This is a genomic window from Acinetobacter lanii (genome assembly GCF_011578285.1).
Classification (GTDB): Bacteria; Pseudomonadota; Gammaproteobacteria; order Pseudomonadales; family Moraxellaceae; genus Acinetobacter; species Acinetobacter lanii.
In genome coordinates, this window is record NZ_CP049916.1 from 2,248,972 (window position 1) to 2,306,642 (window position 57,671).

The 57,671-nt window shown below is 40.7% G+C and carries 49 protein-coding genes (1 of these 49 running past the window's edge); 17 read left to right on the forward strand and 32 right to left on the reverse strand.

What is annotated here, in order from left to right:
- Positions 1-44: the final stretch of a bile acid:sodium symporter family protein gene (locus tag G8D99_RS10275; protein ID WP_166325398.1), read on the forward strand. 877 nt of this gene lie to the left of the window's left edge; only the last 44 of its 921 coding nucleotides appear in the window; its start codon lies beyond the left edge, outside the window; the stop codon is at positions 42-44.
- 116 nt (positions 45-160) lie between these two features.
- Here G8D99_RS10275 and rapA read toward each other — a convergent pair whose 3' ends face one another.
- The 7 genes from rapA to G8D99_RS10310 form a co-directional block, all read right to left on the reverse strand.
- Entirely contained in the window at positions 161-2,998 is a 2,838-nt protein-coding gene (rapA, locus tag G8D99_RS10280; RefSeq protein WP_166325401.1) for an RNA polymerase-associated protein RapA, read from the reverse strand.
- Between the two features lie 235 nt (positions 2,999-3,233).
- Positions 3,234-3,878 carry an RluA family pseudouridine synthase gene (locus G8D99_RS10285; RefSeq protein ID WP_166325404.1) on the reverse strand — a complete coding sequence of 215 codons (645 nt, stop codon included), beginning with the start codon at positions 3,876-3,878 and terminating at the stop codon, positions 3,234-3,236.
- Between the two features lie 210 nt (positions 3,879-4,088).
- On the reverse strand, positions 4,089-4,805 hold the full coding sequence (locus tag G8D99_RS10290) for a phosphopantetheine-binding protein (RefSeq protein ID WP_166325407.1): 717 nt from the start codon (positions 4,803-4,805) through the stop codon (positions 4,089-4,091).
- Positions 4,806-4,835: 30 nt separating this feature from the next.
- A complete protein-coding gene (locus tag G8D99_RS10295) occupies positions 4,836-5,252 on the reverse strand; it encodes a GlcG/HbpS family heme-binding protein (RefSeq protein ID WP_166325410.1) in 417 nt (138 codons plus the stop codon).
- A 130-nt stretch (positions 5,253-5,382) separates the two neighbouring features.
- Positions 5,383-6,681, reverse strand: a complete 1,299-nt coding sequence (gene hemL / locus G8D99_RS10300; protein WP_166325413.1) for a glutamate-1-semialdehyde 2,1-aminomutase — start codon at positions 6,679-6,681, stop codon at positions 5,383-5,385.
- A gap of 39 nt (positions 6,682-6,720) precedes the next feature.
- Positions 6,721-7,341 (reverse strand): thiamine phosphate synthase, encoded by a 621-nt coding sequence (gene thiE / locus G8D99_RS10305; protein ID WP_166325416.1) that lies wholly within the window; start codon positions 7,339-7,341, stop codon positions 6,721-6,723.
- Positions 7,342-7,502: 161 nt separating this feature from the next.
- Positions 7,503-7,886 (reverse strand): DUF962 domain-containing protein, encoded by a 384-nt coding sequence (locus G8D99_RS10310; protein ID WP_166325419.1) that lies wholly within the window; start codon positions 7,884-7,886, stop codon positions 7,503-7,505.
- Between the two features lie 235 nt (positions 7,887-8,121).
- Here G8D99_RS10310 and G8D99_RS10315 point away from each other — a divergent pair, with 235 nt between their 5' ends.
- Entirely contained in the window at positions 8,122-9,582 is a 1,461-nt protein-coding gene (locus tag G8D99_RS10315) for a CYTH domain-containing protein (protein ID WP_166325422.1), read from the forward strand.
- Positions 9,583-9,728: 146 nt separating this feature from the next.
- On the opposite strand, the gene G8D99_RS10320 is transcribed toward G8D99_RS10315, so the two are convergent.
- Positions 9,729-11,429: an ATP-binding cassette domain-containing protein gene (locus G8D99_RS10320; protein ID WP_166325425.1), complete on the reverse strand. Its 1,701-nt coding sequence runs from the start codon at positions 11,427-11,429 to the stop codon at positions 9,729-9,731.
- Positions 11,430-11,611: 182 nt separating this feature from the next.
- A complete protein-coding gene (locus G8D99_RS10325) occupies positions 11,612-12,307 on the reverse strand; it encodes a TetR/AcrR family transcriptional regulator (RefSeq protein WP_227554301.1) in 696 nt (231 codons plus the stop codon).
- Between the two features lie 118 nt (positions 12,308-12,425).
- On the opposite strand from G8D99_RS10325, the gene G8D99_RS10330 reads away from it, so the two are divergent.
- On the forward strand, positions 12,426-13,685 hold the full coding sequence (locus tag G8D99_RS10330) for an MFS transporter (RefSeq protein ID WP_166325428.1): 1,260 nt from the start codon (positions 12,426-12,428) through the stop codon (positions 13,683-13,685).
- A gap of 80 nt (positions 13,686-13,765) precedes the next feature.
- Here G8D99_RS10330 and G8D99_RS10335 read toward each other — a convergent pair whose 3' ends face one another.
- Complete coding sequence (locus G8D99_RS10335; protein ID WP_166325431.1) at positions 13,766-14,398, reverse strand: hypothetical protein; 633 nt, start codon at positions 14,396-14,398, stop codon at positions 13,766-13,768.
- 110 nt (positions 14,399-14,508) lie between these two features.
- On the opposite strand from G8D99_RS10335, the gene G8D99_RS10340 reads away from it, so the two are divergent.
- Both G8D99_RS10340 and G8D99_RS10345 read left to right on the forward strand, forming a co-directional pair.
- The gene (locus tag G8D99_RS10340) at positions 14,509-14,925 is read left to right on the forward strand and encodes a DUF3144 domain-containing protein (protein ID WP_166325434.1); all 417 of its coding nucleotides are present in this window, start codon (positions 14,509-14,511) and stop codon (positions 14,923-14,925) included.
- A 228-nt stretch (positions 14,926-15,153) separates the two neighbouring features.
- On the forward strand, positions 15,154-16,227 hold the full coding sequence (locus G8D99_RS10345; protein ID WP_166325437.1) for an amidohydrolase family protein: 1,074 nt from the start codon (positions 15,154-15,156) through the stop codon (positions 16,225-16,227).
- Between the two features lie 357 nt (positions 16,228-16,584).
- Here the strand turns inward: G8D99_RS10345 and G8D99_RS10350 are convergent, their stop codons facing one another.
- The 4 genes from G8D99_RS10350 to icd all read right to left on the reverse strand — a co-directional run bounded on the left by G8D99_RS10350 (position 16,585) and on the right by icd (position 23,066).
- A complete protein-coding gene (locus tag G8D99_RS10350; protein ID WP_166325440.1) occupies positions 16,585-19,449 on the reverse strand; it encodes a M16 family metallopeptidase in 2,865 nt (954 codons plus the stop codon).
- Positions 19,450-19,662: 213 nt separating this feature from the next.
- Positions 19,663-20,505, reverse strand: a complete 843-nt coding sequence (locus G8D99_RS10355) for a PhzF family phenazine biosynthesis protein (RefSeq protein ID WP_166325443.1) — start codon at positions 20,503-20,505, stop codon at positions 19,663-19,665.
- Positions 20,506-21,131: 626 nt separating this feature from the next.
- Positions 21,132-21,359, reverse strand: a complete 228-nt coding sequence (locus tag G8D99_RS10360; RefSeq protein WP_166325446.1) for a hypothetical protein — start codon at positions 21,357-21,359, stop codon at positions 21,132-21,134.
- Positions 21,360-21,809: 450 nt separating this feature from the next.
- The gene (icd, locus tag G8D99_RS10365; RefSeq protein ID WP_166325449.1) at positions 21,810-23,066 is read right to left on the reverse strand and encodes an NADP-dependent isocitrate dehydrogenase; all 1,257 of its coding nucleotides are present in this window, start codon (positions 23,064-23,066) and stop codon (positions 21,810-21,812) included.
- 275 nt (positions 23,067-23,341) lie between these two features.
- Between icd and G8D99_RS10370 the strand changes: the two genes are divergently transcribed.
- The 3 genes from G8D99_RS10370 (at position 23,342) to G8D99_RS10380 (ending at position 27,585) form a co-directional block, all read left to right on the forward strand.
- On the forward strand, positions 23,342-23,626 hold the full coding sequence (locus tag G8D99_RS10370; protein ID WP_166325452.1) for a hypothetical protein: 285 nt from the start codon (positions 23,342-23,344) through the stop codon (positions 23,624-23,626).
- A gap of 297 nt (positions 23,627-23,923) precedes the next feature.
- Complete coding sequence (locus G8D99_RS10375; RefSeq protein ID WP_166325455.1) at positions 23,924-24,712, forward strand: rRNA large subunit pseudouridine synthase E; 789 nt, start codon at positions 23,924-23,926, stop codon at positions 24,710-24,712.
- A 128-nt stretch (positions 24,713-24,840) separates the two neighbouring features.
- Positions 24,841-27,585, forward strand: a complete 2,745-nt coding sequence (locus G8D99_RS10380; protein WP_166325458.1) for an SIR2 family protein — start codon at positions 24,841-24,843, stop codon at positions 27,583-27,585.
- Between the two features lie 38 nt (positions 27,586-27,623).
- Here G8D99_RS10380 and codA read toward each other — a convergent pair whose 3' ends face one another.
- The 4 genes from codA to G8D99_RS10400 form a co-directional block, all read right to left on the reverse strand.
- Positions 27,624-28,862, reverse strand: a complete 1,239-nt coding sequence (codA, locus tag G8D99_RS10385) for a cytosine deaminase (protein WP_166325461.1) — start codon at positions 28,860-28,862, stop codon at positions 27,624-27,626.
- Between the two features lie 10 nt (positions 28,863-28,872).
- The gene (locus G8D99_RS10390; protein ID WP_166325464.1) at positions 28,873-30,084 is read right to left on the reverse strand and encodes a PucR family transcriptional regulator; all 1,212 of its coding nucleotides are present in this window, start codon (positions 30,082-30,084) and stop codon (positions 28,873-28,875) included.
- 4 nt (positions 30,085-30,088) lie between these two features.
- The gene (gene codB, locus G8D99_RS10395; protein ID WP_166325467.1) at positions 30,089-31,345 is read right to left on the reverse strand and encodes a cytosine permease; all 1,257 of its coding nucleotides are present in this window, start codon (positions 31,343-31,345) and stop codon (positions 30,089-30,091) included.
- A gap of 222 nt (positions 31,346-31,567) precedes the next feature.
- Positions 31,568-33,271, reverse strand: a complete 1,704-nt coding sequence (locus G8D99_RS10400; RefSeq protein ID WP_166325470.1) for a M61 family metallopeptidase — start codon at positions 33,269-33,271, stop codon at positions 31,568-31,570.
- Positions 33,272-33,446: 175 nt separating this feature from the next.
- Here G8D99_RS10400 and G8D99_RS10405 point away from each other — a divergent pair, with 175 nt between their 5' ends.
- The 4 genes from G8D99_RS10405 to G8D99_RS10420 all read left to right on the forward strand — a co-directional run bounded on the left by G8D99_RS10405 (position 33,447) and on the right by G8D99_RS10420 (position 38,468).
- Complete coding sequence (locus tag G8D99_RS10405) at positions 33,447-34,757, forward strand: D-alanyl-D-alanine carboxypeptidase family protein (RefSeq protein ID WP_166325473.1); 1,311 nt, start codon at positions 33,447-33,449, stop codon at positions 34,755-34,757.
- 158 nt (positions 34,758-34,915) lie between these two features.
- Positions 34,916-36,226, forward strand: coding sequence for an NAD(P)/FAD-dependent oxidoreductase (locus tag G8D99_RS10410; protein ID WP_166325476.1), 1,311 nt, complete (start codon positions 34,916-34,918; stop codon positions 36,224-36,226).
- Positions 36,227-36,361: 135 nt separating this feature from the next.
- The gene (slyD, locus tag G8D99_RS10415) at positions 36,362-36,844 is read left to right on the forward strand and encodes a peptidylprolyl isomerase (RefSeq protein ID WP_166325479.1); all 483 of its coding nucleotides are present in this window, start codon (positions 36,362-36,364) and stop codon (positions 36,842-36,844) included.
- A 157-nt stretch (positions 36,845-37,001) separates the two neighbouring features.
- Positions 37,002-38,468: a cryptochrome/photolyase family protein gene (locus G8D99_RS10420; RefSeq protein WP_171522761.1), complete on the forward strand. Its 1,467-nt coding sequence runs from the start codon at positions 37,002-37,004 to the stop codon at positions 38,466-38,468.
- 32 nt (positions 38,469-38,500) lie between these two features.
- On the opposite strand, the gene G8D99_RS10425 is transcribed toward G8D99_RS10420, so the two are convergent.
- The 3 genes from G8D99_RS10425 to yaaA are packed head-to-tail and all read right to left on the reverse strand — an operon-like array spanning position 38,501 to position 41,259.
- A complete protein-coding gene (locus G8D99_RS10425; RefSeq protein ID WP_166325485.1) occupies positions 38,501-39,073 on the reverse strand; it encodes a hypothetical protein in 573 nt (190 codons plus the stop codon).
- A 43-nt stretch (positions 39,074-39,116) separates the two neighbouring features.
- Positions 39,117-40,445, reverse strand: coding sequence for an HD domain-containing protein (locus G8D99_RS15595; RefSeq protein ID WP_196782884.1), 1,329 nt, complete (start codon positions 40,443-40,445; stop codon positions 39,117-39,119).
- Between the two features lie 34 nt (positions 40,446-40,479).
- Positions 40,480-41,259, reverse strand: coding sequence for a peroxide stress protein YaaA (gene yaaA / locus G8D99_RS10435; RefSeq protein WP_166325488.1), 780 nt, complete (start codon positions 41,257-41,259; stop codon positions 40,480-40,482).
- 125 nt (positions 41,260-41,384) lie between these two features.
- Between yaaA and G8D99_RS10440 the strand changes: the two genes are divergently transcribed.
- Positions 41,385-42,014: an alpha/beta hydrolase gene (locus G8D99_RS10440; RefSeq protein ID WP_166325491.1), complete on the forward strand. Its 630-nt coding sequence runs from the start codon at positions 41,385-41,387 to the stop codon at positions 42,012-42,014.
- A gap of 81 nt (positions 42,015-42,095) precedes the next feature.
- Here G8D99_RS10440 and G8D99_RS10445 read toward each other — a convergent pair whose 3' ends face one another.
- The 5 genes from G8D99_RS10445 to G8D99_RS10465 form a co-directional block, all read right to left on the reverse strand.
- Positions 42,096-42,473, reverse strand: coding sequence for a hypothetical protein (locus tag G8D99_RS10445; RefSeq protein WP_166325494.1), 378 nt, complete (start codon positions 42,471-42,473; stop codon positions 42,096-42,098).
- A gap of 142 nt (positions 42,474-42,615) precedes the next feature.
- Positions 42,616-44,868 (reverse strand): bifunctional prephenate dehydrogenase/3-phosphoshikimate 1-carboxyvinyltransferase, encoded by a 2,253-nt coding sequence (locus G8D99_RS10450; RefSeq protein ID WP_166325497.1) that lies wholly within the window; start codon positions 44,866-44,868, stop codon positions 42,616-42,618.
- Between the two features lie 15 nt (positions 44,869-44,883).
- Positions 44,884-45,993: a prephenate dehydratase gene (pheA, locus tag G8D99_RS10455; RefSeq protein ID WP_166325500.1), complete on the reverse strand. Its 1,110-nt coding sequence runs from the start codon at positions 45,991-45,993 to the stop codon at positions 44,884-44,886.
- 219 nt (positions 45,994-46,212) lie between these two features.
- Positions 46,213-46,443, reverse strand: a complete 231-nt coding sequence (locus G8D99_RS10460; RefSeq protein WP_166325503.1) for a hypothetical protein — start codon at positions 46,441-46,443, stop codon at positions 46,213-46,215.
- A gap of 99 nt (positions 46,444-46,542) precedes the next feature.
- A complete protein-coding gene (locus G8D99_RS10465; protein WP_166325506.1) occupies positions 46,543-47,685 on the reverse strand; it encodes an acyl-CoA dehydrogenase family protein in 1,143 nt (380 codons plus the stop codon).
- A 194-nt stretch (positions 47,686-47,879) separates the two neighbouring features.
- On the opposite strand from G8D99_RS10465, the gene G8D99_RS10470 reads away from it, so the two are divergent.
- Positions 47,880-48,878 (forward strand): glycosyl transferase family protein, encoded by a 999-nt coding sequence (locus G8D99_RS10470; RefSeq protein ID WP_166327702.1) that lies wholly within the window; start codon positions 47,880-47,882, stop codon positions 48,876-48,878.
- Positions 48,879-48,952: 74 nt separating this feature from the next.
- Here the strand turns inward: G8D99_RS10470 and G8D99_RS10475 are convergent, their stop codons facing one another.
- Both G8D99_RS10475 and G8D99_RS10480 read right to left on the reverse strand, forming a co-directional pair.
- The gene (locus tag G8D99_RS10475) at positions 48,953-49,219 is read right to left on the reverse strand and encodes a YeaC family protein (RefSeq protein WP_166325509.1); all 267 of its coding nucleotides are present in this window, start codon (positions 49,217-49,219) and stop codon (positions 48,953-48,955) included.
- Positions 49,220-49,221: 2 nt separating this feature from the next.
- Positions 49,222-50,127 (reverse strand): NAD(+) kinase, encoded by a 906-nt coding sequence (locus G8D99_RS10480; RefSeq protein ID WP_166325512.1) that lies wholly within the window; start codon positions 50,125-50,127, stop codon positions 49,222-49,224.
- A 251-nt stretch (positions 50,128-50,378) separates the two neighbouring features.
- Here G8D99_RS10480 and mrcB point away from each other — a divergent pair, with 251 nt between their 5' ends.
- Both mrcB and G8D99_RS10490 read left to right on the forward strand, forming a co-directional pair.
- Positions 50,379-52,775, forward strand: a complete 2,397-nt coding sequence (mrcB, locus tag G8D99_RS10485) for a penicillin-binding protein 1B (protein WP_166325515.1) — start codon at positions 50,379-50,381, stop codon at positions 52,773-52,775.
- 140 nt (positions 52,776-52,915) lie between these two features.
- Entirely contained in the window at positions 52,916-53,488 is a 573-nt protein-coding gene (locus G8D99_RS10490) for a tetratricopeptide repeat protein (RefSeq protein WP_166327704.1), read from the forward strand.
- Positions 53,489-53,557: 69 nt separating this feature from the next.
- Here G8D99_RS10490 and G8D99_RS10495 read toward each other — a convergent pair whose 3' ends face one another.
- Positions 53,558-54,502 carry an NUDIX domain-containing protein gene (locus G8D99_RS10495; protein ID WP_166325518.1) on the reverse strand — a complete coding sequence of 315 codons (945 nt, stop codon included), beginning with the start codon at positions 54,500-54,502 and terminating at the stop codon, positions 53,558-53,560.
- Positions 54,503-54,638: 136 nt separating this feature from the next.
- Between G8D99_RS10495 and hemP the strand changes: the two genes are divergently transcribed.
- A complete protein-coding gene (hemP, locus tag G8D99_RS10500) occupies positions 54,639-54,809 on the forward strand; it encodes a hemin uptake protein HemP (protein WP_166325521.1) in 171 nt (56 codons plus the stop codon).
- A 156-nt stretch (positions 54,810-54,965) separates the two neighbouring features.
- On the opposite strand, the gene G8D99_RS10505 is transcribed toward hemP, so the two are convergent.
- From G8D99_RS10505 to G8D99_RS10515, 3 genes are all read right to left on the reverse strand, one after another.
- Positions 54,966-56,315 carry a sensor histidine kinase gene (locus G8D99_RS10505; protein ID WP_166325524.1) on the reverse strand — a complete coding sequence of 450 codons (1,350 nt, stop codon included), beginning with the start codon at positions 56,313-56,315 and terminating at the stop codon, positions 54,966-54,968.
- 3 nt (positions 56,316-56,318) lie between these two features.
- A complete protein-coding gene (locus G8D99_RS10510) occupies positions 56,319-56,984 on the reverse strand; it encodes a response regulator transcription factor (protein WP_166325527.1) in 666 nt (221 codons plus the stop codon).
- 241 nt (positions 56,985-57,225) lie between these two features.
- Positions 57,226-57,582, reverse strand: coding sequence for a NirD/YgiW/YdeI family stress tolerance protein (locus G8D99_RS10515; RefSeq protein ID WP_166325530.1), 357 nt, complete (start codon positions 57,580-57,582; stop codon positions 57,226-57,228).
- Positions 57,583-57,671: the final 89 nt, after the last annotated feature.

The window sequence follows — 57,671 nt, forward strand, 5'->3', positions numbered from 1 at the left end:
ATTTAAGCCTTAACCGTGATGTGATTGAACTTGGTGTTAAGTAAGCATTGGCATTGTTTAACTACAAGATTAGTCAAAAACTTGATCCAACAAAAAAAAGCACCCGAAGGTGCTTTTTTTCTGATTCAAATCAAAGTTAGATTTGAATTTCGATTCATACTTATGGTTTAACCACCACCATCACTTGAATCGCTTCAGGGGTTACTGATAAACCATCGAGCAAACCTAAACCTTCTTTTTGCAGTTTTTGTAGACGTGCGATTTCATCTTCACGAATACTTGGATTGAACTGTTTCAAATAAGTTAAACGGTCAATCTCGTATTGCCATTTGCTGCCATAGATCTCTTTGGCTTGTTGGGTGAGTTCTGGCAACGCACCTTTGGCAATATCCAAAGCTTGTGCATAACGCTGTTCAACCACATCACGACGTGCTTTGACCACTTGACGGCAACTGTTGCCATCTAAATGATGTAAATACGGTTTTAAAATTTCAGGTGCAATTTTTTGTGATAGGTCCTGACCTTTTTCACTCAATAACACACGAATCAATTGTGTTGGTAAGCTTGCAGGTAAGTTCAGTGCTTTTGGTGCGACCACACCCACCTTGAACCACACTTCAACCAACACCGAACCTTGTGGAAGTGCCGCTGATTTCAATACCGCTACATTGGTCGAACCAAAAGATTGGGTATTAATCATCTCCATTACGCTTTCTGTGAATGGATGCTCAAGGGTAATGTACTGTGCATCTTCACGGATTTGTGCTTGGTCACGATAGAAGGTTACGGTCATGCCGTCCTCATCGAGCAACAAGCCTTGAACTTGCATTTGATCGGTCGGTTTAATGATCACGGTACCATTGCTTTGTTCATCAAAATCAATGTTGGTCGACGCCATAAAACGCTTCATGAACATTGGCAATAAAGTATTGTCATCATAATCTTCAAGTGCAGTCACAATCTCTTGTGCCACCATCGGACGACATGAATTGTATTCTAACAAACGGTCACGACCGGCTTGTAACTCATTTTCCAGCGCTTGACGTTGTACATTCACCGCTTCAAGCAATTCTTCAAAGGCTTGACCTTTATCTGACAACAAGCATTCTTTCAAATCAAGAATAAAGTTTTCTTGAAGGGTTTGCGCCGTCGGTGAAATATTGCTGAAAATATTCAGTGCTTCGTTGTACCAACGGAACATACGCTCTTGCGCAGTACCCAATAAATACGGCACATGAATTTGAATACGGTTTTCTTGACCAATACGGTCTAAACGACCAATACGTTGTTCAAGCACGTCTGGGTTTGCAGGTAAGTCAAACAAGATTAAGTCAGAGGCAAACTGGAAGTTACGCCCTTCTGAACCAATTTCAGAACACAGTAAAATTTGTGCGCCATACGAATCTTCAGCAAAATATGCCGCCGCTTGGTCACGTTCAAGCAGACTCATGCCTTCATGGAACATCGCAGTACGAATCCCTGCATGGATACGTAGTGCATTTTCAAGAGCTTCAACTACAGGACCACTACGTGCAATCAATAACACTTTTTTGTGTTTCAATTGGGTACGAAGCATTTCCATAATCCACGACACACGTGGATCAGACTCCATCCAAGCACCGTCAAGTTGTGCTTCTTCAGGCCACATTTGTTCACGTAATTTACCGTCTTTAGACCAGCCTTCAGGCGCAGGTAAAGGTGCAGGTTGACAATCCCGACCCGGGAAGCCTTGAATTGCTTCACGGGTATTACGGAATAACACACGACCTGTACCATGACGGTCTAACAATTCGTGAATCGCACGGAAACGTTGTTCAGGTTCATCTTCAATTTTATGACCTAATAACAGTTCAATCGCTTCAAAATGCGCTGCCTCTAAAGGCATATCTGACATTAAGACTTCTGCAATTTGCGCAGTATGGTGATATTTTTCTTCTTCATCTAAGAAGCGATCAAGCGAACTGAAACGTTGTGGATCAAGCAAGCGTAAACGTGCAAAGTGACTTTCTACACCCAACTGTTCAGGGGTTGCAGTAAGGAGTAAAACACCCGGGGTTTTTTCAGCAAGCTCTTCCACGAGGTCATAACGGTCATTGCCACCATCTTCTTCAGACCACATTAAATGATGCGCTTCATCGACCACAAGGAGGTCGAAACCTGCCTCAATCGCCTGCTCACGCAAATCGTCATGGTCAATCATCAAATCGACAGAGGCAATGATGCATTGTTCAGTTAAGAATGGATTGAGTTCAGGATCATGTTCTTTGATCGACGCTGTACGGGTCAAATCGAACAATGAGAATTGCAGATTGAAACGACGACGCATTTCAATCATCCACTGATATTGCAGTGAATCAGGCACCAAAATCAGGATACGTTCAGAGCGACCTGTTTTGAGTTGTTGATGAATAATCAAACCCGCTTCAATGGTTTTACCTAAACCGACTTCATCGGCCAGTAAAACACGCGGAGCGAAACGCTTACCCACTTCATGTGCGATATAGAGCTGATGCGGAATCAAGCCGACACGTGCACCCACCATGCCACGGAGCGGACTGTTTTGCATATTGGCTTGCATTTGAAGCGCTTCAATACGTAAGTCATACCATTCTTTATAATCTACTTGGCTAGCAAGCAAACGATCTAATGGCTTAGATAGTTGAATGGTTGCGCCTAAACGGGTTTCATTCAATGCTTTACGTTCTTCAGTCCCGTCTTCAAGCGTACGAATCACGTTATAACGAATGACACCATTACGTTCTTCAAAAGACTCAACCGTCCAAGTGATGCCTTCTTGGTCTTGAAGTTCATCTTTAACATTGAACACAATGCGAGATAAAGGGGCATTGTTACGTGCATAGACACGAGTTTCATCACTTTTTGGGAATAAAATACTGAGTGATCGTTCATCGACATCAATCAATACACCTAACCCAAGTTCCGTTTCTGTGTCTGATAGCCAACGCTGACCAATAGCAAATTGCTGCAATTTTTCCACCTTATCTCAAGTTAGGACTGAAAAACCAATGCTCAATTAGGAGATTATTTGAACAAAGTTTAACGTCTTTAAGCAATATATTTTGACATAAAGCCCACTAAAAAGTGAGCATATTTTAGCAATGATGACGAATTTACTGTTCCAGGCTAGATTTGATCCCGAACATAATTTCAGGAGATTCAGAATGCAGCATGATCAAGTGATTCATCAGGTTTAAATCTTAAAAAAAATCGGATTAAAAAGGCACAGCACAATAAAAATCCATGCGCTCATCCGTGATCGGATGTTTAAAGCTTAAACGTTCAGCATGGAGGCATAAACGTGGCATTAAGGCCTGCTGTTCAGGTGTTGCATAGAGCGTATCACCGACAATTGGATGACCTAAATATTGCATATGAACACGCAGTTGATGGGCACGACCGGTAATTGGCGTCAGTTCGACACGCGTCACGGTATGACCTTGAATATTAAAATGCTCAGTTGCCTTCCAATGCGTAAGTGCCGCTTTGTTGTGGTTGGCATCGACGATATGTAAAGGTGGACGCGATGGATCATAGATCACCGGAATATCCACAGTTCCCTCCCCCTCTAAATGCCCGGCAAGCAACGCTTGATAGGTTTTTGAGGTTTCACGTTCTTGGAACTGTCTAGAAATGGATTTTTGACCCGCTTTAGATAAGCCAAACACCAAAATACCGGACGTATCCCGATCTAAACGGTGAATGAGTAAAGTACGGCGTTCTTCTTTAAGGAGACGATTGATGGCACAATCTTGAAGATCTTCAGTTTTGCCGGGCACAGAAAGGAGTCCTGCTGGCTTATGGATCACCATAAAATCTTTGTCACGATAAAGCAGGTGTTCTTTTAGAAAATTACTCAAAGTTCAATTCCTAGCAGATCGTGAAAATAAGGCGGCAATGATAGAAAGCTTAGCGCTAAAATACAATCAACTATTACAGATTGAACGATGTTTTTTTCGATATTGTGTCAAAAAAAAATCAATTAAGTGAAATTGTGCGGATTTAAGTATGTTGAATGTGAGTACAACAAATGCTTCAGAATTAAACATTCAATACGATGATACAGAGAATCAACTTGGCGATTTTAACAGCGTCATCAGCTTTTCTAATGTACAACTCGACAAAAAGTCTTCGTAGCTAATATGCGCACCATTAGCACGCCATAAACCAATCAGGCTGACCATCGCGATTGAATCGAGTCCATAACTACGTAAATCTTTCGATGGATCAATTTCAAGCGGTTCTAAATCGAGCTGTTCAGTGATGGCTAATAAAATGCCTTTGTCCGAAAGGACATATTCTGATGGCGCACTCAAAGACCACATTCGATTCACCGTTGTACTATTGGCATGGTGAATCCCTTGTTCAGCTAAACTATTGATCCATTGCAGATGCTGTGATTTATTTTCAAGCAAAATCGCATCATCGATGATACAGATTTGTGTCGTAATTCCTGCAATATGTTGAATCAGCTGTTTTGCCATGGGGTCAATCCAACCGGTAAACATCAGTTGTCGTTGTTCAGACACCGCCTCACCCAACTGCATCATGCTGTGCATGACATTGTTCGGATTTACATCAAGCACTGTAATATCCAATGTTTTGGCTTTTTTCAGCACTGCGCTTAAATGAGTGCTGAGATCACAATCTTGAGCATGTAAATCAACCTTCATCCGCTCTGATAGCGTATTCAAGCCCAGCATAATCAAAACACTATTGCTCGAATCTATGCGCCATTTGGCTTGGCTCGGTGCAAACTCAATTTTATGCGGCATAGCGTAGAACATACTCTTTAAATTCCAATTCTAAGCAAAGTTTTAATCGGCCAATGCCAAGAAGACTTGAATAGCATGTTGTGCAATTTCAGCATCTTGATGCGATTTCACCCCAGAAACACCCACAGCACCGACCAATTGAGCTTGGTAAATAATCGGCTCAGCCCCTTCGAGCATGCCTGAAAATGAATTCACGGTTAGAAAACCCAATTGACCATCTTTAATCAGTTCTTCAAACACTTGTGTTGGACGACGACTCATGGCTGAACAACGAGCTTTCTCTATACTGAGGTTGGCCGTCATTGGAGATGCACCATCCATACGTTTCATCGCCAACAACGTGCCAGATTCGTCTACGACTGCAATGCTGACATTGAATTTTTGGTCTATCGCATATTGATGCGCGCGTGTTAATAAAAATTCAGCATCTTCCAAGGTTAAGTAATGTTTGGTTTTCATGTCGATTCATTTATCCCTGAATTTTATACTTACACAATTTACGGTCACTATTCTTACAATACAATTCAACAGCACAAAGCCCACAGCACGCATGTTGTGGGCTTTGGTTTATTGATTTTTACCACATTTTTTATTGAAGTGTAGCAAAAACTTCTTTAGCTGCTTGAATTGTGTACGCAATATCTTCATCCGAATGTGCACTTGAGAAAAATCCTGCTTCAAATGCTGATGGTGCAAGATTGACACCACGCTCAAGCATGCCGTGGAAGAACACACGGAATTTTTCGACATCACATTTCAAAATTGAATCAAAACTACTGATTTCTTTTTGATCGGTGAAATATATACCAAACATTCCGCCCACTTGTTCAGTATGGAAAGGCACGCCTGCTTCATCTGCTGCAGCCTGTAGACCTGCAAGCAATGTTGCAAGTTTAGCAGTTAAGTTTTCATAGAAACCTGTCGCACGTAAATGCTTAAACATTTCAATGCCGGCACGCATTGCCAAAGGATTACCTGACAATGTCCCTGCTTGGTACACTTTACCTAGTGGTGCGATACATTCCATCACTTCACGCTTACCACCAAAAGCCCCCACAGGAAGCCCTGCACCTATGATTTTACCCAAAGTGGTTAAGTCCGGGGTCACGCCATAATGCGCCTGTGCACCACCTAAACCAACACGGAACCCAGTCATCACTTCGTCAATGATAAATACAGCACCATGTTCATCACAGACATCACGAATCGCTTGTAAGAAACCATCAATGGGTTTCACCAAGTTCATGTTGCCGGCTACAGGTTCTACAATCACCCCTGCAATTTCATGACCGAACTTTGCAAAGCATTCTTTTAAAGTTTCAATGTCGTTGTATGGCAGGGTTAAAGTATGTTTAGCAAAATCAGCCGGTACGCCTGCAGATGTCGCTTCCCCCTCACCTTTGGTCAATAAACCTGAACCCGCTTTCACCAGCAATGAATCAGAGTGACCGTGGTAACAACCTTCAAATTTTACAATCTTGTCACGCCCCGTATAACCACGCGCCAAACGAATTGCAGTCATGGTCGCTTCTGTGCCTGAATTGGTCATACGCACCAATTCAATTGACGGCATGATGTCACAAATGATGTCAGCCAATGTGGTTTCATGCACCGTTGGTGCACCAAAACTTAAACCATCCACCGCTGCGTCTTGCACCGCTTTAATAATGTCAGGATGGGCATGACCCAAAATCATCGGCCCCCAAGAACCTACATAGTCCACATAACGCTTACCATCGACGTCATAAAGATACGCACCTTGCGCTTTTTCAATAAACACAGGCGTTCCACCGACACCATTGAAAGCACGTACCGGTGAATTTACCCCACCTGGAATATGTTTACTGGCTTGCTTAAAAAGTTGTTCTTGCTTTGCAGATAAGCTCATGGCGATTCTCGACTTCAAAATTAAATTTATAAAAAAATACTAAGCGTGTTGATCAAAAAGCTCAGACCAATCATAAACACGCTGCCCCACCGCTGACATTGAACGTCCTAGAACATCACTGATCACCGCACACAGATCCGCTCCCGCAGCAATCACTTCAGCACCATTTTCAACGGTTAAGCCACCAATCGCGCAGATCGGCACATTGAGTTTTTGTTTCGCCAGTTTTAAGGTGTCTAAGCCAATGTTTCCAGCTTCAGGTTTCGTGTCCGTGGCATAAATTGCGCCAAACGCAACATAATTTGCGCCATCGGCAATCGCTTGTTCAGCAAGTTCTAAAGAGTTATTGCAACTACGACCAATCAAAACATTTTTTGGCAAGCGTTCAACTGCCTCTTGGATGGAGCCATCATCTTGACCCAAATGTACGCCCACGCCGTATTGAACAGCAGTTTCAAGATCATCATTGATTACAAACGGTACGTTATATTGCTTACATAAAGACTTCATATATTCAATTTCGTAAGCTTGATCTGCTTTTGCTACTTTTTTACGACGATACTGCAATACAGCCACTTCATAGGTCGCCATTGCGCCTTCTAATTTCGCCAATAGCAATTCAATCGGATCATCGTTGGTAATTAAATATAAACCGCGCATAAGTGCAACACTCAAAGCCAATACAAAATATAAGGCTCATTATAAGCCATGCATCACATTATGGCATTTGTATAATTCAATAAAATCAAAAAGCCCAGTAGATCTCTGAGCTTTTATTTGATGTATCAAATCTTTTCAAATGCTTTTTAAAATCATGTTTTCTAACTTTCAATTTTATCCAAAGCACGATCTTTTAAACTTAAATTGCCACGCAGAATATCGGACAACATTCGCCAATCTGAAATGAAGCTGTATAAGGGTTGTTTAAAACTGGCGGGTTTGTTTTTTTCAAAGACAAAGTGCCCCACCCATGCACAGGCATATCCTGAGACTAATCCATACGCTACATATTTGAGTTTGCGTTGACGAATAGCCTTACTAAAAAAGTACAGTCCCACACTACTGCCCACTGCATGTAGACGACGACTGGTGATATGACGGTGTTCAGTTAAATAAAAACGGTAAAATTCTGAATAATTCCGTATCGGCAGTGAAAATTGGGGTTGTTCAATGAGTTCACCTTTAGGTTCAACTTGTGCATTCATTTTATTCTTTCCGATCCTTTTTTAACCACCATAATGTAAATTACTAGAGATGAAAAGAACATTAAGATAAAGCTGAAAACTTCAGCATTTGGCACTGAATTTAATCTCCTCTTCTCATCTTTGTGGGTGATTAATCAGTTACAATCCGCATTTGAACATTGTGTCTAATGCTTTAGACACGCATCTATTGATTTCATTTTGTTTTTATATAAAAAGACTGTTTTAGGAAGTTGCAATGATTGAAGTTGAATTAAAGTTTCAGATTCCAGAAGCGCGTCGCAATGCTTTACTTAAAGCAGTCGACCCGAAAAAATCTGAAGTGATTCAATTACAAGCCAAGTATTTCGATACACCTGAGCGTTTATTGTCACATCACGGCGTGGCGCTACGTCAAAGACTTGAAGGCACACGTTGGATTCAAACCCTAAAAGCAGCAGGACAAAGCCATTTACATCGTTTTGAAAGCAATATTGATTTGGGTGAACTTGAGCATGCACCTGAACTGGATTTATCGGTATACGATGATCATGCTGAAGCTAAAGCCATTCTGGACAATGCCCTAGGCGCTCATAAAGATCAGCTTCAATTACAGTTTGAAACTGATATTCAACGGACGTTACGGGTGAACACTTATGAAGACAGCGAGATTGAAGTGGCTGTTGATCAGGGTGAAGTCCGTACCTTGGATAAAAAACAAGAGATTCATGAAGTTGAATTTGAACTGAAATCAGGCTCGATCGAGTCATTGTTGGCCTTTAGTTTTGAATGGGTCAAAAAATATCAACTATGGCTCGATGTGCGTAGCAAAGCAGAATTTGGCAACCTCTTGGTCTTAGATTTGGCGGTTAGTCCTGCCAAAACTGAAAAAGAATTCATCTTTGCGAAAAAAGAAACGGCTGAAAAAAGCATTCGTGCCTTGATTGCCAATCAAATGGATCATCTTCTACCGAATATCGCTGCCATATCTGCTCAGGTGGCTGAAGATGAGCATATTGAACAAGCCTATCAAGCCCTAAATCATTTATATCTGACGTTATCGATTTTAAAAGATTGGACGTCTAAGGGCGTGGATAAATGGGCACATCAATTGGCGGCTTTCAAAAGTCATTTTGAAAATTTAAAACATGTTCAACACATGCAACAAACTTTGGGTGCTTTATTACAAAACCCAAAAACAGCCGAAAGTTTGAGTAAAGATGTGCTGTATGCAGAAGAAAAATTAAATAACTTGGTCAAGTCGACGCAAAATGTACAGCATTATTTAGAACTATTGATGTTTAGTTTAGGCACATCCAAGCGCGTTCAAACAAATGATTTGAAATGGTATGCACAGACCACCTTGCAGAATCAATATCGCCTACTTCAAGACGCTCTAAATCAAGCTGATCTTGCCGATTTAGATACTTTAGATGAATTGGCCCTACGTCTGAATGAATTGAAATTTAGCTTCCCGCTCCTCACTTCAATTTTTGATGTAAAAAATCTGCAAAAGTACGGTAAATCTTTAAATGATGCGCAACATGCTGCAGAGCAATATCAAATTCTTGCATCGTCATCCTCTTATTTGCAACAAACCGATTTAGAAGCCAGTGACTGGTTTGCATTGGGTTGGCTGACCGCTAAACAAGAGGTCTATGCCGAGAAACTGTTAGAAGCAACCGAACAGTTCTTGGTCAGTCGCAAATTTTTAAAATAACATTAAGGGCTTAAATACAAACGTGTTGTGTGTTTAAAAAAGATGCGCATTGAAGTGTTGTTCGAGGAAGAGAAAGCGATATCTCTTCCTTTTTTATGGATACAAATGCGATCCATTGAATCATGCTGGATCAATGATTTCTTGGCTCATTGAGTCTCATGTGCGTGCTTTGAAATGATTTCATTAAAATCGATAATTTCATCGGCAAAATGCAATGCATAGCTGGCATGTGAAATCATAAAAATCGTACTGACCTGTGCTTTTAAAATCGGGATTAATTCTAAGCTGGTACGTTCATCTAAAGCTGCGGTAGGTTCATCCATAATCAACAATTGGGGTCGTTTTAATAGCGCACGAATAATACTGATACGCTGCTTTTCTCCGCCTGAAAAACTTTTATAAAGGTCTTGTAAATCATCATCTAAATCGAGCTGATTGTCTTTTAACAATGTACTGAGGTGAAAACGTCGTAACCATTCATAGAGTTCATCATCGCTATAGGTATAGCGACTGTTATGCACGAGGTTTTGTCGTAAGGTGCCTGAATACACCATCGGGTTCTGACTCACAAATGCAATGTCGTTAAACACCTGTTCGGAAAATTGTGTGCTTAGATCCAGATTTTTATAGGTGAGTTTGCCACTTCGAATGTGTTGTAAACCCATTAAATAATGAATAAAACTGGTTTTACCTATGCCTGTTCGCCCAATTGCCACATAGCATTTGCCCTGTTCAATTTTAAAATTAAAATGCTCAATCACATGCTGACCTAGCATCAATGAAGCATCTTCAAAAGTATAGAAAACGTTGTGATCGCTATAAGTATGATGGGAAAATTGATCTACATTGAGTTGAAAATAATCATAATATTTTTGAGTGGCAATAAAATCTCCACGCAGTCGAATAATACTTTGAGACATCATCATCAGCGGTAAGGTCAGACTCACGATATAAGTGCTAATGAGGACAAAATCACCAGATGTGAGCTGTTGTTTATCAAATAGATATACCGAAAACAACATAAAAAACAGCAGAAATAAACCAATAAAAACCAGTTGATACATCATAAATAACACAGCTTTTTTATAATTTTTGCCAGTTTTTTGTTTAAAGATCTCAATACGAGAGCGAAATTCGTTTAACTCATAACTTGCCGCCGCATTGACCTTAATGTCATAGGCACTTTGAATTTTTTCAATAATGAATTGATTTAAACTATTTCGAGATGCATACATTTCCGAAAAAATATCTTCTGTTTTAAAGGTAATCAGAATAGATAAGCCTAAGGTCACAATAGAAAAAATAAAGAAATACAGCGCATAGACGAGCCCAATGTTTTGCGCCAACACCCAAACCATGCCTAAAATCTGTACCACTACCGGAATAAGAATAAATAAAATGGTATAGGTCAGTTGCCCAAAGGCTGTTGCACCGCGCCATAAATCACTATTAAACACGCCTGCATCAATCTTTTTTTGCTCCTCATAGTGCAAATTAAAAAAATTCTGAATGCCTTGATAGACCAATGCAGATTCAAAATTTCGTAAAAAAAATGCACTGAGCATATTTTTCAATTGGTCTAAACTCTGTGAAATAAACCAACCCATGGCATAAGCAAATGCCAATAGATACAACATGGAAATATTAAAAACCGTCTGGGTTTTAAACTCGCCCAATTGGGATTGGTCAATCAGCAACTTGAGTACATAGGGCAGCAGCACACCAAGCCCTGTAGAAAGCGCAATCAAGACACCCACCAGCGTCATCAGGCGTAATGGGTGTTGCTCAGATTGTTTTGCAATGTGCCAAACAGCTCGATAAGTTTGAAATTTGGATGGGCGCATCATATTCAATCTATGTTGATGGTTTTCCATCTAAATCGATTCGAAAATTGAATGCCACCCCGTTATGTAAAATTCATGTAAAAGTCCTGTAAAAGATCTGTAGTGTTTTTATACTTGCTTATACTTGATTATTTCGATGCGTAACTCACTTACTTATAGAAAGTTAAAATTTAAGATAGAGTGATTTAAAGCAAGAGATCCCACGTTTTGATTGCGGTTTGAACTACCTTCTCAAGCTGTTGAATAGTTGCACCATCCCGTGCTTGAATGGTCATGCCCTGTAAAAGCGTGACATAAAAATCAGTCATAGCTGCTAGATCTGTGGTTTGTGGAATATCACCTGCAATCTGACCTTGTTCTAAGCGCTGATAAATTTTGGATTTGGTGATATTGCGCTTTTCAAGCAAGTGTTGCTGAATCTCATGATTCGCGGTTGAACAGTTCATAGTCGATACCACCAACATACAACCTTTCGGTTTATTGGCTTGTACTAAAGATTTCAGGTTCTCTCGCAAGTACAATTCCATGGCGATTTTGGCTGTTTTGGCTTGGCTGAAGATTTGTTCGATGGCACAGGCTTCATGCGCCAAATAATAATCTAAGCATTTTTCAAACAAGCCAGCTTTATCGCCAAAGCTACTGTACAGACTCGGTGCGGTAATGCCCAAAGCGTGGGTCAAATCACTGATGGAAGTGGCTTCATAGCCGTATTGCCAAAACAACAACATGGCTTTTTCTAAAGCCTGTTGTTCATTAAAACATTTTGGTCGTCCACGACGTCGCACCGAAGCAACGACATTAGAAACATCTACATCAGAAGTAATACCCTCAGAATCAACCCGACTATCCAACTGATTTTTCGGCTTTATCATTTCAGTCATATCCAAGCCAATTTATTTTATAACGATCACTATTAAATTAATTGACTGCTATGCATAAATCAAATAGTTTTATTTCATAACAATCACTATGAAATTAAAATTCAAGGAGTGGTCGTCAATGACTAGCCAAGCTCATCTGAACCCACCTGATTTACACTCTCCCTCCCCCAACAAAACCGAAGGCAATTGGTATGCGGTGATTACTCTATCCATTACCGCATTTGTACTGGTCACCAGTGAATTTTTACCGATTGGTGTACTTACTGCCATTGCACAGGACTTAAATATCAGCATAGGCACTGCAGGACTGATGATTTCACTGCCGGGGGTCATGGGTGCATTTGCCGCACCGCTGGTTTCTGTGTGGGCGAAAAGTTTAGACCGTCGTTATCTATTGATCGGTCTAACGGCGGTGATGGTGGTCGCGAATTTTGTCACTAGCCTTTCGCAAAGCTTTGAAATTGTATTGGCGAGTCGATTTGTCTTAGGGATTGCCATTGGTGGTTTTTGGGCAACTGCCATTGCACTGAGCGGGCGTGTTGCACCTGCACATTTACCGATTGCCAAAGCCACGGCAATCGTGATGGCGGGGGTGACCTTAGCCACGGTGCTCGGTGTTCCGATTGGGACATGGCTGAGTGAGCTTTATGGCTGGCGCAGTGCTTTTCTAATCACCTCGATCATAGGTGCAATCATTTTGATTTTAGAGTGCATTTTCTTGCCTCGATTAAAACCGACATCTGCCATCAAGTTAAGTGATTTACCAGCTTTATTTATCGACCCTCAAGCCCGTAAAGGTCTGGTGATTATCTTACTGATTGGCTTGGCACATTTTTCGACTTATAGTTATTTGGCTCCATTTTTTAAAAATGTCGCCGGATTTAATGGTGCGACCATCAGTGTATTGCTATTGATCTATGGCATAGCCGGCTTCTTTGGCAACGCCTTTGCCGGTTATAGCAGTAACATTAACGTGCGCTATACCTTGGCAATCGTGGGCGTATTTTTAGCGATTGTATTTGTCGGGTTCCCGATGTTTGCCACCCATCTCACCGGTGCGTATCTGCTCACGGCTTTATGGGGATTTGCATTTGGGGCATTTCCAACCACCGCCAATATTTGGATGTTCTTACATGCTCCTCAAGCGGTTGAGAAAGGCATGCCTTTATTTGTTGGCATGTTCCAAGTCATTATTGCTTTAGGTGCTTTGATTGGCGGTTATATGGTGGATCATTTTAGTACCAGCATCTTACTCTATAGCGTGGTGGCGTTTATCGCCTTTGCTTTATTGGCGGTATTTACCCACAGTCGTGGACTGAATAATCCTAAAGTACAGCCTACTAACGTCAAAACAAGCAAAGTATGTGAAGCCAGCTAAAGCGTCTTTTCAAGATTCCATTTAAACAGCCTGTCTCAAGCTAGAAACAGGCGTTTTAATTTTCAATTTTGGAATATCACTTAACGATATTTACCAAAGACACGCCAAGTATTGTTGTCGGCTAAAGGATCACGATAGGAATCATTGCGTTGTTTACGCGGTTTTTCTCGCGCATCGACCAATTCAAAATGTGGCTCGACGCTCAGAACAATACCATTGACATAAAAACGGGTACGAGTATATTCCGTCTGACCATGTTGAAACACATAGGTGCGTAAATCGATGAACTCACGGTGCGCCACCAAAGCGGCAGTGTCATCACTGTCGAGCCAGCGCGACATGGCTTGTACTTGATCGGGTTCAAACTGACCACATTTCTCGATGAGACTGGCTATTCCGCGAAAAGTTTTCGATTCTTTGGCACGGGTTTTATTGATCCGAATCCGATCGACATGAAAATAAAACAACGGCAAGTTGAGATGACTCGGCAAATGAATTGCATCCAGCACTTCATCCTCCATAAAGGGTTGAAATAGATCTTGTGCGCTTTCAATCAAGCCTGACCATTGGGTGTAATAAGCATCGACTTGATCTTTCGTTCCATAATAGATCGGCAAACCTTCGACATTGGCCAAATCCGCAGGTGGCCAAATGTTTTGGCGTAATAAGGCAATATCACTTTTTAAACTTTGAACCGCTATTGCATCCTGCATCTCAATGCTCACATATTTGCTTAGGCTATTTTTAGATTAAGTCAAAGGTTTAGTTTATGCAAGGCTTTGCCCTATAATACCGCATCAGATTTTTATGCTAGGAATCATTCATGGTTCAGAAGATTGAAGCTACAGATGTAACCGAAGAAGAAGCGTTGAATGCAATTTTCTTTGAACGTGCAGATGAATTTATTAAGCAAGCCAATGAATTTTGTCGTGTAGAAAAAGGTTCGACCATCAAACCGACTGAGGCGCGTGGTCAAGTCAGCGCTGCAATGTTATTCGGTACAGCGCGTTTTAATACATGGGTGGCTGCCAATAACTTCAAAGATGGCAATGAAATGCGTGATGCCAAAGAACAAGTGATGTCATATATCATGCAACAGTTCCACATGATGCTTGAAGACAACTATGACGAATACTGTGAACAGTTTGAAAACTATTTACGTTTCCGTCGTAATGAAGAATTCCATGCCAATAAACATGATCATGATGCGAAAGATGGGCACAAACACGATCACCAATGATTAAGCATTCACAGATAAGTCTTGTGTAGACCTGTTCAAGTCACTTTAAAAGTTACTCCCAGCTTGAACCCAAACTTTAAAAGCCCTACGGGGCTTTTTTTGTGTGTTGTCAATAAAGCTGAATGTTTGATTGCTTTAGCAAATGTTTCATTTTGAACAAAAATACAATGTCCGAGTAAAGTCATTTTGATTATCTTAAATGGATTAATGACTCAATTCAGGACGATCATGAATCATTTAGATTTTCCCATTATTGATGCGCACATCCATCAATGGGATCCCTACAACACCCCTCATGCTGCGGCACGTGCAGTAAAACTGTTTGGAAAACGTCCATATTTACTCGATAAAGTGGTGCGTTTGCTACAACCCAAGGACATGCTTGAAAGTTTAGGCAAAACCCAACATATTACTGCGCCCTATTTACCGCAGCAGTATAAAAAGGATATTGGGCACTATCAGGTTAAAGATGTGGTGCATGTTGAAGCCAATTGGCATCATCAAAAAGGCAAAGGCGTGGTTGAGGAAACCCGTTTTATAGAATCTTTGCCCTTTAATGCACAAGGTTTGAATTTGGGCGCTGTGGTGGCGACCGCCGACCCTCGTCACAGCAACTTTAAAAAAATACTTAAACTGCACAAACAAGCATCCCCAAATTTTCGTGGTATTCGAAAAATGGCCAGTGTGCATGAGGATTCGGGTATTCATGCGTGGACAGATGAACCGCATTTATACCGCAATACTCAATTTCTTAAAGGCTTTGAACTACTCGCGCAATACAATTTAAGTTTCGATGCTTGGGTCTATTCAACCCAGCTCTCTGATGTGATTGCACTGGCGAAACAGTTTCCTGAAACGTCGATCGTACTCGATCATTTTGGGACACCTGCGGGACTGTTTGGAGCTGTCGGTAAAGTGACTGGACTGACTCAAACCGCCAGAGACAACATTTTATTCCAATGGAAACAAGACATGGCAGAGCTGTCTGAATGTGCCAATGTCTATACCAAAATGTCAGGACTGTTGATGCCTGTATTGGGTCATCAATTTCATAAGCACAATCAAATCGCCAGTAAAAATGAAATCTTTGATTTGGTGCATCCGCTGATCACGCATGTGTTACAGCATTTCGGGGCATATCGGGTGATGTTTGCCTCTAACTTCCCGATGGACAGTGTCAGTAGCTCTTTAATAAACATCATCGATGCCTTTAGTGATGTGGTTGCAAGCTATGATCCAGATCTTTTAGAACAAGTGTTTCACCATACCGCTCAACAATTTTATCGAATTCAATCGCATTAAAATATGTGGCTGATAAGGTTTTTATTTTTCAATAGATCTCTTGCAAAAGTCGAAAAATGTTCAAAATTGAATAATAAAATGAAGATTGAAAGGTTCCTTTTTAACTTTGCGAGAAGGTCGGGATGAGGGGAATTTTCATATAAATCCTCTCCCCAACCCTCTCCTTTAAAAGGAGAGGGAACTTTCATGATGAATTAAACCTTGGTTAAAATTTGATTTATGCAAGAAGTCTAATGAATTGACCATCATTAACGCATGCAACTGTATCCCATAAAAAATGCCCTCAAGCGATCAACCTGAGGGCTTTTTATCATTCAACAGATTCCCTAAATGAATTTAGGGTAACAGTTACAGCAATTATTTCACTTGAAGTACTTTTTCAGCTGACTTCACTTGATCCACGGCTTTGTTCAGCACTGTGTTTTGTTTAGGCTGAACGCTCTTTTCAGAAGCGTTTAAATCTGTGGGCTGACCGTATTGATCTGCCATCACTTCCACCAACTGATCCAACTTGATGTATTTTTTAATCGCAGCATCGACATCTGCTTTCGTCAATTGTGCAAAGGCCTGATCCCGTTTTTTGCGATACAGTAGATCACGTTTTTTATCGAGTTGTGCCACCAACATGCGATGAATACGGCGCTCATCTTCCAATGAGGTCACCCGTTTTTTCATAATATTGGCTTTGGCCGCTTCTAACTCCTGTTCTGTGATGCCCTTATTCAGCAAATCTGTAAGCACTTTATGCACCGCTTGTGAGACCTGTGCAGATTTACCTGCCGTGTAATTGGCACTGATGGTCAAAGCCCCAGAGTTACTGTCCTCACTAAAACTTTGTCCACTGCTAAAACCATAGACCAAGGCATTTTTTTCACGCAGTTCCATCGCTAAACGAGAAGACAGTTGCGACTCCCCTAAAACATAACCAAACACCATCAATGCCACAGCATCAGGATGATCATTACCCACAGGGAAAGTCAGGAAACTTTGATAGCTGCCGAACTCACGTTGCTCGGACAAGACATGCTTTTTCTGTGCAGGATAGGCTGTAAATGGCTCACTCAATTTTGCATAAGCCTGTTTGCCTGTCCACCCTTTCAAAGTCGTATTTAAATATTTCAGCATGGCTTTTGAATCAATATCACCTGTAATGGCAATCTTGGCATGATCCATATTAAAGAAATCTGCATAGAACTGTTTGACCTGTTCAACGGTCGCCGCTTCAAGCTGTTTTTTCGCAAAGTCAGGCTCAAAATGATAACGCAAATCTCCCGGCTGAAAGGTTTCAGCAATCCGAGCAATGGTCAGTGAAGCCACTGTTTCAGGTTCGGTATAGGGACGGTTCAAACTCGATAGGCTTTGCGATTTAATCAAATCAAATTGGGTTTGTTCAAACTTCGGTGATTTCATGACTTTGACAATATAATCAAAGAAATCAGCAAAGTTTTCTTTATTGGCGACAATTTGAATATTCATGCCATTGTCCGATGCACTTGCAGAGGCACTGCCACCCGAAGCAATCGATTTATCTGCAATGTCTTGTAGGCTATAGTCTTTTGAAGCACGCAGTAACAAATAAGCCGTAAGATCAATGATCTCAGATTTATTCATTAAGCTTTCTGCCGTACCAAAATCCACTGCAATGCTGGCATAGGTTTTATCATCCCGTGTGATGGTCGGATAAAACGCATACGGCATGCCATTTTTCAGCTGTCCACGTTGAATCTTTTTCTCTGTGGCGTTTAACATCGCTGTCGATTTTTTCAGTAGATCTGCCACTTCTGCTTTATACACGCTAACATCTTTAAGTGGTTCAACCACTTGGTCTTGTTGATCTAAGGTTTTTCCAAGTTCAGCGACTTGAGCCTGTTGTTGCGCTTTCTTTTGATCTTCAGGTGTGGGTTTCACGTCGCCTGTAATCCGATGCTCAGGACTTAAAAATTCTGATAAAACTTGATTGACCTGTTTGACATCTAGATTCATCAATTCATCTTGATCTCTAAAGAATTTTGTCCAATCTCCATCATAATTCACCACATAGTCACTCAAAATACCACCGACTGCTGAAGCACTGCTCATCATGGCCTTTTGATTGTTTTTGACTAAATTTTTAATGCGTGATAATTCGGTGTCGGTAAAGTTTTGCGGTTTCTCGACACTGCTGTTGAGCTGTGCGCCGACTTTCTTTTCGTCATGGTTGGGCGCATAGATTGCGCCTAAAAATACCAAGTTAAAATCTTGTGCTAACCACGTGGTCGCTTGCACATTGGTAGCGATACCATTTTCAACAATGTCTTTATACAGATGTCCGCTCGGTTGCATGGTATATAAGTAAGGCGCGACCGACAAAGCCGTTTGAATCTTAAGATTTTTACCATTCAAATAAATGTTAAATTTGCCGAAATCACTGCCCTTTTGCACCATGAATTGACGCACTTTCATTTGAGTCGAATCAAGATTCGGTACTTTGGCAGATTCAGGAATCGTACGCGCTGGAATGCCACTAAAATTTTTATCGATGGCTTTTAGCACATCGGCTTTATCAAACTTCCCCGCAATCACCATCACCGCATTATTCGGTGCATACCATTTTCGATAAAACGTATTGAGTTCATCCATTTTGATCGATTGCAGCTCTTTCAAATCACCAATCGGTAAACGCCCTAAAGACTGATTGCCATAGGCCGATTTCCACATTTGATCCATCAATACCGCGTAAGGCTGATCCATACGCACTTCACGTTCACGCATCACGATATTGATTTCAGACGGTACAAATTTTTCCTGAAGTACGAGTTTATCCATACGCTCAGCTTCAAGATAAATCATCTCATCTATAGCGGTTTTTTCAGGACGGATCACACTCATATATTTAGTCGAGTAATAATCGGTACTGGCATTACTCATTAAAGTGTATTGATCTAAACGGCGTTGGTATTCCTCGCCTTTGACATTTTCAGTACCTTTAAAAGCCAAATGCTCAAGCAGATGCGCCAAGCCACCTTTACCTTGAGGATCATTCAGCGCACCGGTCAAATACACGGTATTCATAAAGACTTTACTTTCTTTATCGTTAGGGGCAAGGATCACCCGTAGCCCATTGTCGAGCTTATATTCTTCGATATTTTGCTCAGACTTCACCAATACTATTTGTGCAAAACTGCCTGCACTGACACCGAAAACCCATAAAGCAACCGTCAGTTTTTTTAACCGCATCAACATAAAATGTCCAATCTTTAAAATGCTGTAGTGCCCATCTCTATTTTAAATGTTTTACTGTTGATAGAGATGAGCGAAATCATCATGAATATTAGTAACACATCAGGTATTAATGAAGATCATTATTGTTAACGCAGTAGTTTAGAGCTCTTTGCTTAGGCATTATTTAAGCCTTTAAAATTGATCATGATCTTTCATTCTCCTATGCGAAGAGGCTTAGCGAGAAGCGATTGATAAATAAATCTCAGCCTGCATATATAACTTGGCATAGCCTGAAATCAGAATGCGATTGTCTTCGAGCAATTTACAATACAACTTTCCACCACGCGCTGAACTTTGAAATCCAATCAATTCATTTTTACCCAATTGCCCTGCCCAAAAAGGCGCTAAACCAGTATGCATAGAGCCTGTAACTGGGTCTTCATCAATGCCTTTATGCGGAGCAAAATATCGCGCCACATAATCATAGTCTTTAGACTCAGCCGTGATGGTCACATCCAAAGCATCCGATGCAGTTAGGGCTGTACTCAGCGCATACTGCTGTGCAATCTCTCGAATGACATTTAAATTCGGCACTGCTTCAATCACATCTTGCTCATGTTCACACACCAAGATATACGCTTGTTCATTGGCATATACGGCCTTAAAAGGTCGATCAATCACTTGATTCAGTAACGACGGATAATCTTTGACTGGCTTCGGTAGGCGGGTTGGAAAATTCATTTCGATTTTGCCGTCTTCAGCTTGATTCATGGTAAAAATGCCTAAATTTTTAACATGAAATTTAATCTGTTGCGCTTGGGTATAGTCTTTAAATAAGACAAAAGCACTGGCTAATGTAGCATGACCACAAAAGTCCACTTCGACTTGCGGGGTAAACCACCGGATTTCATAATTTTCGGCATCAATCACTTTTACAAATGCGGTTTCAGCCAAATTATTTTCGAGCGCAATATTTTGCATCAAAGACACATCAAGCCAATCATTGCTGACAATCACTGCCGCAGGATTGCCCTTAAACAGTTCTGTTGTAAAAGCGTCGACTTGATACATCTTCATAGCATTCTCCATCGTGAGATTTATTTAATAATTGGTTGATAAAGCGCTGATTTTTAAATCGCTTATTGTTTAAATTAACATGATTTAAATCGCATCATTGAGATGCGTTTCAAGATTTGATGATATTTATTGCATTTGTAGTTTTCAAAAAATATCCCTGCAAAATTATCCTTATATTGAATTGTATTGTTAATAGAGCTGTTTCAAAAATCAAAAAAATGATCATAGAACCACGATCTAAAGGATCAATGAAATTTCCTACTCTGTCTGTGAGAAAGTAGGGATAAAGGTATTTTAATCTAAAAACAACCTCTCCTTTATGAAGCCTGCTTCTCATCTCCTAAAAGGAGAGGGAATCTCCATGATTAAATTTTAATAGGATAAAAATTGATTTATGAAAGACGTTTAATGTTGATCAACGCTTATCTCCAAAATCTTTATTTCAACCCCTAAACCCCAGACACAATAAAGCCCTCGAATTGAGGGCTGGTTGAATGGTCGGGTGAACAAAATCTTCCTCCGTCGGTATCTGTATCTCTTCACATCAACATCATGATGTTCTTTTGGTTTCAGCTAACATGCATTTAAACAACGTTTATTAAAACCGCGTAGATGCAGATAAAAGATTAACGCTGTTGATTTTGTTTTTGCTGATCTTGTTGCTGTTTTTGTTGATCAGACTGCTGTTGTTGCTGACGTTGATTGTCATTTTGCTGATTGTGTTGATTTTGCTGACGCTGATCATCACGTTGCGGATTTTGTTGCTGTTGTTGGCGTTGCTGATCAGATTGTTGTTGCTGCTGATTATGTTGTTGGTTTTGTTGATTCGATTGATTCTGTTGTTGATTACTCATTTCAATTCTCCATCGCTAAAGCATTAGCGTGACAAAAGTTGCGTAGTAAAAATTACCTGATAAAAATAGTTGAATCTTGTTATACCGTTTAACGCTGTTGCGCTAACCGATACATCGAACATACGCCATTTTTTTCGCGGGGAAAGTCCAAAGCTGTTTCAAGATAATGCAATGTAACCCTAGGTCAAATTTTTATCTTAAGAATCAATAGCGTTAAATTTTGCCTATTACTTTAAACACCAAAGCATCAAAAACCTTAACTTACACTTACAAACTATTAAGCTAAATAATTGAATTTATTATATTCCCAATCGAAAAGTAAATCTTAAAACATGAAAAGCCTACATGCAGCAGACTTTTCAAACTATTCAAAATCTATTTACAATCATGATTCGAATCAGTTAAACAGTCTTAAGCTTATCTGCGTAGACGTCTTGTCTCGCTTCTGACTTAATCCTGCATATGCTCAATAATCGCTTGCCCAAACTGTGAACAACTGAGCAGGGTTGCACCCGTCATCAAACGCTCAAAGTCATAGGTCACGGTTTTGGTTTCAATTGCCCCTGCAATGCCCTTAATGATCAGATCGGCCGCATCCGTCCAGCCCATATCACGTAGCATCATTTCCGCAGACAAAATAATCGAACCGGGATTGACTTTATCTTGCCCTGCATATTTTGGGGCTGTGCCATGAGTGGCTTCATATACCGCAATCGCCCCGCCGATATTGGCACCCGGTGCAATGCCAATGCCCCCGACTTCGGCGGCTAGAGCATCCGAAATATAATCGCCATTGAGGTTTAAGGTCGCAATCACAGAATAGTCCGACGGACGCATCAAGATCTGCTGTAAAAACGCATCGGCAATCACATCCTTAATCACGATCTCTTGACCATTTTTGGGATTTTTAATGCTGACCCAAGGTCCACCATCGATAAGCTGACCGCCAAACCGTTCTAACGCCACTTCATAGCCCCATTCTTTAAAGGCACCTTCGGTGTACTTCATGATATTGCCTTTATGCACCAAAGTCACATTGGGACGATTGTTATCGATGGCAAATTGTATCGCCTTTCGCACAAGCCGTTGTGTACCCTCTTTCGATACGGGTTTGATGCCAATTCCGCAATTTTCTTCAAAGCGAATTTGCGTCACACCCATTTCTTCTTTTAAGAATTTAATGATTTTTTTGGCATCCTCTGAATCCGCTTTCCACTCAATGCCGGCATAAATGTCTTCTGAATTTTCACGGAAGATCACCATATCGGTTTTTTCCGGATGCTGAACGGGAGATGGAACGCCTTTAAACCAACGTACAGGTCGCACACAGACATACAAATCCAGTTCTTGGCGTAACGCAACATTGAGTGAACGAATCCCGCCACCCACTGGTGTGGTCAGTGGACCCTTAATCGAAACGATAAACTCGCGGAGTGCCTCATAGGTTTCGTCCGGCATATAACTGCCATAGATGGTATTGGCTTTTTCGCCTGCGTAAACTTCCATCCAAATGATTGAGCGTTTAGCACCATAAGCTTGATGCACGGCTGCATCGACCACAGTTTTCATCACCGGTGTGATATCAACACCAATCCCGTCTCCCTCAATAAATGGAATGATCGGATGATTTGGGACATTTAAAGATAAATCTGCATTGACCGTAATTTTACTGCCATCGACCGGCACCACAATTTTCTGATAGGTCATATTGTATGCGCTCCTTGTTGTTGTTATTTCCTGCTGTTTAAATAATAATCACCATTCAGGCAATTTTCACAGTGTTTCTTATCGCATAATATTCGAATTGGAAATGGCTATTGTTGCGATTTATATGAGGAATTGATGTATTTCACCCTTAAATAAAACTTCATCTTATTTCCTCTGATTCTTATCTATTCAAAACACTCTTTTTTAAAAATGACCATTCTCAGATAAAACACATTAGCGATGTAAAAGTAAAACGGTTAACCATCGGAGGTCTAATGAATCGCATAAATGAAATTAAATGGGTGATGACCTGTCCAGCCTATCCTGAACAGTACGATGCGTTTTGTCAGAGCAAACAGGTGGGCTACCTCAGATTACGTCATGGTTGTTTTAGTGTGGAATATCCAAATGCCGGTGGTGAACGGATTTACTACGCAGAAAACCTCAATGCGGATGGATGCTTTGATGACGATGAAAGAGCGCATTTCTTAAACATAGCTAGACAAGTGATCGCGATGAAGCTTGCTGAAAAGGACAAGTCAGTGAACCTTGCAGATTAATGCAGTTCAATCCAAAAAACTCAATCAACTCATTTGAATTGAACACGCTCCATTTTATGGGCTTGTTCAATCAGGTGAAATCAAACACCCCATATTTGAGTTTTAAATCGAAGAGCTTTGCTATAGTCACCATGTTCAGCCTAAAGTCGAAGACCATCAGGTAGAAGCATGATACAATAGCCCGCATATAGTGGGCTTTTTCTTTTACCCCTCCCTAGACTCTGTATTTAAACAGGTCATTTAATGGGTAATCAGACAACCACACAAAATTTTATTTAATTATATCAGTAGATTCCAGTGAAAATAGTTATTCTCAATAAGCCATATGACGTTCTCTCCCAGTTCCGTAAAGACGAAGCTCACATGACGATGTCTGACTTCGTAGATGATCCAAGCTTGCGTTTAGCGGGTCGTCTCGATATGGACTCTGAAGGCTTGGTCTTTCTAACCGATCATGGTGGTTTGAATCAGTACATTACCAACCCTGCGAACAAAAAGTTCAAAACCTATGTAGTGCAAGTTGAAGGCGATTTCACTGAAGAAGCGCTTGAGCAACTCCGCAAAGGCGTTGAACTCAAAGATGGTATTACACTGCCTGCCAAAGCGAACAAAATTGAACAACCTGAATGGTTGTGGGATCGTGATCCTCCGGTTCGTTTCCGTGCATCTGTACCGACTTCATGGGTTGAAATTCAAATCTGTGAAGGGCGTAACCGCCAAGTGCGTCGTATGACCGCGGCTGTAGGTTTCCCGACTTTGCGTTTGATTCGTACCCGTATTGGTGCGATTGATTTGGTTCAGTTGCAATTGCAACCGGGTGAAACCAAAGAAATCGAACCTTTGCTATATCCTGACTTTCAAAACATTCCTGCGGAAGAACCTTACCGTTCACGTTCGTATGTGAAAAAACCGGGTGGTACTGGTGGTAAGCCTATGGTCCGTAAAAAGAAAGATGGGACTGTGAAAAAATCAGGCACCAAACGTATTTGGCAAATGGATGACAGTGAGAAACCGAAACGTCGTACCAATGGTACAACTCGTCCAAATGCTAAAGCACCTCGCGGGCGTGGACGTGGTCGCGGTTAATCCGATGTAATATATAAAAAACCCACTAATGTGGGTTTTTTTATGTTTATAAATCTATGATAATATTGTGTTTTATGATATTTATAATTCTTTATTGATATAAAAATTTTAAAATTTGGGGGAATAAAATGGCTACTATGAAATTTAAAGATTTGGTTGAAAAGGAACTACAGAATAAAAAAAGATCTGTTAAAGATTTAGTGAATTATGTTGGTAAAACTCCAATGTCTCATCCAAATTATAGTATTTTCCTTGGTGCAGGTGCCTCCGTAACGTCGGGTATAAATAGTGGTGGTCACTTAGTTCATAATTGGAGAAAAGAAATTTATGAACAATATTGTGGTGACTATTATTCAAAAAATATTGAACATAATGCTGAATTGCTCAATGAAGATGATGCTAAAGATAGAGCTATCAACTACTTAATTAGAGAACAAGGTCATTGGTACAATCCTCAAAATGAATATTCATCGCTTTTTGAAAGAAAATTTGATCTACCATCGCAACGCCGTAGATTTGTCGAAAGCTTAGTCGATGAAAAACTACCTTCTATAGGTTATTTACACTTAATAACTTTAATAAATAATTCTTACTTTAATACAATTTTTACTACTAATTTTGACGATTTAATTAATGAAGCATTTTATCAATTTTCAAATACAAGACCTTTGATTTGTGCCCATGACTCTGCTGTTGGAAGTGTATCTGTAATATCGAAAAGACCCAAAATCATTAAATTACATGGTGATTATTTGTATGATGATATAAAAAATACAATTAAAGAAACCGAATCATTAGAACAAAATATAAAGGAAAAATTTATTGAGTTCACAAAGGACAATGGATTAATTATTGTTGGATATTCTGGACAAGATCGCTCAATTTTAGATGTACTAAACTATTTATTACAACAAGAAGAATATTTAAAAAATGGACTATATTGGTGCTTTAGAGCCGATGATGAGATTAATCATGAAGTTAGAAAAATTCTATGGCGCGATAAAGTCTATTGCGTAGAAATCGATGGTTTTGATGAATTATTTACTGAATTTTGTCATCATGTAAATGTTAAGCCTAATCTTATAGATTCAGCTACTGATTCAAAACGTGAAAAATGTATTAAAAAATTCATAACAGACTACGAAACTTCAGATATAAAAAATATTCTAATTAAGGATTTCATTGAAGAAGTATCAACTGCTAGAAATAACCAGAACATTTCTGATTTAATTAGACAATTAAATGAAAATACCAACTCTCATATATCACAAGAAAACTTTAAAAACCTATTAGAAGTTGAACAATTAATAAGCAAATTAGATTATGATAAAGCTTTAGAAAAAATCAATTTTGAATTAAAAAATATAAATGACAAAGAAATTGAAGAAAGTTATATCTCACTAAAAATTAGAGTTCTAAAATTACAAAAGAAAGATCGACTAGCTATTGAAATAATTGAAAATTTAATTGAAAGTGATCCTTATAATCCTAAATTCTACCAATGGAAACTCAATTTCATTAACAACATTGAAGAACGTATTAATTATTTATTTGATGTTAATAATAAGATTATAAACAATCAACATTTTAAAAATTTATTAGTAGAGGCCTTTATTTACAATTTAGAAAATGACGAAATTAAAAATAATGTTGAATTTGAATATTGTGAAAAACTAATAAATGAAAGTATACAAATTTATCCGAGCTTGGATAATGATGCATATGAATTAAAATACAAATTATTAAATATAAAAATTAATAAGCAATTATTTAAAGATAAAATTCAGAAAAATAAAATTGAACATGAGCTTAAGATAAATAGTGAAATTTCAAAAATAATTGAAACCATAACTTCAATCAATAAGTTTAACATTAATGCAATAAATTTAAAAAAAGAATACATCATGGATAAAAAAAATATCACTTTAATTAATGATTTTATTTCAGATTTAGAATCTTACATAAGTAAATCACACAATGATAAAGCAAAAAAAATTATAGGTATAATTTCATCAATTTACTTAAAATTAACTACCACAAACATAGCTTCATTTAAAGATAGTGATAAAATTAATTATTCTAAAATTGATGATTTCTTTTTTAATTATGCTGATGATTTTACAAAAGAAGACAATTTTAAATTTTTATTAAATAAATTTAACTACTTCTATTCAAGAAATTTAGATTTAGATAATTTGGAAAGTGATTTAAATCAAATCTTAGCATTAAAAGATAGTTTAGAATATATAAAATTAACTGTTTCAAATTTCACATCTTTTAGCATTAAAAATATTAATGAAACTCTTAAAAAATTCATCGAAGAAAAGAAAAAAATCATCAAAATTGAAGATTATTATTATTGCCTTTCTGAAATAGAAAAATCTAATAAAAATTTTAATGATGCACTTTCACTTTTGCATAAAAGTTACAGCTCATCTGAAAAAGATTTAAACGGTTCAGAAATAATTTCATATACATATGCTTTATTACTTGCAGAAAAATATGAAGATTTGGATAAATTTATATCAAAATCTTCAAATATTATTAAAAAAATTGAAAAAGATGATAGACTAATAATCGAAATAAATACTTTAGTTGCGAAGAAATTAAATAGTTTTTTAACAGAGACCGACAAAGCAATATTGCAAACATATCTATCAAAACATTCTAATAACAAGAGAGTATTTATTTGTATTAATTCATTATTAGAAAAAAATAATGAAGCTTTATTCCATATTAAAGAACAAATTAATTTAGATTATAGAGCATATTATGAATTTAAAGAATGGCCTAGTATTAATAAAATAATAAAACTCGAGATGGAAAAATACTATAACACTTTAAGTAACACTAATTTAGTTAATATCGCTTAAAAAAAACCGAAGCTTTAGCTTCGGTTTTTTTATTTTATTTATTTAATTTCAAGAATCTCAAGCTGACGGCGCATAATTACCTTGCCATTTTTCACACTTAAAATCGCTTTGGCTTGATTGGCTACCACGTCATAATCATTCTTGGCAGGCATAATGATGAAACTTGCAGGACGACCGACTTCAATGCCGTATTGATCCCCTAAGCACAGCGTTTTTGCAGAGTTGTCCGAAACAAAATCTAAGCACCGTTGCAGGTCTTCATAACCGAGCATATGACAAATATGTAAACCCGCATCCAAGATGCGTACGATATTGCCATTACCGACTGGATACCACGGGTCACGAATCGAATCCTGACCGAAGCAAATGTTCATCCCTGCACGATCAATTTCAGCCACACGGGTAACACCACGACGTTTTGGATAGGTGTCAAAACGCCCTTGTAAATGAATGCTTTCCGTTGGGCAAGACACAAAATTGATTTTTGAGCGTTTGAGTAAACGGAACAATTTATAGCAATAGGCATTGTCATAAGACCCCATTGCAGTGGTATGACTCGCAGTGACACGATGTCCCATACCACGTACACGGGCTTCATCCGCCAAGACTTCTAAGAAACGTGATGCAGGATCATCGATTTCGTCACAGTGCACATCGACCAAACAGTTATATTTTTCAGCCAAGTCCATCAGGAAATGCACTGAACTCACGCCTTTTTCACGGGTGTATTCAAAATGTGGAATCCCACCGACCACGTCCGCCCCGAGTTTAATCGCCTCTTCCATCAGGTTGCGACCATTGTGGTAAGACTCGATGCCCTCTTGTGGGAACGCCACAATTTGCAGATTAATCAGATCTTTAATTTCTTCCTTAATCTCGAGCATCGCTTTTAGCGCTGTTAAATCAGGATCTGTGACATCGACGTGGGTACGTACATGCTGAATCCCATGTGCCACCAACATATCAATGGTTTTATGGGTACGTTGTTTGGTGTCTTCATGGGTAATGGTTTCTTTACGTTGTCCCCAACGCTCGATGCCTTCAAACAATGTGCCTGACATATTCCATTCAGGTTCACCTGCTGTCAGCACTGCATCCAAATGGATATGCGGTTCAACCAAAGGCGCCATCAGCAGTTGTTGCTGTGCATCGATCACATCCGCTGCTGAACTTTGAATCACACCCGATTGCGCTTCAATAGATTCAAATACACCGTTGTTGTAGCTCAGGGAGAATAAGCCGTCTTTACCACGCAAAATCGCGTTAATTACTTTCATAAATTACTCTTTAGTGATGCGTCATGCGCCAAATCAGTAATGCCACAGCGGCATTTAAACGAAAATGGGCAGACGTGAGAGATTGACCCATGAGGGCTTCAATTTTTTGAATCCGTTGATTCAAGGTATTTCGGTGAATCCCTAAACGTTGGGAAGTGGCAATGACATTGCCATTTTCTTTAAACCAAGCATCTAAGGTTTCTACCAACAAATAAGGATGTTTACGTTCAGGTTCAATCAGCATGCCAATGCAGTCTTGCATAAACTGCTGAAGCAGTTGTTTATTGGGAATGGCTTTGAGCAGTTTTAGCAAACCTAAATCTCGATAATGACACACGCCCTGTTCAGCCGCTAAATCGGCTGCCACCTCTTGGGCATGACATGCTTCCCAAAACCCACGTTGGAATGCCACCGCAGACTGCACAGGGTTCGACAGACCGATGTAAATCTGAAGATCATGCGTCAAGTCTTGCAGTTGTTGCCTAAGTTGCATCAGATGCGCTTGCCATTCTTCTTCATTCAACTGCTCAAGTGACAACACCAAATGAAATTGATCACTTTGCCGTGTCACAGGAAATTGCTGTTGCTGTTGTTTGTGCCATTGTTCCAGCAGTTGATAGGCACTTTGCTTGAATTGGAAAAAAGCTTTTTCATGTGCAAGCATGTCCCGTTCATTCACGGTATGTGGCTGTACGCATTTGAGCACCACAATCACATGTGATTCAAACACAGGTAAACTCACCTGTTGCGCGCGCATGTGGATGCTGTCCAATGAGGGAAAATCGCCCTGTAATAACTGCATCACCACATCTTCAGCCGAACGTTTAAGCTGAGAAAACTCCACCAAACGTGTGCCAATAATATGGGTGACTTCAACCATTTTTAAGCGATACGGCTGTTCTATCAACGGCAATGCCAAGGCTCCCGCTTTAGCAATCACAGATTCAGGAATACTGGGGATAAAATCTGGACTGGTTAAAATCACCATTGCAGCTACATCACGTTGCTGGGCTTGATCAAGCAGTGCCAATAAATTGGCTTCATCTCGAATGGTATTCACGCCGACAAAAATAATTTCGCCGCCACTGATCCATTCCGAGATGCTTTCATTTTCAGCCACATAAAACCAACGCACAATCCGATGTAAATGCTGATGCCCTGCACGCACCTGCATTTCAAACAGTTGCGGCAAATCCAGAACATCCTGAACCGTCATGCTCATGGCGTTATGCCTCTTTCAACTGTGCATGTTTGATCGGAAAAATTGCCGTTAACGTTGCATAACAAGCAAATGCCACCGCAATCCCAACAATCGGTGCCACCCACGGAGAAACATAGGCACAAATCGCACCGATGGCATACGCAGATAAGCCCAGCCAATTAAAATTCGGCAGTTGTGCGTCGCATAAGCGTGGGTATTTGCCTTTATAGCGTACCCAATAATCCGCCATGATCACGCCACCTAAAGGCGGAATAATCGCACCGAGTAACAACAGAAATGGAATCAGAAATTGGTACATACCCAGTACCGCCAATACAATCCCGATCGCAGCCGAAGCCAAGACCATGGTTTTACGGCGTTCAGTACGCACCAAATGACAGGCTGCTGCTGAGACGTTATAAATGGTCGGGCCTTGAATGGTCCAGAGGTTTAAGCACAGCATCACAATCGCAGCCAATGATAAGCCTTGTAGAATGAGTACTTCGACAATATCCGCTTGCTGATAGACAATCGCCATCCATGCCCCGGCAAGCACCATAATGCCATTACCAATAATAAAGCTGACCAAACATGCCCAAACTGCAACACGGCTGCTTTTCGCCATACGTGTCCAATTGGTGATTTGGGTCGCACCACTGGCAAATGTCCCAAACACCATGGTAATGGCTGTGGCAAAGGTCATTTTTTCAGTGGGTTGTGCACTGTTGAGTCCATGCCATCCGCCCACATGTTGGGTCGCCAAATAAATGGACACCACCAATAAAATAAACATCAGCGGAATCGAAATTTTAGACAGAAACTCAAGTCCTTTAAAACCGACAATGGCGGTGATGGAAAAACCCAAACCGAATAACACCATTAAAGGGATAGTCCATGTCTCAGGTAAATGTACAATTTTGGTCAATGAAATGGCTAAGGTTGCGGTGCCCCACGCATACCAACCCAGTTCAGCAAATCCCAATAAAAAATCCGAGAGTTTGCTGCCCAAGTTACCAAAACAAAAACGGCCCATCAGGACGGTATTTAAACCACTGCGGGCCGAGATTAATCCCAGAGATGCGGCATATAAGCCGAGTAGCACATTGCCAATGACGGTTATCCAAAGAATATCGGTAAATTCAAAGGCAACCCCGATTTTGCCGCCGGCAAACATGGTCGCGGTAAAAAACGTAAAACTGAATAACACCAAAGCGATGGGAAAAAACCCTTTACGCTGCGAGTCCGGTGTTTCTGTCAGTGGACTTTCATCATGTGTATTCATCGCTTTCCCTCTGCATAGCTGTTGTGCTTATGCCTCTGCAAGAGCGATACCATTTTTTAATCGAATGATTTGGTATTCATCTCCCACCTTTTATGTGCAAGTTGCATATAAATCTTATTTTTTATGCGCCTTTTTGGACAAACAGGTGTGCGAGGCGATGAATCATACCCAAATTCGTTGCAAAAAAAAAGGATGCCGTAGCATCCTTTTTAAAAATTTATATTAGGCTTTCAACCATTTATTTATACTGTCTTGATTTTCAACCTTTAACTCCACTGTGCTGAGTGCATTTTCCTGACCCTGCACTTCAAACTGCATCAGCTCATCACGGCGGAATGCATACACAGTATAAGTGCCTGCTTGTTTGGCATATTTCTGCAACAATTTGTCAGATGCTTTTAAGCCATCGATGGCAATAATCACATCTTGTGCAGACAAACCGGCGTTTGCACCAGCGCCATCACGTAGTGCAGACTGCACCAATACACCCTCAGGTTTATCTAGCAATTTCAAACCGAATGGCAAGGCTTTTTCAGTCTTAAGGTTGTAGCTGAGACCAAACTCAGGTAACAATTGATCCAGCGGTAATTCATCAGTGGTATTGATCAAATGATTGATCTGTTCCAACCAACTGTCACCAGTCAATTCTTTACACAAATCAAAAATAGTGCGCTCATTGACTTGAATACCGTTTTGCGCATTTTCATAGAGCTTACGCATTAAGGCATCTAAACTTGAACCACGTAAACGTAAACCCAAATCAAGACACAATGCCACTAAACAGCCTTTATTGTAATAACTGGTGCCGGCATTATTGGAGTTTTCATCTTGACGGTAGAATTTCACCCAAGCATCAAAACTCGATTCAGCCACCGTTTGAATGGCACGACCCGGATTTTGTAAATAACGATCAATCTGTGCTTTGAGTAATGCAATATACGATTCTTGATTAATCACGCCACTACGGAGCAAAATCAAATCATCGTAATATGAGGTAAAGCCTTCGAAGATCCACAATAAAGAGGTATAACCTTCTTTATTTAAATCATAATTCACAAAATTTTCAGGACGAATAAATTTCACCAACCATGAATGGAAATATTCATGACTGCATAGCCCCAAGAAACGTTGATAATCTTTTGATGGCTGTTCAGGTTCATTGGCTTTGGGCAAATCATCACGTGGCGAAATCAGACTGGTGCTGTTCGGATGTTCTAATCCGCCATAGCTGTTGCCTGTCGCCATGGTCATAAAGGTATAGTTTTCAAAAGGCGCTGAGCCAAACATCGAAATTTCTGTGGCACAGATTTTTTCAATGTCTTGTTTCATGCGTTGTTCGTTCATGGCATGTTTACCCGACACCACAAATTCATGTGGAATGCCATTCGCTTCAAAGCTAAAACGCGTTTGCTCTGCCAACTCAAATGGGGAATCAATCAGCGCGGCATAGTTTTTTGCTTTCAGGGTATAACGACCTTTGACTAAGGTCTTGGACTGCATACCGGTGGCCAATTGGAAATGTTTCAGTTCAGGCGGTAAAAATACCTCAACTTCAACCGGACTGTCTTCTTGACCTTCTAAGCCCAAGCACGCACAGGCTGGATTGACATATAAGCGGTTTTGGTCGACATAGGCGCCACGCACCGACAGATCATAGGCATAGACATCATATTCAACCGTGATTAACTCAAAATCCGTATTGAACAACTGCCAACGATTTTTATCGGTCTTTTGAATTTGCAGTAAACGCCCATCTTCATCATAGGCACGTACCGATTCAATATGTTTGGAAAACTCACGAATCAGGTAGCTTCCCGGAATCCAAGTGGGTAAGGTCAGGGCTTGTGTCGGCTGTGCAACAAAACGAACAGTCACGTGAATAAGATGCTGACGATAATCGTCAAATTCGATCTGATAATGCAACATAATATGAGTTCAAAATAAAAGAAAATAATATGCTGTTAGATTAGCATTTTTTACAAGGACATGCGTTGTTCGTGTTATTTGTCTGCAACTCAGACTAGCGAAGCATGTGAAAAAAGCATAGCATGCGAGTGCTTAAATTCTCTGCCATCGGATCGGCTTTTAAAGGTAATTGTCGTTGAAAATTTTCATTTCATTTATTGTTTTTCTCAGTGTTTTCGTCTCTACTGTGGTCAATGCGGCGCTGCTCAATATTGACCCAGCAAGCGTTGAAGCTGAGGCATGGACCGTGCTTGACGCACAGTCGGGTCAGACCATCGCTGAATACAACAGCCATGTACAACGTGCCCCAGCCTCAATGACCAAAATGATGGTCGCCTACATTGCCTTTAAAGAGATCCAAGCCGGACGCTTGAAAAAAGAAGAGCTGTTAACAGCCACCCCTGTGGTGAATGTGGTGCAGTGGGATGAATCGCAAATGTACCTCAAACCGGGTGAACAAATCACCATTGACCAGTTATTGGCGGGTTTAATTGTGATGTCTGCCAATGATGCTGCGGTCAGTTTGGCAGAGCGCATTTCAGGTTCTGTGCCTGCCTTTGTTGCACGCATGAACAAAGAAGCCCAAGCTTTAGGGATGAATGACACACATTTTGCCAATCCACCGGGCGTGACCATGGATGACCACTATTCGTCTGCACATGATATGGCGTTATTGGGTCAGGCGGTCACTGCACAAACCCCTGAATATATGCAGTATTCAGTGTTGCCGAATTTCACTTACAAGCAGCATTATCATCGTGCGACCAATTTGGTGCTTAAAGTTGACCCCAGTGTCGATGGTTTAAAAACAGGCTTTACCAAAGCCGCAGGTTATAATCTAACCTTAACGGCGCATCGCCCATCAGGGTTGGCTGAAATGCCAGAGCGCCGGATTATTGTGGTGGTGATGGGCTCTAAGAGTGCTATAAAGCGTGCTGAAATCGCGCATAAATTGTTAAACTTGGCTTATACCTACACCCGTGATGAAGTTGCAATCAAAGATAAGCAATTGATTGCAGAACTTCCTGTGGTGCAATCGACCTTAAAAATGTTTAAAGTCGAAGCGAAACAGCCTCAATTTATGACCACTGCCCTGTATAACCCCGATACCCTGATTCAATTAAACGACTTTGACGAAACTCAACAAAGAATGGTTCAAGTCGATGAAACAGGACTACTCACCCCTGTTGAGCCTTTGGCGCAAACCCAAACCCATATGGATATACAACTTAAGGCACAATCCTTAACTGCGCCTTTGGCTAAAATGGTTGAATTGGCACAAGTGCATGTTTATCAAAATAACAAATTGATTCAAACTTTTATGATTGAAGATGAAGTGAAGCTTGAAGAATCAAGTTGGTTTGAACGCTTAATCACTTGGTTTAAAAATCTGCTGCCTTTTGGTTCAGATGCGCAGAGTCAAGCCAAGACCTATCCATTGGGTTAAGATATGACACAGCCAAAATAAAAGACTAAGACACTGGTTTTTATTGTAAAAATGTAACTTGTTATACAATTCATCTGGTTCAAGATCAAAGAGATGGCATAGTGATGCCATCTCTTTTTTTTTACTCCATTCATTTTAATAAAAACAACAGGTGAGCCATGTCTAATTTTGATCTTACATCAGCCAAAGTGATCCATCATATTGTCATCGTCGGCGGGGGTGCCGGAGGACTCGAGTTAGCCACGCAGTTAGGAAACAGCTTAGGCAAAGCGAAAAAAGCCAAAATCACCTTGGTCGATCAACGTCTCACCCATATTTGGAAACCGCTGTTACATGAAATTGCCGCAGGAACACTGAACCCCAGCAATGAAGAAACCAATTACTATGCGCATGCAGCCAAACACCATTATGAATTTGTATTGGGTCATTTAGATCAGGTCGATGCACAAGCCAAAAGCATTACCCTCAGCAAAACCCGCACCCTTAAAAACAGCACCGATACAGAAACATTCAGCCTGAGTTATGACACCTTAATTTTAGCGGTGGGTTCAGTATCAAATGACTTTAATACCGCAGGTGTTGCAGAACACTGTTATTACCTCGATACACCTGATCAAGCGCAAATTTTTCAGCAAGACTTACTGCATTTGTATTTAGATGCACAGAATCAAAGCAATGAGCGTGAACTCAATATCGGCATTATTGGTGCCGGTGCAACTGGGGTGGAGCTTGCTGGGGAATTGGTTCAAGCCAAAGAAAAATTCTACAACTATGGTCTCAATAAAATTAATCCTGAAAAGGTCAAAATCACGCTCATTGAGGGTGCAGCACGAATTCTGCCTGCCCTATCTGAGAAAATGGCAGCACACAGCACTGAGCAGTTAAAAGACATGCATGTGGAGGTGCTGACCAACAAGCGTGTAGAAAAAGTCGATGCCGAATTTATCTATTTTAATGATGGCAGCAAAGTTCCTGCCGACTTGAAAGTTTGGGCAGCCGGTATTAAAACGCCACCGATCATTCAAGCGCTTGAAGGCTTTGAAAAAGATCGTATGGGACGACTGCATGTCTATGCCACTTTACAAACCAAATCTGACCCGAATATTTTTGCACTCGGCGATTGCGCCTATTGTATTTTAGACGCGCGTGAAGCGGCGTTAGGGCCTCGTGCGCAAGTGGCGAGTCAACAAGCTACTTTTCTTGCTGAAGCGATGAAAGATCGCATTGCTGAACGTGCACTGCCGATGTTTAAATTTTCAGAAAAAGGCTCATTGGTGTCTTTAAGTGAACATAAAGCCGTGGGTGAATTGCTTGGACAGGTCAATGTACAAGGTGTGATTGCCAAGTCAATGTATGTGTCTTTGTATCGTTTACATCAAGCCACGATTTATGGCTATGCCCATGCCGGACTGCTCACTGCCAAAGATTTTGTGACAAGGAAAATCGTGCCAAAAATAAAATTGCATTGAAATCTGAAAAAATGCCCTTATTAATGAAAAAAGCATCAAAAAATGAGTTAATCGCATTTTTTTAGTAATTTTTGTCTACAAATTTTGCTTTTCACTTTATGATGTACCCTTAAAATATTTGAATGGATCATTAACATGACTGTTATTGCAAATGACCTTGTGGTTTTATTTAACTATAAATTGACTAATGCTGAGGGTGAAACTCTCGATCAATCTCAAGCTGAACCACTAGCATATTTGCACGGTGCGGGTAACATCATCCCAGGTCTTGAAAAAGCTTTAGAAGGTAAAGCTGTTGGTGATAAATTCACAGTAAACGTTCCTGCTGCTGAAGGTTATGGCGAATACAACGCTGAACTTGTTCAAGAAGTGCCTAAACAAATGTTCCAAGGCGTTGAAAACATTGAAGCAGGTATGCAGTTCCAAGCGCAAACTGATGATGGCGTTCAAATCGTAACTGTTAAATCAGTAGATGGCGACAATGTAATCGTTGATGCGAACTTCCCACTTGCTGGTCAAGACTTAACATTTGACGTTGAAATCGTTGAAATTCGTGAAGCATCTGCTGAAGAATTAGAACACGGTCACGTTCACGGTGTAGGTGGTCATCACCACTAAGATCTTTTGATCTTCACCCAAAAGGCAAAGTGAAAACTTTGCCTTTTTTATTGGCTGATTTTGGTTCAATTGAGCCGTATCATTACAGGGCTTACACAGTTTAAATCATTTATTTTTATATCATTGTATGTATATGCTTATCCTCAATCACAGATAGATGAATCTGCCCATGCAACTGATTTGGTTTAGACAAGATTTAAGAATACACGACCAAACCTCGCTTTGGCATGCCACCCAAGCCGGTCAAACTGTAGCGGTGGTGATGTTATCGCCCGGGCAATGGCTATTGCATGATGATGCACCCATCAAAATCGATTTTTATTTAAGACAATTACAACAACTTAAACAGCAACTTGATGCGCTTAATATTCCGCTGCTCATTGAAACTGTGCCCTTATGGAAAGATATTCCAGATTCGATGCTCAAGCTATGCCAACAGTTTAAGATTGAAAAATTGCATGCCAATATTGAAGCGGGCGTCAATGAACAACAACGAGATGCACAGGTTGCAGCGATTTTATATCAACATCAGATCGCCACTGAATTTTATCTCGATCGAACGCTGTTTCCTTTAGGCAATATTCGCAACCAATCCAATGCCCCCTATCAAGTGTTTGGTGCATTTAAGAAACGCTGTTATGAACATTTAAGTCTATCATTACCGAGTTGTCTGCCTGCCCCTGAAGCACAGCCTGCTATCAACACACTTGAGTTCAATATTTCTGAATTTTCGACTTCCATTCCCTGTGTACAGACGTTCTATCCTGATTTCACAGCTCCTGCATCGATGTGGACAGTGGGTGAAGCACACGCTTTTGCGCTACTGGATGAATTTTTAGATGAGCATGTCCGTCATTATCCGACTGAGCGTGACTATCCACATCTTCAAGGCACCAGTCAGCTTTCAGCCTATTTAAATATGGGTGTTTTATCGATTCGTCAATGTGTCAATGCCCTGTTTAGAGAACAACATGGACAGCTTGATTTTGAACATACAGGTCAACAGATCTGGCTGGATGAATTGTTGTGGCGCGAGTTTTATCAGCACATTTTGCATGACTTTCCTCGCGTATCCAAACATTTGCCCTTTCGCTTAAATACCCAAAAAGTGGCTTGGCGATCTTTAGCAGATCCCATTGTGGCAGATGACTTTCAAGCGTGGAAACAGGCTCAAACTGGCATTCCGATTGTGGATGCAGGCATGCGTCAAATGTTAGCCACCGGTTGGATGCATAATCGGGTACGCATGATCGTGGCGATGTTTTTGAGTAAAAATTTACTGATCGATTGGCGTTTGGGTGAACAGTGGTTTATGCAACATCTGATTGACGGTGACTTAGCTGCCAATAATGGTGGCTGGCAATGGTGTGCCTCGACCGGAACGGATTCTGTGCCCTATTTCCGCGTGTTTAATCCTGTTAGTCAGTCACAGAAATTTGATGCCAATGGTGACTATATTCGGACATGGGTGCCAGAACTGGCAGGTTTGGATGCAAAAAGTATTCATGCACCTTATGCAAAAAATCCTAATTTAAACTTGAATTATCCTAAGCCGGTTGTGGACTTAAAAATGAGTCGTATAAGGGCGATTGAGGCGTTTAAAAATGCTCAAGGCAAGATTTGAGAAATTGATCTTGATTATTCAACTGATGACTATCAGCATAAGCATTTGTCTTTAAAAGGTGCTGAACCACTTTTTTTTACTTTTTCTTTAGTAAGTAGAAGATCTTTAAGCAATATATAATAGGCTTCCGCGATATGTTTGATTACAGGATCAAATGAAAACCTTTCCTCTTCTATACAAGCCCGTAGATCAGGAGCTAATTCATTTAAATTAAATGAAGATTGCCTCAGTTTTAGCTGAATATGATCTACAAGCTCTTCAAAACATTCCTGATGATTTTGATTAAGAAAATATTCAATATAGTTCAATAGTGGAATCCTTAATTCTTCCCCATTGACGTCAATACGTTCTAACCAATTTAAGGTGACCTGAGACGTAAGTAACGATCTTTCAAATGTTTTTCTCTTTTGAAAATTGATGCACGAGCGAACAATTGCATAAAATGGTAAAAATAAAAAGCGTAATGCGATACTTATCACCATGCCGATACGTGGATCATTAAAAATAAAGAATGAGAGAACCAAAATTGTAAAATAAACAATGATTATCATTACATTTTTTACTTTAGACCATCGCTTAACCACAATTTTCGAATGACCTTGCATAGTTATTATCTCAATGTGTATTCGGTCTTTATACGTCTTTGAATTATGATTTTAACAGTATCAAGTCATATAAATGCTTATCTTCGAATGCAATCTCATGATCTAAAAGGCTATAAAATGTTTCTGAGATATTCTGCATAATCAATTGAATGTTTTCTGAATCAATCGATTGATCATTCAAAAGATCAGATAAAATCCTCGCTATTTGAGCTATATTAGGGCTTTGTTCAGAATAAGCCTCTCCAATCTTTTCCATTAAACTCGCATCTACCATATTTAGATCGAATTGTTTATTACCCATTTTTTGAGTAATTAAAATGGCAACCTCTCGCAATGAATCACAAGAAAATTTATCGATTAAATAGATAACATAAATCAGTAACGGCACTCTTAATGGTTCATAAGCTTTGACATGATTAAGAAGCGTATATGTGTGAACAAAAGCCTTTGACTTGCTGTGATCGAGTTGTAAAGTTATCTGTTTTGATTTCTTCTTAAAGTAAATATAACCTATCATAACGAGCAAAATGCAAACAAACAGAGCCATGAAACGATTCGAAATCAAATCAGTCATAGCTGCTAATACAATGCCTATAAGTAGATACAAGATCATTTCGTTCAAGCACTGGACAAATTCTGCTTTCAATAATTTCTTTCCGGCAATTTTCTTGTTAGCGCTCTGTGTTTTAAATTTTTCTAACGTTTGGATTGCAGGTAAATTTTCAATCTGAATATAAGCTGACAGATTTTTTCTTGCATTAAACTCGAATAAATCTTGAAAATACGCCGTTTGATATAAGGGCTGCATGTCAAAAAACTGCTTGAGCACAGCGCTTCGCTTATCCGCATAAACCTGCTTATCTACCCAAGCATACTCAGATTGAATCTGTTGTTGATACTGTAGAAAACGTAAACTCGAACTGCCTAAAATCGCTAAATCAATATCAAGCAAAGTATTTAGATCAGCATCTAAACTCGGTTGATGCTGTTGAGTCGCGATAATCCATTGATAGACTTTTTCAAGCTGACCCGGATGCAAAAAATCAGCACAATGCGCCATCATCACTTCAGCACTGCGCTGTTCATTGTCTGATGACTTCGGATCATAAATCACATCATGGAACCAAATTGCACTTTGTACTGCGATTGGATCACTCAGTTCATGCTCAACCTTATAAAATAAATCCAGACATTCAACGATATGTTGAACAGTGTGATATGCCCGTTGAGGCTCAGTATATGCCGTGAATAACACAGCATAAATGGTTTCACGCTGTTGATCAGTGAGTTCAACTAGATTGGAAAATGCCCACCAAAAGTCGTGGAAAGGCTCACTAAAAGCATGGATATCAGTTGTCGCTGAATCTTTCATTGAGCACCTCCATCAGCAAACTTCAATTCAATGACTAAGCTGCTTGCTCATCACGTTTAAACACCAACTCACCGTTCAATGAGCTTTCAGCATCAAAATAATAACCATCGCTATTAAATGATTTTAGATCTTCAGCACGTTCAAGCTTATGTTCAATGATGTAACGTGCCATGAGGCCACGGGCTTTTTTGGCATAAAAACTGATGACTTTATATTTGCCATTCTTTTGATCCAGAAACACAGGTTTGATAATTTCGGCTTTGAGTTTCTTTTCATTCACCGATTTATAGTATTCGTCAGAGGCAAGATTGACCAGTAGTCTAGATTCAGTTTCAGCCAAATCTGCATTGATCAGATTAGTAATGTTCTCTCCCCAAAAGGCGTATAAATTCGCCCCTACTGGATTCGCCAGTTTTGTGCCCATCTCCAAGCGATATGGCATCATCAAGTCCAAAGGACGTAATAGACCATAAAGACCCGACAACATACGCACATGTTGTTGTGCAAATTGAAGCTCATCATCCGCCAAAGCATACGCATCTAAGCCGGTATAGACATCACCTTTAAATGCAAATAACGCCTGACGTGCATTGGAAAAATTAAAATCCGCTTGCCAATCATTGAATCGTGCCACATTCAGCTGTGCAATCTTTTCACTAACGCTCATCAGTTGAGCAATTTCAGAGACTGACAGTTTTTTGGCAACGTCAATTAGTTGTTGCGATTGTTGCAATAATCGAGGAAAAGTGTGGCGATCTGTCGGAAGGGGGGATTCATAATCCAACGTCTTGGCTGGTGAAATTAACGCGAGCATAAAAACCTGATCAAAAAACAATGAATTAAACTATAACAGCGAGCTTATTTTATTACCAATTGTGTTTTTTTATCGTATTGATTGTAAAATACTCAATCTTTCCCTGCATCATCATCGGTATTGTTATGTCTGAACAGTTGTTCATTCAAGGGCCTGTTGGCAAAATTGAAGTTTTTGTTGACTACCCTCAGGGCGAAGTGAAAGGATTTGCTGTCGTTTGTCACCCTCATCCCTTACAAGGTGGCACCCCCCAACATAAGGTTCCCGCACTTCTTGCTCAGATCTTAACTGAAGAAGGTTGCATCGTTTATCGTCCAAGTTTCCGTGGCTCAGGCCAAAGTGAAGGCATTCATGATGAAGGCTTTGGGGAAACGGATGATATTTTAGAAGTGATTCGTCAAGTGCGTATGACGCATGTCGGTCTGCCTTTTTATGCAGGTGGTTTTAGCTTTGGCGCACATGTCATGGCAAAAAGCTATCATGCTTTACCCGATGAACTCAAACCCAAACAATTGGTGCTTTTTGGTTTACCGACGGCTACGGTTCAGGGCTTACGTCATTACGTTACCCCTGCCATTAAAGGCGACATCTTGTTTATTCATGGTGAAGCGGATGATGTTACTTTACTGTCAGATTTGATTGAATGGGCAAAGCCGCAGCGCCATATTTTGACAGTATTGCCGGGTGCCAATCATTTCTTTACCGGATATTTAAAGCATTTAAAAATTGCACTACATCGTTTCTTGGTGATCTAGTTCAAAGCTTTCGTTACCTAAACGTAATAAAAAAAAACAGCCCGATGTGGCTGTTTTTTTATTGATCACTTCAATATCAATTTAGCCTTTCCAGCTAAATTCACTAAAATGCGCATCTTGCTTTAAGGTGTCTTCAACAGCCTGTGCCAATTGTTTAATCACACTTTGGGTTTCAATTTTTTCAAACCAATCTTGTTCTTCATTGGCATGTGCGCTAATTTCACAGACCAACACGCCATCTTTATTTTTGAGGCTACAGTTCACACCCAGCTCAATCGGATTATCTTCAACCTGTATCGCCAATTGCTCATTGGCTGACTGCACATTCCCCATTTTAAAGCCATGTTCAACTAACTTTTTAGACAGCAGTTCCGTCACATAGCCTTGCGTTACATGGCACACATTCTCCTGTGAATGATCATGCTCACGACAGTCTGCGGTAAATTGTAATTTTCTCATTGCATCTTTCCCAAGGCTTTTTATTCTCTCGCTTGAGCATAAGCAATAAATACAAAACAGCCAAGCATTTCGCTTGGCTGAATCGTTGAAATTTTGACTATTTTTGTGACTGTATTCAATTAACAATCAATAACAAGCCAATTTAATCCAATTCAGAAACCTGAATCTTTAAACCCGCTTGCTCAGTCAGTGCTGTAAATGTTGGGAAACTGGTGGCAACGGTTTCAGTCCCTACAATTTTAATCTCGCCTGAAGTACGTAAGCCTGCCATCGCAAAACTCATGGCAATACGATGGTCATGATGTGATTCGATCTCACCGCCATTAAAGATGGGTGACCAATCGCCTGATTTGCCTTTACCTTGAATGATGATGCCATCTTCAGTCGGTGTACAGTCAATCCCCATGGTTTTTAAACCATCTGCCATGACTTGAATACGATCAGATTCTTTGACACGAAGCTCAGCAGCACCGGTTAAAATGGTTTGACCTTCGGCACATGCAGCTGCAATGAACAATGCTGGGAATTCATCAATCGCCAAGGGCACTTGATCTTCAGGCATATGAATGCCTTTTAAGGTACGTGAGCCTTTAATGCGAATATCTGCAATCGGTTCACCACCAGCAATGCGTTCATTTTCAACCGTTAAGTCTGCACCCATTTGCTTTAAGATTTCAATCACACCAGTACGGGTTGGATTAATTCCGACTGCTTCAAGGGTGACATCAGAACCTTCCGTAATCGCAGCACCGACCATAAAGAACGCAGCCGATGAAATATCGGAAGGGACTTGGATGTTGGTGCCGACCAACTTACCACCACCTTGCAGTGAAATACGATTGCCTTCGGTTTTGACTTCATAGCCAAAGGCACGCAACATGCGTTCAGAGTGGTCACGGGTCGGTTCAGGTTCAGTGACTGAGGTTTCACCCTCCGCCCACAAACCTGCCAATAAAATGCCTGATTTCACTTGTGCAGAAGCCATCGGTAAATCGTAGTGAATGCCTTTTAAAGCTTGATTCCCTGAAATCGACACAGGCGGTGTACCGCGTTCACCTGTAGTCTGAATCTGCGCACCCATTTGACGTAGTGGTTTGGCAATACGTTCCATTGGACGTTTCGACAGTGAAGCATCACCAGTCATCACAGAATCAAATTGCTGTGCAGACAGCATGCCTGAAAGCAGGCGCATTGATGTGCCGGAGTTGCCCATATACAACTCACCTTTCGGTGCTTTTAAGCCATGCATCCCCACGCCGTGAATGGTGACTTCGCCATCTTTCGGTCCTTCAATATTTACCCCCATGGCACGGAAAGCTTGCAGGGTTGCCAATGCATCTTCACCTTCCAAGAAACCGGTGACATGCGTGGTACCTTCTGCAATCGCGCCAAACATGATCGAGCGATGTGACACAGATTTGTCGCCCGGTACGGTAAATGTCCCTTTGAAAGTATGTGCACCCGGCAAAATCGTAAATTGTTGTGTCACTTTATTGTTCTCCATCAAGGGCTTCTTAGCGAGCATATGATTGAAATGCTGACGTGCGGCTTGCGCATGCCCAAGCAATCCCATCAATGCATGTGAATCTTCATTTTCAATCAGGTTTTTTAAAGTCGCCAGTTGTGCTTCAAAGCCATCAACTGCATTTAAAATGGCTTTCTTATTGGCAAAGAATATGTCATGCCACATTTGTGGATCACTGGCTGCAATCCGTGAGAAATCTCGGAAGCCGCCTGCGGCATAACGGAAAATGTCGAGGTTGTCTTCACGATTGGCCAGTTGTTCAACTAAGTTGAATGCCATCAAATGCGGTAAATGACTGGTATGCGCCAACACTTCATCGTGCTTTTCCACATCCATGCAAATCACTTCGGCTTTGGCATATTCCCATAAGCGAATCAGCTTTTGTACCGCCCAATCTGCACTACTCGGCAGTGGCGTCAAAATCACTTTGTGATTGGCAAATAAGTCGACTTTGCCTGCGTGCACACCCGTGTGTTCTGCCCCTGCAATCGGATGTCCGGGGACAAAACCTTCAGGTAAACGCGCACCAAACACGGCTTTGGCGGCATCCACCACATTGCCTTTGGTACTTCCGACATCAGTGATGATGGTTTTTTCAGACAAATGTGGCTTGATGACGTCTAAGATATGTTGTGTGGCACGTACCGGTAGTGCCAGCACCACCAAATCCGCTTCTTGAACAGCATCAATGGGGTCATGAAAGCCCGCACTAATCAGCCCCAAGCTAAGCGCATCATCCAAAGTCTTTTGCGAACGCGTTGAAGCCACGACTGTTTTCGCCAGTCCTTCAGCAGCAATCACACGGGCTAGACTTGAACCAATCAGCCCAAGTCCAATAAACGCCACTTTTTGAAATAAAGGTTGAGTCATGTTTCAGATCAAACCTTAAAGTACAGCGACAGGGTAAGAACCCAAAACACGAACTTCTTTCACCAGTGGACGGATTTCTTCAATCGCTGCTTTGACATTGTCTTGTGCCACATGGCCTTCTAAATCAATAAAGAACACATAGGCCCATTTTTCAGGTAAGGCAGGACGGGTTTCAATACTGGTTAAGCTGATGTTATGTTTGGCAAACGGTGCCAAAATTTCAAGCAATGCCCCGGCACGATCATGTGCAGAAATCAATAATGAGGTTTTATCATTACCACTTTCAGGCACTTTTTCACGACCAATCACCAAGAAACGGGTGGTATTTTCAGGATTATCTTCGATGTTGCCATGTAAAATTTCTAGGTCGTACAAGCTTGCCGCGGTTTCAGAAGCAATGGCTGCTGAGTGCCATTCGTTACGAATACGGCGTGCAGCTTCTGCATTTGAACTCATGGCTACACGTTCAACCCCCGGATAATGGGCATCAAGCCAACCCCGGCACTGCGCCAAAGTTTGCTGATGTGCATAAATCTGTTTAATGCTGTCTTTACGTGTATTTGAAGAGATTAAGAATTGGTGATGAATACGCAATTCCACTTCACCAATCACATTTAAATGCGAGGTTTTAAAACAGTCTAAAGTATGGTTCACCACCCCTTCAGATGAGTTTTCAACCGGCACTAAACCATAGTGTGCAGAACCTGCTTCCACTTCACGGAACACTTCATCAATGGTTGGCAGTGGACGAATCACCGCATCTTGACCAAAATGTTTCAGTACCGCTGAATGGGTATACGTTCCCACAGGGCCCAAAAATGCAATGCTTTGTGGGGCTTCTAAGGCCAAACATGCCGACATAATTTCACGGAACAAACGTGCCATGGTGGTGTCAGACAATGGACCTTCATTACGCTCCATAACATTACGTAAAACTTGTGCTTCACGCTCAGGACGATAAAACAGTGGATTTTCTTCAGAGGCAAATTTGGCTTTTGCAACAGCTTCAGCCAAACGTGCACGACGATTGATGAGTTGTTGTAATTGTTGGTCGACAGAGTCAATATCTTGACGGATTTGCGCTAAATCTAAAGAATTCGTAGTGTTTTGATCATCGTTGATCATTGTTATTTCGCCCTGCAAAAAAGGATGTGAACAGTATAACAATAGTTAGCTTTGAAATGTTAAGCAACAAGACTTTGTGGGAGAGCGTGTTAAAAATATACAGTTGATTTATTCATCAATTTTTTTAATGAGACAGCAATCTTAAAGTTTGCTTTTATATTTTTTTGATACTTCATTTGGTCTGATTTTTTACACACTCAAGATTTATTCTAGAACTCATTAGAACCGTAGTTCAGGCTTAAAAAGACCAACAACAAACCAAAGACTAGAAAAAATCCAGATGATTAAAATATAGAGTCGAATTTGCTCAGCATTCCAATCCCAAGTGATCCAACCTAAAGTCAATGCAGATTTTAATCCCACTAACCACTTTGCCCCACCCCAAGATAAAATCCATTTATACAATAAGGACTGTACAGCATACTGAATAATCCATGCAATTAGACTCAAGAGATCACCATTTGCTTCTGAATCAACATCATTTGAGATTCCCCTCATCAAATACGATTCTAACGATCGATTTAATGAGGAGAGTCTGCATATGAGACACTAGCGCCCTAAAATGCCACGCGCCACAATCTCTTTCATGATTTCATTGGTGCCACCGTAAATACGTTGAATACGCGCATCCACAAAGAAGCGTGAAATTGGATACTCCGTCATATAGCCATAGCCACCGAACAACTGAAGCAAGTTATCTGCAATTTTCATTTGCATATCGGTACTAAATGACTTTAATGCGGCTGCCGTTTCTACATCCAATTTGCCTTCTTTATAGAGTGCTAAATTTTGATTGTAAAACGCAGCGGTTGCCAATTCATCAATTTTAGCCTGTGCCAAAACAAAGCGGGTGTTTTGGAAACTTCCCACCGCTTGCCCAAAAGCTTGACGCTCTTTGACGTATTGCGTTGCAAGGTCGATACAGCCACGAATTGCACCCAATGCCGTTGCTGCAATTGAAGTCCGTTCACGGGGTAATTCTTGCATCATATAAGCAAAGCCTTGCCCAGCTTGTCCCAAGAGTTGATTGGCAGGCACTTTGACATTGTCAAAAAACAACTCTGAGGTGTCTTGTGAATGCAGACCAATTTTTTCTAAATTGGTGCCTTTTTTAAAGCCATCTAAGTGGGTATCCACCAAAAGCAGTGACACCCCTTTGGCACGGGCTTGTGGATCTGTTTTAACAGCAAGTACCACCAAATCGGCATGCTGACCATTTGAAATAAAGGTTTTTGAACCATTGAGTAGATAATGATCGCCTTGCAAAATGGCACTGGTCCGTATGGCTTGTAAGTCAGAGCCAGCCCCTGGTTCAGTCATCCCAATGGCACCGACCACCTCTCCCGATACCATTTTCGGCAACCAATATTGTTTTTGTTCTTCATTGGCAATATTTAAAATATAAGGTGCCGCAATTTCAGAATGACATGATATGCCTGTAGATAATGCAGCGAAGCCTGCACGTGATGATTCTTCAACCAACATCAGTGAATACTCAGTCGGCACACCATACCCACCGTACGCCTCAGGAACATCAACACATAGGTAGCCGTTTTCACCCAATAAGTGCCATATTGAACGTGGCATTATGCCATCGCGTTCCCATTGCTCGTAATACGGCGCGACATGTTCATTCATAAAGCGTTTGAAATTATCACGAAAGAGTTCTAGATCTGCATCATAGGCAAGCATTAATTCTATTCCTTGTACTTATTGGGTTCATTCTATTGCTCATAAATCCTAATCATTTTGCAAGCGATTGTCATGTTCATTTTATATCCGCCTCAGTTATCAAAATGGTCAATGTAAGACGGTATAAAATTTAATTTGCAGCTTTTTGTGGCATATTAAACAGTCATTGACCGTTACTCATGTATACATCGCTTATGAACACCAAACGTAATATCTATAAAGACGCCGAACATCCTTTTGCGCAATTTGTGCGGATCATTGGCAAAGGGAAAAATGGCGCACGTTCACTCACTTATGATGAAGCCTATCAAGCCTTTGGTATGATTTTGAACAATGAGGTCTTGGATGTGCAATTGGGCGCTTTTTTGATGTTGCTTCGGGTCAAAGAAGAGTCAGTGGATGAATTGACCGGTTTTGTACAAGCCACCAAAGATCAACTGCAGTTTAAGCCGCTTGATGTCGATTTAGATTGGTCCTCTTATGCCGGCAAACGCAAACATTATCCGTGGTTTATTTTGGCAGCCCTGACTTTAGCAAAAAATGGCTATAAGATCGTGATGCACGGCGCTGCAGGGCATACGATTAATCGGGTTTATACCGAGCAAGTTTTAGAATATCTTGGCTATCCAATCTGTCAAAGTGATGTTGAGGTTGAACAGCAATTGGCTGAGCGAAACTTTGCTTATTTGCCGCTTGACGTCATTTCACCAATTTTAAGTGACTTAATTTCCCTTCGAAACGTGATGGGCTTACGTTCCCCAATTCATACCCTCGCCCGTTTGATTAACCCCTTTAATGCCAAGGCAACTTTACAGTCGATTTTCCATCCGGCTTATCGTGGCTCACATCAACGCGCGGCATATCAACTCGGCTATAAAAACAGTGCAGTGATTAAAGGTGAAGGCGGTGAATTTGAACGTAATCCGGATGCCAAAACTCTGATTTGCGGGATTCAAAATGGCGAATTGTACGAACATGAATTGCCAAAAATCACGCCTGATCGTAGTGCGATTGAGGAAGAACTGGATTTAGCCCAATTTAAAGCAGCATGGCTGGGTCAACAGTCACATGAATATGGTGAATTGGCGGTGACTGAAACTATGGGTATTGCGCTTTACACGATGGGAGTCTGCCCAAGTTATGAAGAAGCGATGTCCAAAGCCAAACAACTATGGCAAGATCGTAACGCTTAGCTATTTTACATAGCTGAAATTTACACAGATCAAAAAAAAGACACCCTTGGGTGTCTTTTTGATTTAACTTAATCTTAAACAAATTTAATCGGTTGAAATTCTGGCTCAGGCACATGCGAATCACATTGATCGTCTTCTTCTTTATGCCCTTTATCGATATAACCTGAACGCTCAGTTTCCGGTAAATTTTCAGCTTCCCATGCAATCACAGCTTGCATACTGATTTGACGTTGTTCTTTGGTTAAAGCCACACCATTCGGCCATTTACCAATTTCAACGGCTGTTCTTAAACGATCAACGATATCGGCATTCAATACCGAAAGCATTTGTTCAATATTCATAATCAATCCTGCTGCTGAAATGAGTCAAAATCTTGGTTCCAACCCAGTTTTGTACGACAAGCCATATAGAAGTCATACCCAGGCGGATGAAGGAGTGCCAATTTAAACGGATGTTTACGTATATGTAAACTGTCCCCAACATTGAGTGAAATACTGTGTTGCCCGTCTGCACTGACCATTGGCATGACACGATTTTCACGAATCTGAATTTTAATTTCACTGTTGCCCCCGACCACAATCGGACGAGAAGACAAGGTATGCGGATGCATCGGCACCAATGCAATCGCATCCATACTAGGATGTAAAATCGGACCACCACCCGATAAAGCATAGGCGGTTGAACCCGTCGGGGTCGATACAATCAAACCATCACTATGTTGGCGGTACACATATTGACCATCGATGTTCAGTTCAAAATCAATCATATGAACCGATTTACCTGAATGCAGCACAATATCATTCAGTGCAATGGCATCATAAATCACTTGATTGTTATTACGCACTTCAAGTTCAAGTAAAAAACGACGATCGAGCTGAAATTCACCTTGCAACACTTGATCGAGTTTACTCAGCACTTCCGCCGGATTAATGTCCGTTAGAAAGCCCAAACGTCCTCGGTTAACCCCAAGTACAGGAATATTGTATTTCACCAACGAGCGTGCGGCTTGTAACAGTGAGCCATCACCACCGACCACAATCACCATATCCGCCACTTCACCAAGCAAAGCACGGGTCACCGTTTGCACATTGTCATACGGCACCAATTTGGCAGTTTCATTATCAAAAATAGGATGTAAGCCGAGGCTGATCAAATGATCATAGATCAGGCTTAAGGTTTCACCGACCGAGTTTTTCCCAGGTCGCCCAATGAGTCCAATATTACGAAAAGTCTTGGCTAATAGATGCACGAATGCGATGGCTCCAATGTGATTAGCGATATCATAGCACTAACATTATACGACAAATATATGTCATGTCGGTGTCAAGTGCTTGAGATATGTAATGGAATAGGGCTTTAAAGCGATACATTTTCAACAATTTCAGGACTGAATTGGGACAGAAAAGCGTTTCTGTTGCATCAAATTCACAGTTTAATTATTGCAAAAATATGAAAAGCTTCGCATGATTAACGCAATAATACGGGTTATGTTCTTAATTTATGAAGTCTGAACGTGGAATTGGCTTTTTTGCACTGATTTTCTGCTTATTGGTCATTGGGGTGTTTATTGCTTTTAGTATTTATCTTATTCGTTTAGATAATATTATACGTGATAAATTTGAAGGCAATCGTTGGGATATTCCTGCAAAAGTGTTTGCACGTCCGCTTGAAGTTTATGCCAATGCGCCGATTGATCAGGCTGATTTTCAACAAGAACTTAATCTCTTGGGCTACAAAAACTCGGACAATTACACCAAATCGGGTCATTATGTGGTGCAGGACAAAACCCTGTATGTCCATACGCGTGGTTTCGATTTTGGTGACAGTGTCGATCCGGAACAGATTTTACAAGTCTCTTTTGCTGACAACCAAGTGGCAGAAGTCAAAGCCACCAAGCCATCGAATACTGGCATTGCGCGCCTAGAACCGATGCTGATTGGCGGGATTTATCCGCAGCACAATGAAGACCGTGTCCTGATTAAACTGAATAAAGTGCCGAAACCTTTAATTCAAGCCTTGATCGCAACTGAAGATCGTAATTTCTATCATCATCATGGGATTTCGTTCCGAGGTACGGCACGTGCATTGGTCAGTAATGTTACCGGTGGAAAACGTCAAGGCGGTTCGACCCTAACCCAACAATTGGTCAAAAATTTCTACCTGACGCCGGAACGTACTTTAAAACGTAAAGTTAATGAAGCTCTTATGGCTTTATTACTTGAATTTCACTACGACAAAGACGAAATTTTAGAAGCCTATTTAAATGAAGTGAATTTGGGTCAAAATGGTAACTATTCAGTGAATGGTTATGGTTTGGCTTCACAGTTCTATTTCGGTCTGCCGCTCAGTGAATTGAGTATTGCACAACAAGCCTATTTGGTCGGTTTGGTCCAAGGTCCAACCCTGTATAACCCATGGAAAAACCCTGAAGGCGCAAAAAACCGTCGTAATATCGTGTTAAAAAACATGTTGGTGATGGGCTATTTAACGCAAGAACAATATGAAACTGAATCTGCCAAAGCACTCAATATTATCGATAAGCCGACTATTGGTCCTGCGCGCTTTCCCGATTTTCTTGACATTGTGCGTCGCCAACTTAAAACAGAATACCAAGAAGGTGATCTGACCAATCAAGGGTTGAAAATTTTCACCACGCTTGATCCGATTGCGCAAACCAAAATTCAAGCTTCGTTCCTTGATTCAGTTTCAAAATTGTCTAAAGCCAATCCAAGTCGTTTAAAAGACTTACAAGGTGCGGTGTTGGTCTCCCATCCTGAAAATGGAGAACTGATTGCGGCTGTCGGTTCAACGCGTGACTTTACTGGTTTTAACCGTGCAATTGATGCCAAACGTCAAGTCGGTTCTTTGCTTAAACCGATTATTTATCTGAGTGCATTAGAGTCGGGTCGTTATACATGGGCGAGCCGTATTGAAGACAGTCCGATCAGTATTCCAACCGATGGCAATAAAACGTGGACGCCGAAAAACTATAGCGGTTCAGGTTATGGCTATGTGCCGATGGCACAAGCCTTGGCCAACTCTTATAACTTATCTGCCGTGCGTTTAGGTCAAGAATTTGGCTTAGCCACTTTTAGTAATAATCTGACCAAATTTGGTGTGGCTTCTAAAATTCCAAACTATCCATCGATTTTCTTAGGTGCTGTGGATATGTCACCGATGGAAGTCTTGAGTATTTATGGCAACTTTGCCACCGGTGGTTTTAAATATCCGAATAAAGCCATTCGTTCGGTGGTCGATTCTTCTGGGCGTTTGCTTGATCGTTATAGCTTAAACGTGCAACAAACCATTGATCCATCATCTGCTTACTTATTAAATTATGGTTTACAACGGGTCATGTCCTCAGGTACAGGTAAAGTGGCATACAATACCTTCCCTGCCGATTTAAAATTGGCGGGTAAATCAGGCACCACCAATGACACTCGTGACTCATGGTTTGCAGGTTATTCAGGCAATAATTTGGCTGTGGTATGGTTAGGACTCGATGACAATAAAGTCACTGGCTTAACCGGTTCTTCTGGTGCGCTTCCGGTTTGGATCAATGTGATGAAGCAAATCCGTCAAAAACCGGTCAATTTACGTCAAACGGATGATGTGCAGTGGCAATGGCTGGACACAGCATCGGGCGATTTATCGGCACAAGGCTGCGAGGGTGCATTGTATATTCCACTGCTTCGCCACACTGTGCCGAAACGTGCCACCCCATGTGGTCTACCGCATTATCAAGTTGAACCGACCTATATACCTGAAGCTCAGGTTGATCCAAATGCAATGCCTGCCGATGAAATTGAAAACTTTATTCGTGAAAGCGAAAATGAAATGGAACAAGACTTATCCAATAATGGGCGAGTAATTTCAAGTGGCAGCTTTGAGCATTAAGATTAAGCTTTAAACATGAGCTTGTATCAATAAGCTCTAATTTGTTCAGTACTTAAATGGATAAAATCTTTGTTTAAGTATTGAACCCTAAAACCATGAGATTTAGCGTATTGATGATTAAAAATAAAACTCTATACACCATGACAGCACAGAGCAAAACTGTGCTGGTGATAGCGAGCTTAGTCGGCTTAGCGATGCTGAATGCGGGATGTCAAACGACCTCTTCTACGCAAAACACGCCGACACAACCCAAAAAACCGTCGCCAAGTCAAAGTGTCAGCACGCCTGATGGAATTACAATCACGCCTTATGAACGTGAGGAAATCAAGCGTGAGTCTAGGCAGGTTGTGATACCACAATCCAAAGCATCAGCACAGCGTTTTGATGATGGTCGCAACTTGCCTGTCTTTAAACAGTTGATCAGCCAAACCCAGAGCGCATTTCAACAAGGCAAATGGTCAGAAGCTGAACAGTTGGCATTAAGAGCGCAGCGCCTAGCGCCACAATCTGCGGAAAGCTTTATGTATTTGGCCATGATTGCCAACCAAACCAATCAGGCCGGCAATGCAGATGCCTTAGCACGTCGTGGACTCAGTTATGCGCAAAGTACCCCGATGAAACGACAATTGTGGCAAATTATTTTAAAATCGGCACAACTCAGAAATAACCCAGTCACCATTCAAGAAGCCCAAGCACGGATTAAAGCCCTATAATCCGTGGCTTGATTCAAGCCCAGATTTTAGCCTTAAATACTTTGGTTGCTCTGTGATGGGCTCAAATGCTTAAAAATGACGGATGCCGGCGACTCCATATGCAGCATGCGCTTGTGCCTGTGCGAGGTCTTCCGGCTCTAACCCACCTAAGGCAAAAACTGGAATATCACAAGTCTCTGCGATTTGTTTAAATTGAGCCCACCCTAAGACGTCTGCGTTTGAATGCGTCATTGTGTTTAAGACAGGACTGAGCAGTACCGCATCAAATCCAAGTGACTGTGCGCGTGCGACTGAGGCTTGATCATGGCATGCTGCGATGCTTCGTATGCCTATTGGTCGCCTTAACGCTTGCTGATTGAATGAATCATCAGTTTCACCACCATTCTGTGCTTCCAAAGCCAAAACTTGAGCGTGTTTAAAGTGTACTGCGCCGATCAGTCCTTGAATGCTCGAATCCAATGCATTCCATAACGTGACATTTAAAATCAAATGCTTTAATTGTTCAACCTCTAGAGCTGAGATTTGCTCACGCAATTCCGGCATCAAATTCTCGACTCTTAAATACAGCATCTGATCTGAATCTAAACTCGAAATTGCATTGAGGTCTGTTGCAATTTTGATCTGATGTGACCAATGCAAGCGTTGAATGATCGCATCATTGGCTTTAGGGAAATTAAGCATTGACAGTTGTTCGCGCGCATACCATGTCCATGGAGCTTGAATTTGTTTAAGTTGCTGCTGCATCACCGCCGCATGGAACAGATGTAAATGTACATGAATGTCTTCGTACTCATGACGAATCACGTCAAAGGCATGCCACTCATCTAGGGCAATACCTACTTCCTCCAAGACTTCACGGCGACAGGCCTGCTCAGGTGTTTCTCCCTGCTCGACTTTACCGCCCGGAAATTCATATTTATTGCCTTGATGTTGCTTGGCTTCACGCCAGCCCACCAACACTTGGCTACGATGAAATAGCAGTGCAATGGCAACGTTGACTGTGGGTTTACTCATAGTGGGAGACTTCAAGATTTTTGCGCTAGTGTAAGCAATTATAGTTTTTTTATAAATGAGAGAAATTATCGTTGACAGATCTATTCGATAATGATTATCATTTAAACCGTTCACTATATACCACGGAGTCGAAGGAATGAACGCACCATTTAGCTTATTTACCCGCAATACCGATGCTCACCAAGCATTACCGATGCTACATTCAAACAACTTATTTTCACTCGGCCGTGAAATTCGTATCATGCACGCAGGCGAAGAATACCGTTTACGTTTAACCCGCAACAATCGACTCATTCTGACCAAATAAAAAATAATAATGCATGGATAATAATAATCGTGGGAACAAGCAGTATGAATCAGCGCATACTGCTTTTTTAATTTAAGCGTTCATCAAAGTTTTAAATCGATTCATTTTTTTATCGTGCTTTTTATAGCGTTGCTTACCGTGTGAATAACAACACCCTTAAACAGCTTTAGGTAATGTCAGCAATACTCTCAATCCGCCCAATTCAGAGGCTTGAAACTCGATCTGCCCTTGGTGCAACTGCATAATTTTTTTACAAATCGACAGTCCTAAACCTGAGCCTTTGGTTTTGGTACCCAATTGGCGATAAAACCGTTCGCCTAAACGCTGCAACACTTCATCGGTGATCTGTTGACCACTATTTTCAATGCTAATGAAAGCATTCTGCTCTGTCTGCTGTAACTCAATTGAGATTTGACCTGACACTTCGGTATAGCGAATGGCGTTATCGACCAGATTACGCAAGCAGGTAAAGATCAACTCTTGATTGGCATGGATCAGTGTAGTTTCAGTCGCAAGTTGAAATTGCACCTGTTTTTCTTGTGCAAATAAACTCAATGATTTTTGGACTTCTTCAATGCTGTGTTGCAGGTCAAATTGCGTATGCGGCAACTGTTGCGTATGTGAAGGATCAAGTCGTGCCAGTAACAATAGATTTTCCAATACCTGCGTGCCCCGTGCCACATCGGTTTGGATTTGATTCAGATCGGTTGCCAAGTTAGGCGCCGCTTCTGCATATTTACGTTTAAGCAGTTGTAAACGCATTTGAATCGCAGATAAAGGCGAACGTAATTCATGCGATGCATCCGCAGTAAACCGCTGTTCCGCTTCTAAAGAATGTTCGAGACGTGACAACAAATGATTCAACTGTAACACCATCGGTTGCAATTCTTGTAAGGCAGGTTGTGGCTGTTGAATAGGCGTTAAATCATGAGCGCTTTTTTCCGATATGTCTTTGGATAAAGTATGAATCGACTTAAATTGTTTTTTCACCGCAAAGCGTAAAATCAGCCACTGAATCAACCACAAGGTCAGTAAAATCACTGCATAGCCAATAATGCTCTGTAACACCTCTTTAAAGCGTTCTCGAAAAGGTTGATACAAACGCACATGTTGTTGGTCTTGCTCAAAATTGTAGGTCCGCATCAACTGACCCTTCATCCAAACATAACCATAATTTTTTTTGGACAAATACAGCGGTTGAATGTTCAGATACTGCGGATCAAATTCAGGCGATTGAGTTAGCAGTTGATGATTGAGTTTGAGTTGATATTCCACGTCAAATTCATCACTGAGTTCATCCATTTGCTGTGCTGAACTCGAGCTTAAATCTGAAATCACCAGCATGTCCGAAATCTCATCCATAATTTCGTCATGTACATGCATGGTTTGATAAATCGTCATCGCCATCAATAACACAAAGGCAATCACCCCCGCCACAATTGAACTTGAAACGGAGGTTTTGACCAGTTTGTCTTGTAAAGAAATAGGTTTGGCTTGACGACTCATGATTTATTCGCTGTCCTGATTCATACGATAACCCAAACCACGAATGGTCTTGATGGCATGGCTGCCAATTTTCTTACGCAGTTGATAAATATAGACTTCTATGGCATTACTACCGATTTCATCGCCCCATGCATACAGGGATTCTTCCAATTGTTCCCGGGTGACAATATGCTCAGGTTTAAGCATCAACTTATGCAGCAGTTGATATTCTTTGGCGGTGATATTCACAATTTCACCCGACAAGGTCAGGCTTTTGGCTTGGGTATCTAAAACTAGATCACCATAAGTGATTTGATGAGAATTGGCGCTTTGTTTTTGGCGTAGTTGACTGCGAACCCGTGCAGAAAGCTCTTCTAAACTAAAGGGTTTAACCAAGTAATCATTGGCACCTAAGTCCAGTCCATCGACACGGTCATTGATGCTGTCACGTGCAGTGATGAAAATCACTGGCGTTTCGTTCTGTTTAAAACGAATCACTTTAAGAATGTCATCACCTGTGGCTTGTGGCAAACCCCGATCAAGCAAAATACAGTCATATTCATGCTGTTCAATGGCCAATATGGCATGGTCGCCACGCTCCACCCAATCAACGTTATAACCATCCATTTCTAACCAAGCCTTGATACTTTCTGCTTGGGACACATCATCTTCTGCCAGTAAAATTCGCATGGGGTTCTCTTTCTTTCACGCTAGGTGGTTTCTCAATGCCCGAGAGCATAAAGAATCAACATCATTTATTTCAATGGATGGACTTAGAATTTCATCGTACTGCATAACTTGATCAACAATTTGACTAGACTTAAGTCAGGCAAGATCAGAGTTGAAAAAACCATATGTTTACACATATGGTTTTTCGGGTTTCATTCTTGATCTATAACATTTAAAGTCATGGCTTTAAACCATCAAATGCTTAGAAACGTACAGTATCGACATCGATTTCTACACGTTTCATCGGTTTATAGTCGATATCCACTTCACCATTAATCACCACTGGTGTTTTCGCAGAAATAGCACGACCATTCCAAAGTTCATCATCGATATCTACGGTAATGGTACCTGTATTATCACGGAATTGATATTTTTCATCGCCAATCGATTTTACGATATAGCCTTTCAATTGAACTTTGGTGTCATCACGTGAGCTAAGCGCCTGTTTTACGGTGGTGGTGTTCGGTGTAATCGCAGATTGATTGACTGCGGTATTTGCCATAGTAAAGGTAGTTGCAGCAGCTAAACCTGTCGCCATTAAGATTTGAGAAAGTTTCATTTTACACCTCTATTTTCAATATGTAGACCGACTGACTTGGGGTCGTGCTCTTTTCAATGAGATTATTAAAACATAACAAAATGAAGTGA

Coding starts and splice junctions, on each gene's coding strand:
- G8D99_RS10290 (WP_166325407.1), bottom strand. CDS start 4,805: ATGTTCTACGCTATGCCGCATAAAATTGAGTTTGCACCGAGCCAAGCC.
- G8D99_RS10295 (WP_166325410.1), bottom strand. CDS start 5,252: ATGAAAACCAAACATTACTTAACCTTGGAAGATGCTGAATTTTTATTA.
- hemL (WP_166325413.1), bottom strand. CDS start 6,681: ATGAGCTTATCTGCAAAGCAAGAACAACTTTTTAAGCAAGCCAGTAAA.
- thiE (WP_166325416.1), bottom strand. CDS start 7,341: ATGCGCGGTTTATATTTAATTACCAACGATGATCCGATTGAATTGCTA.
- G8D99_RS10310 (WP_166325419.1), bottom strand. CDS start 7,886: ATGAATGCACAAGTTGAACCTAAAGGTGAACTCATTGAACAACCCCAA.
- G8D99_RS10315 (WP_166325422.1), top strand. CDS start 8,122: ATGATTGAAGTTGAATTAAAGTTTCAGATTCCAGAAGCGCGTCGCAAT.
- G8D99_RS10320 (WP_166325425.1), bottom strand. CDS start 11,429: ATGATGCGCCCATCCAAATTTCAAACTTATCGAGCTGTTTGGCACATT.
- G8D99_RS10325 (WP_227554301.1), bottom strand. CDS start 12,307: ATGACTGAAATGATAAAGCCGAAAAATCAGTTGGATAGTCGGGTTGAT.
- G8D99_RS10330 (WP_166325428.1), top strand. CDS start 12,426: ATGACTAGCCAAGCTCATCTGAACCCACCTGATTTACACTCTCCCTCC.
- G8D99_RS10335 (WP_166325431.1), bottom strand. CDS start 14,398: ATGCAGGATGCAATAGCGGTTCAAAGTTTAAAAAGTGATATTGCCTTA.
- G8D99_RS10340 (WP_166325434.1), top strand. CDS start 14,509: ATGGTTCAGAAGATTGAAGCTACAGATGTAACCGAAGAAGAAGCGTTG.
- G8D99_RS10345 (WP_166325437.1), top strand. CDS start 15,154: ATGAATCATTTAGATTTTCCCATTATTGATGCGCACATCCATCAATGG.
- G8D99_RS10350 (WP_166325440.1), bottom strand. CDS start 19,449: ATGTTGATGCGGTTAAAAAAACTGACGGTTGCTTTATGGGTTTTCGGT.
- G8D99_RS10355 (WP_166325443.1), bottom strand. CDS start 20,505: ATGAAGATGTATCAAGTCGACGCTTTTACAACAGAACTGTTTAAGGGC.
- G8D99_RS10360 (WP_166325446.1), bottom strand. CDS start 21,359: ATGAGTAATCAACAACAGAATCAATCGAATCAACAAAACCAACAACAT.
- icd (WP_166325449.1), bottom strand. CDS start 23,066: ATGACCTATCAGAAAATTGTGGTGCCGGTCGATGGCAGTAAAATTACG.
- G8D99_RS10370 (WP_166325452.1), top strand. CDS start 23,342: ATGAATCGCATAAATGAAATTAAATGGGTGATGACCTGTCCAGCCTAT.
- G8D99_RS10380 (WP_166325458.1), top strand. CDS start 24,841: ATGGCTACTATGAAATTTAAAGATTTGGTTGAAAAGGAACTACAGAAT.
- codA (WP_166325461.1), bottom strand. CDS start 28,862: ATGAAAGTAATTAACGCGATTTTGCGTGGTAAAGACGGCTTATTCTCC.
- G8D99_RS10390 (WP_166325464.1), bottom strand. CDS start 30,084: ATGAGCATGACGGTTCAGGATGTTCTGGATTTGCCGCAACTGTTTGAA.
- codB (WP_166325467.1), bottom strand. CDS start 31,345: ATGAATACACATGATGAAAGTCCACTGACAGAAACACCGGACTCGCAG.
- G8D99_RS10400 (WP_166325470.1), bottom strand. CDS start 33,271: ATGTTGCATTATCAGATCGAATTTGACGATTATCGTCAGCATCTTATT.
- G8D99_RS10410 (WP_166325476.1), top strand. CDS start 34,916: ATGTCTAATTTTGATCTTACATCAGCCAAAGTGATCCATCATATTGTC.
- slyD (WP_166325479.1), top strand. CDS start 36,362: ATGACTGTTATTGCAAATGACCTTGTGGTTTTATTTAACTATAAATTG.
- G8D99_RS10420 (WP_171522761.1), top strand. CDS start 37,002: ATGAATCTGCCCATGCAACTGATTTGGTTTAGACAAGATTTAAGAATA.
- G8D99_RS10425 (WP_166325485.1), bottom strand. CDS start 39,073: ATGCAAGGTCATTCGAAAATTGTGGTTAAGCGATGGTCTAAAGTAAAA.
- G8D99_RS15595 (WP_196782884.1), bottom strand. CDS start 40,445: ATGAAAGATTCAGCGACAACTGATATCCATGCTTTTAGTGAGCCTTTC.
- yaaA (WP_166325488.1), bottom strand. CDS start 41,259: ATGCTCGCGTTAATTTCACCAGCCAAGACGTTGGATTATGAATCCCCC.
- G8D99_RS10440 (WP_166325491.1), top strand. CDS start 41,385: ATGTCTGAACAGTTGTTCATTCAAGGGCCTGTTGGCAAAATTGAAGTT.
- G8D99_RS10445 (WP_166325494.1), bottom strand. CDS start 42,473: ATGAGAAAATTACAATTTACCGCAGACTGTCGTGAGCATGATCATTCA.
- G8D99_RS10450 (WP_166325497.1), bottom strand. CDS start 44,868: ATGACTCAACCTTTATTTCAAAAAGTGGCGTTTATTGGACTTGGGCTG.
- pheA (WP_166325500.1), bottom strand. CDS start 45,993: ATGATCAACGATGATCAAAACACTACGAATTCTTTAGATTTAGCGCAA.
- G8D99_RS10465 (WP_166325506.1), bottom strand. CDS start 47,685: ATGCTTGCCTATGATGCAGATCTAGAACTCTTTCGTGATAATTTCAAA.
- G8D99_RS10470 (WP_166327702.1), top strand. CDS start 47,880: ATGAACACCAAACGTAATATCTATAAAGACGCCGAACATCCTTTTGCG.
- G8D99_RS10475 (WP_166325509.1), bottom strand. CDS start 49,219: ATGAATATTGAACAAATGCTTTCGGTATTGAATGCCGATATCGTTGAT.
- mrcB (WP_166325515.1), top strand. CDS start 50,379: ATGAAGTCTGAACGTGGAATTGGCTTTTTTGCACTGATTTTCTGCTTA.
- G8D99_RS10490 (WP_166327704.1), top strand. CDS start 52,916: ATGACAGCACAGAGCAAAACTGTGCTGGTGATAGCGAGCTTAGTCGGC.
- G8D99_RS10495 (WP_166325518.1), bottom strand. CDS start 54,502: ATGAGTAAACCCACAGTCAACGTTGCCATTGCACTGCTATTTCATCGT.
- hemP (WP_166325521.1), top strand. CDS start 54,639: ATGAACGCACCATTTAGCTTATTTACCCGCAATACCGATGCTCACCAA.
- G8D99_RS10505 (WP_166325524.1), bottom strand. CDS start 56,315: ATGAGTCGTCAAGCCAAACCTATTTCTTTACAAGACAAACTGGTCAAA.
- G8D99_RS10510 (WP_166325527.1), bottom strand. CDS start 56,984: ATGCGAATTTTACTGGCAGAAGATGATGTGTCCCAAGCAGAAAGTATC.
- G8D99_RS10515 (WP_166325530.1), bottom strand. CDS start 57,582: ATGAAACTTTCTCAAATCTTAATGGCGACAGGTTTAGCTGCTGCAACT.